We start from the raw sequence: 57,671 nt of genomic DNA, 5'->3' as shown, positions 1-57,671 counted from the left end.
CAATAGATATGAGATATCGTCAGTATGTTTGGTATAAAACGATGCTGGATGATGGAAGGGTAGCATACAGTGCTTCTGGAGATTTAAAACCACTTGGAAAGAGGATTTACGGAGGAACTCGGTATGAAACTGCGGTGGCAATTTCTAACGAGGGATGGGCAAATGGTGCAGACACAGTTGTAATTGCAAATGGTAACAAATTTCCTGATGCATTAGCAGGTACACCGCTTTCTTATCAGCTTAATGCTCCTTTGCTCTTAACAAACGGGAATTCCTTAGATGAATCTACTGTAAAAGAAATTAAACGGCTAAATGCCAAAAATGCTGTCCTCCTTGGCGGTACTGGAGTGATTTCACCTGTAATAAGTAACGATTTAACTAATTTAGGGATATCAGTGACTCGATACGGAGGGGCTGATCGTTTTGAGACAGCAATTGATATTGCTAATAAAATGCCTAATAAAGGTGTTGCTGTACTAGCATATGGATATGATTTTCCAGATGCTTTAGCGATTGCTCCTTATGCTGCTAAGAATGGATATCCCATTTTTTTAACGAGAACGGGGAATATTCCGAGTAATACTGCTGTAGCTCTTGCAAACTATTCACACGTAATCGTTGTTGGTGGAGAGGGTGTCATAAATCCTATTATTCTAAAAGAATTAGAGAGCTATAAGCAGTATGGTGGAATAAATAGATTCGATACGAATGCTAAAATAGTAAACGAATTAAAAATGGGAACAGGAGATGCTTTCGTAGCAACAGGAGGGAATTTTGCAGATGCATTAACAGGGGCTGTTCTCGCAGCTAAAAAGAATGCACCTCTTCTTCTTACGTACCCAGGAAGTGTCCCAGTGCCAATTCAAAACACAATACAGCAACAAAGGATTGATACCTTTGGTTTCTTTGGAGGAAAAGCTGTTGTAGGAACGGAAAATGAAATAGGGGGGATCGTGCAAAATCTCGAATATTAATTCTATCCTTCTTTAAAAGGAATTAAATGACCCCGAATTTTATAACGGGGTCATTTTTATTTTCCCTTATTTTTTAAAAAGTTTGCTAGTGGGGCACCCTATAGTGCATCAGGGAATGAATCTCCTAAGACAAATGCCAAGTTGCTGGCATCCATCCCATCGTTTTTTAACAAACAAATTAATAAAACGAAAAAAGGAACCTGTGACGGTTCCTTTTTGCTTATTTCAATGGACTCTTGCTAATGGTGTCTACCAACGCATCTGTCGCTTGAAATGATTGTTCTTCGCTTTCAAGGTCAGTTCCCTTTGTCATATCAATCTTTTCAATTGCGAATTTTTCCAGAAGACCTACGTTGACAATTGATAACACGTAAATTTGTCCGTCCTTCTGATACATGTAAAGAATTTCACCATTGGCTAAATAGTATTTATCAATCAGGAAATCAGAGTAGTTGTGCCTGAAAACATACCCGCCGATTCCTGAATAAAAACGGTTTTGTCCAAGGTCAAAGGCTACGTCATTATATGGAACTTCTAATTCTGCAGCATATTCCAAGTTACCCTTAAATACATGGCCGTAACTATTGAAAAGATACTTACCATCTGGTGATGCTTTAATGTCGGAGAAGTTACTAAAGTCTCCTAAATCATATTCGCCATGGTAAGGAGAATCTTTGTATCCGGTAATGACTCCATTGGAGATATAGTATTCAGAAATATCTCTTGGAGATAAATCCGTGTTGATCGCATATACTTTTGTTTGGTTAGGGTTCATTTCAAGGTAGCTTTGTTGTCTAATTCTATTTACAGAAACTTCTGCTCCAGTTAAAGAAGAATAACTCTTGATTTCTGTCCACTGGGCGGATCCGCCAGAGACATAGATAAACCCGTTCTTGTCAACGACCAGATCAAAGGGATCTAAATCGATTTCGAACGTCTTTTCAAGTTTGAATTGTCCTGCATCAATAATGGCAATTTCACCGGATTGTACACCGAAATTATAATCATCGTGTAGTCCATGTACAATCGATACATAAATTTTATTGTTTTCTATATACAATTGTTCTGGTGATGCCTTTAATTGTATGGACTTTTCTTCACCAGTCGTTAAGTTGTATGAACGAATGCTGTTATCGTCATCACTTAGTGAATACAATACCGGCTTGTTTGGATCCATTGCTGATGCAATAATGTTATGATCAAATGTTTCAAGGACTTCTGAATCTGGGTGGAAGGTCAATTCCATTACGGTTTCAGATGTAACAGCCCCTTCACCGCCCAGGATGAAATAGCCAAAATAACGGTTATTCATGAAGTATTCCTGAACATCCGGCTTAACAGAAGTGGGGTGGGAAAGAATGATATTCGCTCCCAGTTTGTGTGAAAGCCCAGCTCCGGCAACTGCATCAGGATACTGCTCAGAAGTCCTGCTGGTGCTCGTGCCTCGAACGATAATTACGTTTTCTGCCAGTGAAGGATCAGCAGCTGCAATATTTGTCAGATAGCGGTCGTTACCGGCAATTCTCGTAACCGTCTTTCCTTGCTTTTTAAGCAGGGTCTCAACCTCAGTGCTGACTACACCAGTTCCTCCGTAAATAGTGACCTCTTTAATGGTGCTCGGAAGATTTACTGGAAGAGAGCCAGTCTTTGAAAGATAAATCGGAATCTGGTTAATGGCTGAGTTACTTGAAGCAGATAAAGCATCAGCAACTGCATATCCGTTAACAACGATTGCCTTAGTACCATAAGCGCCTCCAGCTTCCTTGTTAATAAGAGCGGCAGTATCGAAACGAGTGCTGCCTCCAAGTCTTATTACATCAAACCCATAAGAGATTAATTCTTCCTCAATAACTGGACTGATTGCACCCTTACCCCCCAGGATGTAAACCGTAGAGGCGCCTAATCGATCAATCTCGTCAAGAACAACATCGGAAATAGAGTTAGGCGATGTCAGCAGGATTGGTGCATCAGCAGCTCCTGAAAGAGAAGCGGATGATAATGCATCTGCTGGATTATCAGCACGAGCAAGGATGACATTGTCAGCTGTTTCCCAACCTGCCCTTGATATTTCAACCGAAGTTTCAATCCTGTTCACTCCAGATATCCTTTCATAATATGGAGCAGCGAAAGATTGTGAAGCTAAAAAGACAAAGCTGGCGACAGTGAGCAAAAAGGCAGTTGCAAATAATCTAACATTGAACAACGGTGTTTCCTCCCATTAAAAAGTTATCTTAATCATACAATCTTTTTATCGGCAAATATATGTAAAAAATAAGATATTTGTAAAATAGGATTTTAGAATTATATTATATGAATTCGCTAATGTAACAGGATGAAGATACATAATAAATAGAAGGAATGGGGAGGATTTAATCATTTTAGAAAATAAAAATAGCAAGCCTCAACGGCTTGCTATTTCCTATTTACTCATCAGATAATCAATCACATATTTACTCCAAATTTTATGACCTTCCTCATTTGGCTGTCCTGTACCATCTTGAAGAAATTCATAAATTTCCTCTGACTGTGTATCAGGCCATGCTTCCCAATGGTCTAAGTAAGCGATGTTGTTCTCTGCTGCATATTCCGCTAATGCCTCAACTTGAGTTGCATATAATTTAGGCTGATAAATCGGATTCGGTGGCTGTAAGATAAAAACTGTGTTGGGATTACTTTCTTTTGCTGTATCAATTACCGTTTGGATATTGGCTAGAGAATCTTCAATTAGTACCAATCCATTATCAGTCAAAGTAAATGGTTCAAACAAAATCAAATCTGCCTGTTCTTCTGCAATGGTGTCCTGACCATCATTTTGAATAAAAGCCAGTGTTGTTTCATTAACTTCTCTTATATTAACCGAAACTACGTCACTGCCATAAAATTCTTCAACTTCTTTTTTTACTTGGTAAGCCCAGCCGGTAGGTTCCTCCCCAACAGAACCTGAACCAACAATTAAAAGCTTAAATGTCCTTTTTTCTTCTAATGCCTGATTAAAAGCAGCCTTAGCTTCATCAGGCCAGTGTAGAGTAAAGGTTGAGAAATCTTTTTCTTCTTTTACCGGCTTCTCTATTGTTTTAGATTCTGCCGGCTTATTTTTATTAGAGTTACTAGTTATAGGGTCATTGGATCCAGAAACAACTGATTTTTGATTCCAATGAATATTCCCCCAAATTAAAATGACCGCACACGCAATTGCTAATAGTGTCGTGAAAACAGCTTTCATAAACAAATCCTCCAAAAAATTACTTTATTCCCAACATTTATCCTCAATAAACTTTAAATTATTTCCAATTATAAAGTTTTCCTTCCAATTTCCAGAAAAATATTGTTAAATTATCAAAGTAGAAGCCAGTTTTTTTACATTCTTATTAAGATTATTACAAGAATCGTCAAATTTTACAACAACCTATGATATTATTTAAGAAGAATTTTTATATAAAAGATGGAGGACAACATGGAAGAAACGATTAATTTAAAGGATTTGCTGCAGACATTGAAGAAAAGGTTGAATCTTATTTTGACCATAACTCTTTTGGCTATATTGGTGAGCGGAGTGATCAGTTATTTTTTCCTTACTCCAATTTATCAATCTTCGACACAGCTGTTAGTCAACCAATCAAAGAATGAACAAACAATGTATAACTACAATGAAGTTCAAACAAACCTTCAATTGATTAACACTTACAATGTAATCATTAAAAGTCCGGCTATATTAGATCTGGTAATTAAAGAGCTTAAATTGGATATGTCTACTGGCGAATTGAATAATAAAGTCACAGTTGCAAGTGAAAAGAACTCACAGGTAGTAAATATTTCTGTGCAAGATCCAAATGCAAAAAGAGCAGCTAATATTGCTAATAAGACTGCAGAGGTTTTCACAAGGGAAATCTCACAAATTATGAACGTTGATAACGTTAGTATTCTTGCTAAGGCTCAGGTCGGAGAGAAGCAGTCACCAATTAAGCCAAAGCCTTTACTCAACATTGCAATTGCCTTAGTAGTCGGATTAATGGCTGGTGTGGGATTAGCATTTTTACTAGAATACTTTGATAATACGATCAAAACAGAACAAGATATTGAAAAATTATTAGGTATGCCTGTATTAGGTGTAATCACGACAATCACTGAATCAAGAGACATGGATAAACGTGCAGATAGAAATGCGAGAGCTTGAGGTGTAAATGATGCCAATAAATAAAAAAACAAAAAAGTTGATCATGGACAATAAAAGAAAATTAATAGCAAAAAATGATCCTAAGTCTCCTATTTCGGAGCAATATAGAACCATTAGAACGAACATCCAGTTTTCTTCTATTGATAAAGAAGTAAACACCATCATGGTTACGTCTTCAGGACCTGGAGAAGGTAAATCGACTACTGTTGCGAATCTTGCCGTTGTTTTTGCGCAACAGGGAAAATCTGTCCTTCTCGTTGATGCAGATATGCGAAAGCCTACGGTACACTATACGTTCAATCTTACGAATACAACTGGGCTAACGAATGTACTTACCAACCAGGTGCCGCTAGCAGAAGCGGTTAAGCTTACGGACGTGGCAAATTTGGCAGTCTTACCGAGCGGGCCAATTCCTCCGAATCCATCTGAATTACTCGGATCTAGAGCAATGAAGGCTTTTCTGGAGAATGCTTTACAAGACTTTAATTTAGTTATGTTTGATACCCCCCCTGTGCTTGCAGTTACAGATGCGCAAATACTGGCCAATCAGTGTGACGGCACAATTCTGGTAGTTAGCAGTGAAACGACAGAAATCGAGGCAGCTACTAAATCAAAAGAACTTCTTGCTTCAGCGAACGCAAAGATGTTAGGTGTTGTGCTTAATAACAAGAAAGCAGATTCGACAAATCAGTATTATTATTATGGTACTAAATAGTTTTGGATTGTTTTACCAAGAAGTTTTCTTTATAAAATGACAAGTTTCGACAAAATGCACCTCTTTACGCTAGGGGGTAACCGTGTTAGCATATAAAAGTCCTATAAAATTAACACAAAATTGGAAGGGTGACAGCGATGATTGACATACACAGTCATATTCTGCCGGGAATCGACGACGGCGCAAAGCATATAGGTGACAGTATAGATATGGCTAAGGCTGCTGTTAATGAAGGCATCCATACGATCATCGCCACGCCTCACCATAAAAATAGTAAATACAACAACTATAAAACTGACATTTTGTCGAAAGTGAACGATTTGAATGTCGAATTAGAGAAAGCAAGTGTACCCCTAAAAGTGCTTCCAGGCCAGGAGATACGGATTTACGGGGAAGTAGTGGACGATCTTGAACAGGATGAAATTCTTACCCTGAATGGGACGCAGTATTTATTCATAGAATTGCCATCCGGACATGTACCAAGGTATACCGAGAAATTACTGTTTGATCTGCAGCTAAAAGGGTTAGTCCCCATCATTGTACACCCAGAGAGAAACCAGGAGATTATCGAACGCCCCGATGTTTTGTATAACCTTGTGAAAAAAGGTGCATTAACTCAAGTGACTGCTTCAAGCCTGAGTGGTTACTTCGGAAAAAAAATAAAGAACTTTTCCTATCAACTAATTGAAGCGAATCTGACTCATTTTATTGCATCAGATGCTCATAACGTCAATAGCCGGGGTTTTAAGATGGCGGAAACGATGAATATGATCGAGTCAAAATACGGTACAGATTATGTCTATTTATTTCAAGAGAACGCAGAACTGCTTGTAGAAAACAGCAATGTTTATAAAGAAGCTCCTGAACCAATTAAAAAGAAAAAGTTTCTTGGAATTTTCTAAGGTGGGCAAATACTAGACAACTAGAATTAGCTTATATCACTGTCAGAATTCTGACCGGCGATGCCTCCTGCCCGTTACCCATGGAGGCACTCGACCATGCTGTGGGAGTGGCAAGATCTCTCCTTAGACACTTCGGTTGTCAATAGTGTGGTGTGAGGGTGGGTTAGATGCCCGTTTATTTTCAAAAAAAAAAAATGGATATCTAATGGAAGTACATGTCAAAGTGCATGGGTTTCCATTAGATATTTATTTTTTGCCGTTGATGCTTTAGTTTTCAAAAGCGGTGTTTAGTCAATCAAAATTTACGTATGGGGGAAATTTCGTGAAGAAAGTTAGAAAAGCAATTATCCCTGCCGCAGGATTAGGAACAAGGTTTTTACCGGCCACCAAGGCAATGCCAAAAGAAATGCTGCCGATTGTAGATAAACCAACGATTCAATACATAGTAGAAGAGGCTATTGAGTCAGGAATTGAAGATATAATTATCGTTACAGGAAAAGGTAAGCGTGCGATTGAGGATCACTTCGATTTTGCCCCGGAGCTTGAACAGAATTTGTTGGAAAAAGGAAAAGTAGAACTGTTGGATAAAGTAAGATACTCTACTAACCTAGCTGATATTCATTACATTCGCCAAAAAGAACCAAAAGGATTAGGGCACGCAGTTTGGTGTGCTCGCAATTTTATTGGGGATGAGCCTTTTGCTGTCCTTCTAGGTGATGATATTGTTCAAAGTGAAACACCGTGTTTAAAGCAATTAATCAATCAGTATGAAGAAACATTATCATCAGTTATAGGTGTGCAAACAGTTCCTGATAGTGAAACTCACCGTTATGGAATTATTGAACCGTTAACACAAGAAAATCGGCGTTACCAAGTTGATAATTTTGTTGAGAAACCTGAACCTGGTACCGCACCATCTAATCTGGCTATTATGGGCAGATACATCCTAACCCCTGAAGTTTTTATGTTCTTAGACAAGCAAGAAAAGGGTGCAGGTGGAGAAATACAGCTGACGGACGCAATTCAACAACTCAATCAAATTCAAAGGGTATTTGCTTATGATTTTGAAGGTAAGAGGTATGATGTTGGGGAAAAGGCGGGGTTTGTTAAGACTACGATAGAATTTGCATTGGAAAACGAAGAAATTAGAGATGACATTCTTGATTACATTAAACAAAAAATAACTAATTTTAAAGTGTTGTAGTTTTTAAGAAGGAAGGGATAATAATTGGCAGAAGTAGCAAATCAAGAAGTTAGTTATCTAGATGAAAAAAATCTTGATGAGCACATTAGTAACAAGAAACCCTATTTAATTAGCAAACGGTTGATGGATATTTTTGGAGCTCTAGTAGGTATAATTCTGTTAAGTTTTATTTTTTTAATAGTGGCATTTTTTATCAAAATTGAGGACCCGAAAGGCCCTGTTTTCTTTAGTCAAAAGAGAGTGGGCTTAAAAGGTAAAGAGTTTATGATGTTTAAATTTCGCTCAATGGTTACAGATGCTGAAGAAAAGCTAAAAGACTTATTGGAACATAATGAAGTAAGTGGTGCGATGTTTAAGATGAAGGAAGACCCAAGAGTAACGAAAATCGGGAAATTCATTAGAAAAACAAGTATTGATGAATTACCACAACTATTTAATGTGCTAAAAGGCGAAATGAGTCTTGTTGGTCCTCGGCCTCCACTTCCTAGGGAGGTGAAGGAATATACTGACTATGATAAACAACGCCTTCTTGTAATCCCGGGATGTACAGGGCTTTGGCAAGTAAGCGGTAGGAGTAATATAGGGTTTAAAGAAATGGTTCAATTGGACTTAGAATACATACAAAAAAGAACATTTTTGTATGATATAAAAATAATATTTAAAACTGTAAAAGTTTTATTAGGTTCAAAAGACGCATATTAATTATCTTAATATAATAAACAAAACTAGAAAGAGGTATTTTAAATGTATAATCTATCAGGAAAAACTATCTTAGTAACTGGCGGTACAGGATCTTTCGGTAAAAAGTTCATCAGAAAGGTTCTTCAATCTGATGTGAAAAAAGTAATCGTTTTTAGCAGAGATGAATTAAAGCAATACGAAATGGCTCAGGAGTTTACTGATTCAAGAATGCGTTTCTTCATTGGTGACGTAAGGGATAGAGAGCGTTTATACCGAGCGTTTGATGGTGTGGATGTAGTTATTCATGCTGCTGCCCTAAAGCATGTTGGAGCATGTGAATACAACCCATTTGAGGCTGTAAAGACAAATATCCACGGTGCACAAAATATTATTGAAGCTGCTATTGACCGTGGTGTTGAAAGGGTTATAGCTTTAAGTACCGATAAAGCTGCAAGTCCAGTGAATCTGTATGGTGCAACTAAACTGGCATCTGATAAATTGTTCGTAGCAGCAAACTCATACGCGGGCGACAAAAATACTAGGTTTGCTGTTGTACGTTATGGAAATGTCGTAGGCAGCCGTGGAAGTGTTGTTCCATTCTTCAAAAGAATCAAAGAAACAGGCGTTGTCCCAATTACTGATGAAAGAATGACTCGTTTCTGGATTACATTAGACAAGGGTGTTCAATTCGTTCTTGATAACCTTGAAAGAATGCATGGCGGAGAAATCTTCGTTCCTAAAATTCCAAGCATGAAAGTTACAGACCTGGCAGAAGCGATTGCTCCTGAATGCAAGATGGAGATTGTAGGAATCCGTCCTGGTGAAAAGCTGCATGAAGCAATGATCACTGAAGATGATGCAAGAAAAACTTTAGAATATGATACTTATTATGTAATTCAGCCAGAGTTCCCATGGTGGAGAGAAGATTACTCTAACGGTGGAAAGCCATTAGAAGATAACTTCAAATATACAAGTGACACTAATACTGAATGGTTGACTGTAGACGAACTAAGAGCACTTGTGGAAGAAGTGTAAAAGAACACTTTTACTACAATATGGAGAGATAAACATGACAAAAGAGCAAAAGAAAAATAGTCGAGAAACATACCTTCCATATGGAAAACAATGGATTGATGAAGATGACATAAATGCAGTAGTTAATGTTTTAAAGGGTGACTTTCTTACAACTGGTCCTTATATAGGTGAGTTTGAGCAGGCTGTAGCAGATTATGTTGGCTCTAAATACGCAGTAGCCTTTTCGAACGGTACTGCAGCTCTCCATGGAGCCTGCTTTGCAGCTGGCATTGGCGAGGGTGATGAAGTAATTACTACTCCTATTACATTCGCTGCTAGTGCGAATTGTGTGTTATATCAAGGTGGAACTCCTGTTTTTGCGGATATTGATGAAAAAACATATAACATTGATCCAAAGAAAATCGAAAAGAAAGTTACTGAAAAAACAAAAGCGATTATCCCCGTTGATTTTACAGGTCAGCCAGTTAATCTCGATGCAATTCATGAAGTCGCTAAGAAACATAATTTAGTTGTCATTGAAGACGCTGCACATGCTCTCGGAGCTAAGTATAAAGGGAGGATGGTTGGATCGTTAAGTGATATGACAATGTTCAGCTTTCACCCAGTTAAGCATATCACCTCAGGCGAAGGTGGAATTATTACAACAAATAGTAAGGAATTCTATGACAAACTCCTGATGTTCCGTTCTCATGGAATTACGCGTGATGCTGATAAAATGCTAGAGAACCATGGCCCTTGGTATTATGAAATGCAGTTCTTGGGATACAACTACAGAATGACTGATTTTCAGGCGGCTTTGGGTGTAAGCCAGTTAAAGAAAATTGATAGCTTTGTATCACGAAGAAAAAAATATGTTGAAATGTATAATGAAGCATTTAGGGAAGTAAAACAAGTTATCACGCCTTTCCAGGATAAAGATTCGGATTCAAGCTGGCACTTATATATTATTAAATTGGATTTAGATGCATTGTCTGTTTCAAGAAAAGAAATCTTCCAGGCATTACAAGCTAAAAATATTGGTGTTAACGTCCATTATATACCAGTACACCTTCTTCCATATTATAAAGAAATGGGACACAAGAATGGTGATTACCCGATAGCCGAAGATTTATATGAAAGAATTATTTCTCTTCCATTATTCCCAGCAATGGAAGAAAAAGATGTACAAGATGTAATTGGCGCAGTCAAAGCAACGATAAGGGAATATTCACGAGAGGTGTAAAAAGGAATGAAGGTTGCTGCAATAATCCAGGCAAGAATGGGATCTACTAGATTACCTGGTAAGATACTCAAGACAGTAAATGGAAAAACCCTATTGGAATATCAAATTGAACGGGTAGAAAGAGCAAAGTTGATTGATGAGATAATTATTGCTACCACTATCAAAGAGAGTGATGATCCTATTGTTCAATTATGTCAGCAGCTTTCCATTCCATATTATAGAGGGTCAGAAGACGATGTATTATCGAGATATTATGAAGCAGCAATAAACAATAATGTCCAAGTCATTGTTCGACTAACATCTGACTGTCCAATAATTGACCCGGAAATTATAGATGAAACTATTAGAGTTTATTTAGACAATAAAAATACAGTGGACTATGTATCCAATACCCTGGAAAGAACATTTCCAAGAGGTTTAGATACTGAAGTATTTTCTTTTGATGTATTAAATCAAGCTTATAAAACTTCTAAGGAAAAGATATATAGAGAACACGTGACTAGTTTCATCTATGGTAATCCGGATACATTTAAATTGAAAAATGTCCCTTCTCTAAACGACTATAGTGAGCATCGCTGGACAGTTGATACTGAAGAAGATTTTATTCTAATTAAGAATATTCTTGAGGCACTTTATCCTGTTGAAAAAGAATTTAAATTAAATGACATAATAAAGTTACTTAATGAGAATCCAGAGTGGAAAGAAATTAATAGCCATATAGAACAAAAAAAATTAATTGAATAAAGGTGATAAAATGGGAGCGATTCTACGCCAAGTTAGAGAATCAGATTTAGAAATGATTATGAATTGGAGAATGTCACCTGAAGTAACAAAATACATGTATACTGATCCGAAGTTAACGATCGAGGATCAACAGAATTGGTTTAAGAAAATTAACTTAAACAATGATAATGAAAAGTATTGGATTATCGAACTTGAAAATGGTATCCCAGTTGGTCTTATGAGTGTGAATAATATTGATTATAGAAATCAACAGGCTTCATGGGCTTACTATATTGCTAGCTTGGAAGCCAGGGGCAAAGGGCTTGGTAGAATTCTTGAATGCAATATGTATGATTACATATTTGATACCTTAGGATTAAATAAACTATGGTGTGAAGTTTTTGAATTCAACGAAAAAGTAATACAAATCCATGAAAAATTTGGATCTAAAATAGAAGGAAGATTAGTTGACCACATCTATAAAAATGGTGAGTTTTTTAATGTTATAAGGATGGGGATTCGCCGCAATGAATGGGAGCAATTAAAAGGAAATATGGAGTATAAAAAAATTCTAATAGAGAATTATTAAAGGGGTAAACGATGTTTAATTTGGAAGGAAAGGTTATTCTTGTTACTGGTGGAAACCGAGGTATAGGTGCATCTATAGTGAAAATTTTGAATGATTTAGGTGCTAGGGTAGCCTGTATTAGTAAAAGTGGAGAAGGAACAGAAGGTTGCCTTTATTTAAAAGCAGATGTAACAAATAGTGAAGAAGTTAAGATTGCTGTTTCGAAAATAAAGGAAGAGCTAGGTCCTATTTATGGAGTTGTAGCCAACGCAGGTGTAAATCGTGATACGTTCTTTAAGAAAATGTCCGATGAAGATTGGTCCAATGTGATAGATGTTAATTTGACTGGAGCATACAACACAGTTAAAAGTGTAGTTCCTGATATGCTAGAAAACAATGAAGGTTCAATAGTTCTAATTAGTTCGATTGTTGGTGAGATGGGCAACCTTGGCCAGGTCAATTACGCAGCTAGTAAAGCTGGATTAATAGGTATGGCAAAAAGCCTGGCAAAAGAAGGTGCTCGAAACGGTGTTAGAGCGAATGTGGTTGCTCCAGGCTTCACCAATACTGATATGACTAGCTCGATTCCCGATAAAGTAAGAGAAAAAATCACAAAGGATATCCCTCTATTAAGATTTGCGGAACCAGAAGAAATTGCATGGTCAGTAGCATTTTTGCTTTCACCTAATTTATCAAGTTTTATTACAGGACAAGTTTTAGGGGTAAACGGTGGACAGTATATGTAGGACGGATGGTAACATGAATATAGTTTTTAGGGTGGATTCTTCTTTTGACATTGGAACAGGTCATATAATGAGGTGTTTAACGCTCGCTGAACAACTCAAGAAAAGACATGCTTCTATCTCCTTTGTATCCAGGGCCCTTCCTGGAAATATTATTAATATAATTAAAGAAAAAGGTTATCAAGTTTTTGAGTTATCAATTGAATCTGAGTTTAACAATACCTCTTTCTTTGATTATTATGAGAAAAATTGGTTAGAGGATGCAAAAGAGACTTTAAACATCATTAAGAAAAACATAAGTCCTATTGATCTTTTAGTTCTTGACCATTATGGGTTAGATTACAAGTGGGAATCTGTTCTGTATCCAGAAGTACACAACTTGATGGTTATAGACGATTTAGCAAATAGAGAACACAAATGTGATATCCTTCTTGATCAGAATTTTTACTTAGGACTTAAAAATAGATATACATCACTTGTACCTGAAAAATGCAAATTGCTATTAGGTCCACAATATGTCTTATTAAGGGAAGAATTTATTACTCTGGCTGATTCAATGAAAGAAAGGAATGGTCAGATTAATCGAATTCTTGTTTTTTTTGGTGGAACTGATCCTACCAATGAAACAGAAAAGGCGATTAGGGCACTAACAAACTTAGGAGAAAAGTTTCGAGTAGATGTCATTGTAGGTGCAACAAATCCAAATAAAGATAATATTAAGGCCTTCTGCGAAGGTCACAATAATTTTCGCTATTTCACCCAAGTGAGCAATATTTCAGAATTTATGAACCAGGCAGACTTAGCCATTGGTGCTGGTGGTACAACTACTTGGGAACGTTGTTTCTTTGGTCTTCCCTCTATCACCATTATCGTTGCTGACAATCAGAAGGAAGCTACAGAATCGGTAAGCAGTGTTGGTGCTACCATTAACTTAGGAGAGTTCTCTCAGGTGCAAGAAAGTGATATAGTCGAAGTGATAAGTAGTCTTTTACAAGACACGGAAAAGGTGTTGAGATTATCTGTTAAATCACGTAATTTAGTTAACGCTCAGTTTATCAAAGAGTATCCATTATTAAATATCCTTTTTGAAGGTGGAAAATGAGTATTTTAGATAGAGTTCAGCTTAAAGAGATTAGTGATGAGGATTTACCACTCGTTTTATCATGGAGAAACCAAGATAAAATTAAGAATGTAATGATTAATGATAAAAATGTTTCATGGGACGAACATATTGCATGGTTTGAAAATCTTAAAGAAAAAAAAGATTTAATCGTTTTATTATTCTACATCGATGACAAACCACTTGGCTTAGTGAATTTTAAGGTTGACAGTCTTAACGAAAAGTGTGAATGGGGATTTTATATTGGTGCCCAGGAGGCTCCCAGGGGAGCGGGAACAATTATGGGTTTTGCAGCTTTAAACTATCTTTTTTATCAGTTAAACGTTAGAAAAGTTTGTGCTGAAGTATTAGAATATAATAAAAAGAGTCTAACATTCCATGATAAGATGGGATTTTCCATAGAAGGAAAGCTAGTTAAGCATCTTAGGAAAAATAATCAATTTATAGATGTTTATCTACTTGGATTGCTTAAGGAACAATGGGAACAAAAAAAAGGTAAGATAAACCTCTCAATAGAAAGGACAGAAAAATGAACGAGTTTATTGTAGAAGGTACAAAAATTGGGCCAAACAGTCGGCCATTTATTATAGCAGAAATGTCTGGAAACCATAATCAATCACTGGAAAGAGCGTTAGAAATTGTTGAAGCTGCAGCCAAGTCAGGAGCGCATGCTTTAAAAATACAAACATATACTGCTGATACTATGACTTTAAATATAGATAACAGTGAGTTCAGGATTGAAGATAAAGAGAGCCTCTGGAAGGGCAATACCTTATACAAGCTTTATCAGCAGGCTTATACTCCATGGGAATGGCATAAGCCTATTTTTGATAGGGCAAGGGAGTTAGGAATGATCCCATTCAGTACTCCTTTCGATGAAACAGCTGTGGATTTTCTTGAAGAATTGGAAGTGCCACTTTACAAGATTGCTTCATTTGAAAATAATGATATTCCATTGATTAAAAAAGTTGCTTCAACTGGAAAACCAATGATTATTTCAACAGGAATGGCAACTGTTGCAGAACTAGATGAAACGGTTAGAGCAGCAAGAGAAGCAGGCTGCAAAAATCTAGTACTTCTAAAGTGCACTAGCACTTACCCTGCCACACCAGATAATACTAACATCCTGACAATTCCACATATGAGAGAATTATTTGATGTTCAAGTTGGTCTTTCGGATCACACAATGGGTGTTGGTGTATCGGTTGGAAGTGTGGCACTAGGCGCAACGGTAATTGAGAAGCATTTCACTCTTAGAAGAGCAGATGGCGGAGTTGACTCAGCATTTTCTCTTGAACCAGAAGAAATGAAATCGTTAGTTATTGAAACTGAAAGAGCATGGCAGGCGTTAGGTAAAGTCACTTATGGACCAACTGAAAAAGAAAAGCCATCTTTAAAATATAGACGCTCAATTTATGCTTCAAAGGATATAAAAGAGGGAGAGGCATTTTCATCAGATAATATCAAAATAGTGAGACCTGGATTAGGAATGGAGCCGAAATACTATGATAAAGTAATAGGCTCAAAAGCATCGCGTGATATTAAGGCTGGAACTGCTTTAAGCTGGGAACAGCTGTTGTAGATAAAGGATGTTATTTTAATGGTTTTTTTGCAAAGAATCCTTTCCAATAATATAATTAAAAATATTATGTCAATGGGGGCAGCTACTCTTATTTCTGCTGCCTTAGCTTTTTTTGTAGGCATTTTCACAAGGAATATTTTAGGACCTGAAAAATATGGTTACTGGTTAACTATTTCTCTTATTTTTACTTTTATCCCTTTTTTTCAGTTGGGTATAATTAATGCTATGAACAGAGAAGTGCCGTACTATATTGCTCGAAATGACTTCCAGAGAGTAAAAGATATTAAAAACTTAACTTTATCTTTTATCTTTACTATTCCACTAATTGTTGCATTTATTCTGGCTCTAGTTAGTGTATTATTACTATTTTTGGACTTGAACTACGAATATAAAATCGGATTAATATACTCAAGTTTTTTAGTAATGTTACTTTTACTATCAGCTTATGTTGAAATGTTTTATAAATCTGAGCAAAATTTTAAAGCAGCGTCTATTTTAATATCAACAAAAAACATAACTCAATCAATTTTAACTCTATTATTTGTTTTTTTATTCGGATACCAAGGATTATTTATTGGGATGATTATTGCGCTTATTATACAATTAGTATTCGGAAGGGCTTCATTAAAAGATTTCGAATATAAATTTGATATTGATCAATATAAAGAGTTAATTAAAATAGGCTTTCCAATTTTTTTAGTTGGTATTGTTTGGACCATTTTAATTGCAAGTGATCGGGTAATAATTTCTATTTTTATGTCACCTGAAGATTTAGGTATTTACGGGGTAGGTATGTTAGTTTTTAATTCAATGATGCTGCTTCCCCAGGTAATTGGTCAAGTATTATACCCAAAAATAGTAGAGTTGGTAAGTAAAGAAAGATATAAGGAAATTTATAATTTATTCTGGAAAACAAATTCTACTCTTGCTATAGCAATGGGGATAATTGTAACTTTTCTTTTTTTTGTTTTCCCTTGGTTTATTGAGAATTATATGCCGGATTTTAAAGCTGGAATATTAACAGGACAAATTTTATTATTGGGAATTTTCCCCCTCACTTTAATGGGTTTCTCTGCAAATTATTTTAATGCCGCCCAAAGGCAAAGTGTGTATATTAGAATACAAATTATAACTATCTTAATTAATATTGTATTGAGCTTCCTTTTTTTGTCAATAGAATACAAGGTATCTTCTGTGGCACTAGGTACATCAACGTCTTATCTTATTTACTTCTTTTTAATGAATTACTTCTTTTTGAGGGAAATAAATAAATTTAAAATAAAGGTCTAAAATTGATTTAGTTCCAGGGAGGTTTTCCCATTGATTGACAATAATGATGTTCACTTTAGTGAAGTATACCCCAACATTACAGTAAATTCTTCATTGTATTTAAATGAAATATACGCAAATATATACAAAGACAAAGACCCTTATCAAATAGGGAAAAGTTTAGAGTATCTATATGAGAATATATTAGATGTAATTTCAATTTCATTAAACGAAATACATGGGAAAAAGTATCAAAAGGACTATTGGAGAATATTTTTAGGTCCGTGGTTATTACATTATATTCATTTCTATTATGATAAGGTTTTAATTACTGATTATATTAGGGAAAAGAATATAGAAATCATAAAAAGTAGTAGTAACTATTCAGTACCTCTTGATACCTATACTTTCTTTTCTCTATTAGAAACTGATGGTTATAATCTTCAAGGGATTAAAAATCTTGTAAGGGAACCTGATGAGTTTTCACAAACAAAATATAAAATTGAAAATAATAATTTTGAATCTAAATTTAAGGTACTTAAGAAAAGTTTTAGGAGAATCCAAAAAGTCCTTAATGAAAACTTTTTAAAGAATAAAGTTACCTATATTTTCGATTCTCATTTTAAAAAAAGATATTTAATATATCTGTTAATTAAATCAAAAGGTTTAATACAACCTATTTACTTTGAGGAACAAGTATTCTTTAGTGATAATTATTGTAAGAATATCCGAGATAGTTTACGACAAGTAATACTTTCTAATGGAAAGAATATAATTGAATCTATTGATACGTCTTTTTTTGAGCTTATATTAAGTCAGCTTCATAAGGATATCCCATTAATTTTTATAGAAAATTATAATGAAGCTAGAGAATTAGTCTTAAACACTTATCCTAGATCCCCTAAATCGTTGTTTACTTCTACTTCAACCCACTACGAAGATTTACAAAAACTATGGATGGCAGAGGCTAAGGACAGTCAGGATGTTAAATTGATTGGAATGCAACATGGTGGAGTCTATGGAAGTGGGGAATATACATGGTATGAAAATCATGAAGTAAATATAAGTGATATTTACTTTACCTGGGGATGGGAAAAAGCAAAATTTAAAGGAAAAATTATTCCGCTTTTTCCACAAAAATTAATGTCCTATAAAAATAAAGAGAATGTTGTTTTAAAGGATAAAATTTTAATGGTTACTACTAATCAACCAAGATATTTGTTTAGATATCCTATAATACCAACGCATATGACAGAATATTTTCAGGAGTTAAAAAGATTTTTAACTGAATTTCCTGATGACTATTCTAATCAACTTTATTTGAGACTTTACCACAAAGATTTTGGGTGGGATTTAGAAGGTTTCCTGGAAAATAAGCTTCAGGCATATAACTTAGATGAAAATAAAGCTTTCTATAAATCTTTATTAGAGTCAAAATTGTTTATATGTGACCACCCTTCAACTACGTTTTTAGAAGCATTATATTTAAATAAACCAACTATACTATTTTGGAATGATAAAAATCACAAAATAAATAATGAGTCAATGCCCTTATTTGAAAAATTGAAAGATGTGGGAATTCTTCATTTTCGGGCAGATGACGCGTTAGTACAAATTAAGGGTTTGCTTTCTACCGATATTAATAGTTGGTGGTTTTCCAGCCAGGTACAAAATGTTCGCATAGAGTTTTGCGAACGTTTTTGTAAAAGTCCTGATAATAATGACTTAAAAAAGTTATTGAAAATATTATCTGAATAATAAAACGGCCAATTACTATTATTACTAGGCCAAATTTCAATTAAATATTGATAAATGGGTAATTGGATAAAAAATTTTCTTTAGTAGGGATACTCAAATGCAACTTCTATTCTTATCAATCGTAGTAATATTATTAATAATAAGCAGTATACTTATGGTCTCTAGGAAAAGTAAACACCTTTTTTTAACATTATTGTTTCTTTTCCCTTTAGTCCCTCAGTATTTTTCCTTTAAAATTTTAAGTTTTCTCCCTCTTCTCACAATCCAGAGAACAATTATTATTATTCTGTTTATTAATATTATCATTAATAGAAGGAGTATATTTGAGGGTTTAAAAAGAGTTGTGGATTTAAAAAAACTTAAAAATATCTTATATGTATTAGCTATATTATACTTTCTTCCTTTAGTCCTTAGTTTTTTACGTGGTTTGCTTGTGCAATCTATTGAATTTTCTAGTGTTACTACTATTATTGGGGCATTATTAGACTATTATCTTTTAACATTTATTATTTTAATTTATCTCCCAATAGCTGGATTTCATAACAGTATCAAATCACTGATAAGTAGTTTCGTTTTAATTTGTTTACTGTCTATACCCGAACTAACTTCTGGTCTCAATATGTTTGCCTATTTGAATTTAGGATATTATCAAGGATTTTCTGATTTTAGTGAAGGGTATCAGCGGTTGGGAGAGATAAGAGTAAAAGGGCCCTTTAATCATGCTATTGGTTTTGCAATGGTTCTGACTTTAATCATTCCAATTACGATTTATTATTATAGATTTTCAAATAAGAAAAGGTTTTTACTAATTAGTTTCTTATTTCTATTAATGTTGTTATTTACTTATTCTAGAGGGCCACTGGTATCTATCGCTATTTCAGGTATTCTTGCCGTTGTTCTGTACTTGTTATTAATTTTATATAAAGGGAAAACATTACGAGTTAGTAGAAGCTTTTATCTAGTACCTTCTATACTCTTTATTATTTTAAATGTGTTAATAATTATGTGGCTTGCCATTCCACAATTAAAAGAAGGTATGTTTTTTAGCCTATATTTGAATGTACTCACAATATTTGATCCTAATAATGCCATGGTCATAGATACCTACGGAGTGAATAATGACGCTTATAGTTATAGATTAACGTTAATTTTGGCCGTTGCTTCTCAACTTTCAAATTTAACCGACTGGCTATTTGGTAAAGGGCCTGGATATTTGTCACATACAGAAGGTATAAGTTACTCAGACTATAGAGTCCCATGGGAATATTTTATTAGTATAGATAATCAGTATTTGATTACTCTTTTAGAAACAGGACTTGTCGGAATTCTGGCTACTATTATTATTTACCTATTGATATTACCTAATATTAATTCTGGTAAGAAAAAATTAGGGGTTTCTTTATGGATTTCTCTAATAGCCTATATGATTAGTTTGATATCCGCTGCTGAAATTGGAACATACCAATTATTTATTATTATATCTTCTATTTCTCTTTATAAAAAAATTTTAAAAGAAGGTAACAAAGTTAACCATCTATAACTAGTCTGACTATTATTAATATAATGAGGGTTTGATAAATGATTACAACAAATGATAAAGTAGCAATCGTAATACTTAATTGGAATAGTTATGATGATACCATTGAATGTTTAAATTCATTAGTAGATTTGGATTATTCTTTTTTTGAGGTTTTCCTGGTTGATAATGGTTCAAAGGATAACTCGCTTGTAAGGATAGAAAATGAATATAGACGTGGAAAATTCCCTTATATTATTAATATCCTAAAAAGTGATCAAAATTTAGGATTTGCTGGTGGAAATAATATTGGTATTCAAAAGGCATATCAAGAAAATTATAATTATTTTTGGTTACTTAATAATGATACTACTGTTGACCCTAACGCTCTTAATGAGCTGATTAAGGAAATAAAAAGTGATAGTAAAGTTGGTATAGTCGGATCTAAAATATACTACTATGGAACTGACATTATTTGGTTTGCAGGTGGGCTGGTAAATAAATATACAGGAAAGACATCCCATATTGGTTTTAAAGAAAAAGATAAGTTTCAATATAATAACACCAAGGAAGTTGACTATATTTCAGGGTGTAGTTTACTTTTTAAAAAGGAATTAATTGAAACAGCAGGATATATGAGTGAGGATTATTTTCTTTATTATGAAGAAACTGATTGGAATCTAAGAGCTCAAAAGTGCGATTGGAAAATTAAATATGTCCCAGGCTCAATCATTTATCATAAAGTATCTGTTTCTTCAGGAGGAGAGAATAACCTTGCTCCTTATGTGGATTATTACTACTTAAGAAATTGTTATATTATGATAAAAAGAAATAAATCTTCTCTTTCACAAATAATATCTTTAATCCTACTATTCTTTCGGTTTTTCAAAAAGATGGCAAAGATATATATTTTTAATCTTGATAGAAAAAAAGAGAGGATTAAATATTTAGTTAAGGGTATTAAAGACGGACTTTTAAATAAGATGGGGAAACATCCAACATTCTAATTAATTCTTTATAGATGAATATAATAAAAGAACTATATATACATTTATTGTAATGTCATTAATGACAGTAGAAAGGAACACACAGGATAGCTGTGTGTTTTTTATATTGATAATAGTATAGAAGGTTAATGGTAATATAAGGAATCTAAAAAACTTCAACAATTAAATTGTAGCCTTTAAAAATTTTCAGAGGTAAAGGATATACAATCGAGGTGTAGACTTTATGGCAAAAATATTGGTTTTAACTACATTACTACCATATCCACTTGATAATGGTGGGAAAATAAAAACATATAATTCAATAAAAGCTTTATCCAAGAACTATGAAATTGACTTGATTTGCTTTAGTAATGATAAAATCAATGAACAGCATGTAAAGAAGGTACAGGAGATAACAAGTAGTTTAGAAGTAATACCTAAAACAGTAATAAGAGGTGCATCTACAAAAATCTTTTTAAAAGATTATATAAAAAGCCTATTTAGTAAAACCCCTTATAGTATTCATAAATTTTATGATAAAAGGTTTGTTGAAGTCTTAAAAAAGAAATTGCAAGAACAAAATTATGAATTTATATATTTCGACCATCTTCCGATGATGGTCTATTACAAGTTTATAAGGAATCATAAGGTTATATTGGATCAGCATAATGTGGAAAGTCTAATTTTCAAACGAATTGTAATGAATGATGGGAATTTGTTTAAAAAAGCTGCAGGATTTATTGAATTTGTTAAACTGCAGAGATTTGAAAAAGGTGCATTAAACAAAGCTAACCATGTAATTTGCTTAAGCAATGATGATAAAAATGTCTTTGTAAAGCAGTTGAAAACTCCAGAAAATAAATTAACTATTTTACCTATACACCTAAGTGTAGAAAAACAATTTAAATTTAAGCCTATAACAAATGGAGAGTTAAATATACTTTTTTTAGGGTCAATGTCTTGGTATCCAAATCAGCATGGAATTAAGTGGTTTATGGAAAATGTTTGGGGCGAAATTAACGAAAATTGTAAGATTTATATTGTAGGAAGTAATCCTCCTGCATTAATAAAGAACTACCATAACAATAAAAACGTGTTTGTCACAGGGTACGTAGATGATGTTAATGATTATATTGAAATATGTGATATTAGTATTGTCCCTTTATTTGTAGGTAGTGGGCAACGTGTAAAGATTATTGAATCCTTTGGTAAATTGATTCCTGTTATTTCTACATCTATAGGTGCAGAGGGCATAAAGCATAAAAATAATAAAGATATCTTAATTGCAGATCATAAGGAAGAATTCATTAAAGAAATTAATAAATTAATGAAGTATCCCGAAAAGTTGGGTGAACTATCAGAAAATGCATTTATAAACTTTAAAGAGAATTATTCAGCCGAGTTTTTACCTGATAAGTTAAAGATAATAATAAATAAAATAATAGAAAGGAATGGTTAGTACTTGGAAGTGCGTAGATTATTTGGAGTGAACTTTGATAACCTTACAATGCAAGAAGCTATCAACTTGATAGAAAAACAAATAGATTTTAATAAAAACAAAAATGGTAAATCGGTTTTAGTTACTCCAAATGTTGATCATTTAGTCAATTTATCCAAAAATACTGATTTTTATTCAAAGTACCAAAAGGCTTCTATTACATTAGTCGATGGAGCACCTATATATTTTGCCTCAAAAATATTAAGAAAGCCTTTAAAAGAGAAAGTTTCTGGAGCTGATTTAGTTCCTGAGGTTTTAAAACTGGCTGAAAAAAGAACATTTAAGGTGTTTATATTTGGATCAAAGGATGGAGTACCTGAATTAGCAATTAAAAAGCTTCAAAATGAAAATAACTATACATTTAAAATTGGGTATTATTCGCCCCCGTTTGGATTTGATAGGGACTTAAATGCAATAGAGTTAGGAGTAAAGAAAATTAATGAGTTCTCACCAGATATTTTATTAGTATCTTTAGGTTCTCCGAAGGGAGAATTATTTATCTTTGATAATTTATATCGGCTCAATGTTCCTATTTCAATGCAAGTAGGTGCTGCCATCGATTTTTTAGCTGGAACTATAAAAAGGGCTCCTCTTTGGATGCAAAAATTTGGGCTTGAATGGTTTTATCGATTTTTACAAGAACCTAAAAGAATGTTTAGAAGGTATTTTATAAATGATGCCTATTTTCTTACTCTTTTATTAAAAGAGCTACTAAAAAAGGATGACAAATAATTCTCCATGTTCTGCAAACAAGATGTCATGTGGAAAGTTTAACAAAGAGGTGAAGATATTATGAAATTGGTATTATTATCAGGAGGTTCAGGGAAGCGCCTTTGGCCTCTATCAAATGATGCTCGGTCAAAACAATTCCTAAAAATTCTAGAAAACCAAAAAGGTATTTTAAATTCAATGGTACAACGTGTTTGGGGGCAATTAGGTGAAACTGGATTATCTAACTCAACAGTGATTGCTACTAGTAAATCTCAAGTGGATATAATACAAAACCAGCTTAATAATCAGGCAGATTTAATTATCGAGCCTAGTCGTCGTGATACATTCCCTGCTATTGCTCTAGCTGCTAGTTATTTATATAGTATAAAATCAGCGGATTTAAATGAAGTAGTAGCGATATTACCAGTTGATCCTTATGTGGAAAACGAATTCTTTCAAAGGGTTAAAGACCTTGAACAGGTGATAAAAGAGGGTGAGGCAGACATTGCCCTAATAGGAGTAACACCTACTTATCCTTCTTCGAAATATGGCTATATAGTTCCCGAAAGTAATTTTGACAAAAAGGGTGATTATCTGCCTGTTAAAAAATTCACCGAGAAACCTTCTGAGGAGGAGGCTGAAAATCTTATTGAAAATGGATCACTGTGGAATTGTGGAGTTTTTTCTTTTAAACTAAAATTCATCATTAACTATTTAGAAAAAAAGGGTTTTCCTATCCAGTACGATGAATTGTTAAAAAAATATGATGAACTTCCAAAAATAAGTTTCGACTATGAAGTTGTTGAAAAGACTGAAAAAATATGTGTTTTACCTTACAACGGGTATTGGAAAGATTTAGGCACCTGGAACACTCTGACAGAAGAAATGGCTACTAGCCAAATTGGTAAAGGTATAATAAGTAAAGATAGCAAAGATGCTCATCTAATAAATGAATTAGATATACCAGTTACTGTTCTGGGTCTTTCTAATATTGTGGTTGCTGCGAGTCCTGATGGAATTTTAGTTAGTAATAAGGATGCTAGTCCACGTATTAAGGAATTAGTAGGAGACTTTGATAATCGTCCCATGTATGAGGAAAGGCGTTGGGGATGGTATCGAGTTTTGGACCATACAAAGTTTGAAGATGGAAATGAAATACTAACCAAACGTATTGGAATTAATGCTGGGAAGAATTTAAGTTATCAATTTCATCAAAAGCGTCGGGAAGTATGGACAATTGTAAAAGGCGAAGGTGTTTTTGCATTAAATGGCCGCTTACGTGTTGTACGAGCAGGTGATGTACTGCAGGTTGATATTCGCGATCATCATGCTCTGAAGGCCTTCACGGAGTTGGAATTTATTGAAGTACAAAGTGGAACGGAACTAATCGAGGAAGATATCGTAAGAGTTTTTCTGGATTGGAATAAGATTGAGGAACACTGTTATAGCATAAAAAACTAACCGTTGGGACTCCCAAAGGTTTTTAGGAGTGTAATATGATGAAAGGAATTATTTTAGCTGGAGGTAGTGGAACACGTCTTTATCCTTTAACCATGGTTACGAGTAAGCAGTTATTGCCAATTTATGATAAGCCAATGATTTATTATCCATTGTCAACACTGATGTTAGCAGGGATTAAAGAAATATTAATCATCTCTACCCCTGAAGATACTTCGAGGTTTGAAAACTTACTTGGGGATGGTTCGCAATTTGGAATTTCTCTTCAATATAAAGTACAACCAAGGCCTGACGGTTTAGCCCAGGCATTTATTTTAGGCTCGGAATTTATTGGAGAAGAGTCAGTAGCAATGGTTCTAGGTGATAATATTTACTATGGTAGTGGTTTGCGCAAGCTTTTGCAAAATGCTGCTGATAAAAAGCATGGTGCAACGGTATTTGGTTATCACGTGCCTGATCCTGAACGTTTTGGTGTAGTTGAGTTTGATGAAGATGGAAAAGTACTAAGTGTTGTGGAAAAGCCTAAAGTGCCTAAATCTAATTATGCTATTACAGGGCTTTATTTTTATGATAAACGTGTTGTAGAAATCGCAAAGAATGTAAAGCCCTCAGCACGTGGCGAGTTAGAAATTACATCTATTAATGAAGCTTATCTAAATATGGGTGAATTGGAAGTGTGTTTATTAGGACGAGGTTATACCTGGTTGGATACGGGGACTCATCAAAGTTTAGTAGATGCAACTAATTTTGTACGAACAGTAGAAGAGCACCAAGGAATTAAAATTGCTGCTCCTGAAGAAATCGCCTACATCAATGGTTGGATTAATAAAGATCAATTGTGGGAGTGCGGTGAAAAGTTAAATAAGACTAGTTACGGACAATATTTGATGAAGGTAGCTAACGGCGATATAAGATATTAATTTAGAAGGTGTTTAATAAGTGAAGTTTATACAAACAGAAATAAAAGATGTGATTATTATAGAGCCTTCAATTTATGGAGATAATCGAGGGTGGTTCATGGAAACCTTTAGTCAGACGTGGTTAAAAGAACTCGGTTTTGATATTAGTTTTGCCCAGGATAACCATTCATTTTCTGCAACAAAAGGAACACTAAGGGGTTTACACTATCAATTAAATCCCAAGGCACAGACCAAGCTGGTTCGTTGTACAAAAGGAACAATTTTTGATGTAGCCGTAGATATCCGAAAAGGAAGCCCAACATACGGTAAGTGGGTTGGAGTTGAATTAAGTGCTGATAATAAAAAGCAATTGCTTGTTCCGAAAGGCTTTGCACATGGATTTATGACACTGACTGAAGATGTTGAGGTTCAGTACAAAGTTGACGAGTTATATGCTCCAGATTGTGACAGAGGGATTCTGTGGAATGATCTCACTATCGCTATAGAATGGCCGATGGATATTCAACCTGTACTTTCAGCCAAAGATGAAAATGCTCCTCTTTTAAAGAATGCTGAAAGTAACTTTATCTATGAGGATCAGAAATAATGAGGATATTGGTAACAGGGTATAATGGCCAGCTAGGATATGATGTTGTAAGAGAAGGCAAGAGACATGGTTTAGAGATGGTCGGCACAACTAGTTCAGATTTAGACATTACCGATGAACAAGCGGTTAAGAATTATGTGGGAATTTTAAAGCCAGATGCCATTATTCACTGTGCTGCCTATACAGCTGTTGATAAGGCTGAAGATGATCAGGAAACCTGCTGGAATGTAAATGTTAATGGGACAAGATACTTGGCGACTGCTGCTCATCAGCTAGATGCTAAGTTTATCTATATCAGTACGGATTATGTCTTCGATGGTCAGGATGACATTCCTTTTAAAGAGACAGATAGCCCAAATCCAATTGGCTATTATGGACAAACTAAATTTGAAGGCGAAAACATTGTTAAGCAACTTTTAGATAAGTGGTTCATTGTACGGATATCGTGGGTTTTTGGCATCAATGGCAATAACTTTATCAAAACGATGCTCCGTTTGGCTGAATCACGTAATCAGTTGAATGTTGTGAGCGATCAATATGGCTCGCCAACATATACAGCTGACCTCGCAAAGCTGCTAATTCAAATGGCTAAAACTGATAAGTATGGTATATATCATGCATCCAATGAAGGATTCTGTAACTGGGCCGAGTTTGCTAGAGAAATTTTTAAACAAGCTGGTAAGAGTATAGAAGTTAAAGGTATATCAACAGAGGACTATCCCACTCGTGCGGAGAGACCAAAGAATTCAAGGATGTCGAAGCAGAACCTTTTAGATGCTGGTTTTGAACCTTTATCAGATTGGCATGATGCAGTAGCACGTTATTTAAAGGAACTAGCAGAAGAGGTGAAATAGGTGATGAAGAAAGTTCTTGTAACCGGAGGAGCAGGTTTTATTGGAGGAAACTTTGTTCAGTACATGGTGAACAAATATCCAGAATATCAAATTTATAATCTTGATTTATTGACTTATGCTGCTGATTTAACAAAACACAAGAATATTGAAGAAAAAGAAAATTACCACTTTGAGAAGGCTGATATTGCCGATAGAGAAGTAATGATGAGACTATTTGATAAAGAGAAATTTGATTTTGTAGCACACTTTGCTGCAGAGAGTCACGTTGATCGCTCCATTACAGAACCAGGAATCTTTGTTCAAACAAATGTACTAGGGACACAGGTTCTATTGGACGCGGCAAAGGAATACAAGGTTTCAAAGTTTGTTCATGTATCTACAGACGAAGTATACGGTGAGCTGGACTTTGACCCTACAACTTTCTTTACTGAAGAGACGCCACTCCAACCAAACAGCCCATATAGTGCTAGTAAGGCTTCATCGGACTTATTGGTGAGAGCGTACCATGAAACTTTCGGTATGCCGATGAATATTACCCGTTGTTCAAACAACTATGGACCATATCACTTCCCAGAAAAATTAATACCATTAACTATTTCTCGTGTGTTAAACAATGAAAAAGTACCTGTATATGGTGATGGAAAGAATATAAGAGACTGGTTACATGTACTGGACCACTGTTCAGCTATTGATTTAGTCATGCATGAGGGAGTAAATGGAGAAGTATATAATGTTGGTGGTCATAACGAGCGTACTAATTTAGAAGTTGTTCAAACAATTATAAAGACTCTGGATAAATCTGAGGATTTAATTGAGTTTGTAACCGATCGTTTAGGTCATGATAAGCGTTATGCAATTGATCCAACTAAATTAGAACAATTAGGCTGGAAACCTACTTATACATTTGAAACGGGTATTGCTCAAACTATTAATTGGTACTTGGAAAACCAATGGTGGTGGGAACAAATTATAAGTGGTGAATATCAACAATATTTTAATAAACAGTATAAATTATAGTATGGCAGTTCTTATAACTCTGTAACTACTTAACGATTATATGTAAAGGCCCCTTACAATCTATGATAGTTTGTAAGGGGCCTTTTTAAAATATTTTAATTAAAGAAGGTATCTTCTGTATTATTTTTCCCTAAAAAGATTTTTAACGGTTTAATACAGTCGTTACCCACTAGAAACATTTGTGAAGGCCATCAGCATTAGTTTTAATATCCAAAACTTCTTAAGAGATTATTAAATCTCTTATTGATTGTTGAGTTAGACTCTTTCATAGACCGCTTTTACTAAAGGTGAGGGGCATTATAACCATATAAAACATAATTAGAGTACAGCAAAAGAGGTGTTTAAAGTGTCTTCTGTAAAATTCATTTCATCAAGACAAGCAGCAAGCCTGATCACTGACAATGCGGTTGTTGGTCTGGGTGGATTTATCGGGGTTGGTGTTGCAGAAGAAATTTATATAGAGGTCGAAAATAGATTCCTTGAAAGCCAGTCTCCAAGAAATTTAACACTGCTATATGCTGCAGGAAACGGGGATGGAGTGGACCGCGGCATGAATCATTATGCCCACGAAGGACTCGTAAAAAGAATCATCGGCGGGCATATGGGGCTTGCACCAAAGTTCCAGCCGTTGGTGGTCAATGACAAAATTGAAGCCTATAATCTTCCGCAGGGTGTCATTTCGCAGATGTTCCGTGACGGGGCTGCTGGCAAGCCGCGCACGATTACCCATGTCGGCCTTGGAACGTTTGTCGATCCTGAAATTGATGGCGGTAAGCTGAATGAAGCGACTAAAGAGGAGATTGTCGAAAAAGTCAGATTCGATGGCAAGCCTTACCTTGCCTATAAAACACAGAAACTTGATTTTGCTCTGCTGAAAGGTTCAGTTGCGGATGAAAACGGTAACATCAGCTTCGAAAAGGAACCACTTACACTGGAAATCCTATCTATTGCCATGAATGCGCGTAACAGCGGAGGCAAAGTGATTGTACAGGTAGAAAAAATCGTCAAAAACGGTTCGATCGATCCCAAGCTGGTCGCTATTCCGGGAATTTTGGTAGATTACGTGGTTGTCGTTGAAAACTCGGCAAACCATATGCAAACATTCGGCACACAGCATAATGAGGATTTTTACCGTGGCGATGTCATTCACAAGCAATCAGATCAAACTTATCCGCTAAACGAACGCAAGGTTATTGCTCGCCGTGGAGCAATGTTATTGAACGAAGATATAAAAGTATTAAACTATGGAATCGGAGTGCCAGAAATTATCGCAAAAGTCCTTCAGGAAGAAGGCGTGAATGAACAGTTCACGCCAACATTAGAACCTGGTGCAATTGGCGGTTCCGCAGCAGGCGGACTGGATTCCGGCTGCTCAATTGGACCGCAGGCAATCATTGACCAGCCATATATGTTTGATTTTTACGATGGCGGTGGCATTGATGCAGCATTCCTGGGTCTGGCTCAATGTGATGCCAAAGGAAATATTAACGTTTCGAAGTTCGGTCCTAAAATTGCCGGATGCGGAGGATTCATCAATATTACCCAAAATGCGAGCCAAATTGCATTTTGTGGTACCTTTACTGCCGGCGGATTAAAGGTGCAGGCAGCTAACGGAAAGCTTGAAATTCTCCAGGAGGGAAAAGCAAAAAAATTCGTTGAAGACGTTGAACAGATTACTTTCAGCGGCGATGTGGCCAGAGAAAACAAGAAAAAGGTTATTTATATAACTGAACGTGCAGTATTTGAACTGTGGCCTGAAGGATTGACTCTTACAGAAATCGCTCCTGGTGTGAACCTTGAAAAGGATATATTGTCCCAAATGAATTTCAGGCCTTTGATTTCCAAAGACTTAAGGTTAATGGATAGCCGGATTTTCATGAATGAACCGATGGGCTTGAAGAATGAAAAGCCTACACACTTAAGAAATATTGCAGCAATCTAATAAATCATAACTTGTGTTTTAGAGAGGACTTCCTAATATGGAGCTATTCATTATACTTTTAGCGCTTGGATTATTGATGTTCACGGCATATAAAGGGTATTCAGTAATCCTTTTTGCACCAATCGCTGCATTACTAGCCGTGCTGCTGACTGACCCAAGCCATGTGCTTCCTTTTTTCAGCAACATCTTCATGGAGAAAATGGTCGGTTTCATTAAGAACTACTTCCCTGTTTTCTTGCTTGGTGCGATCTTCGGTAAGGTAGTCGAAATGTCAGGTATTGCTGAATTAATCGCCAAATCGATCATTAAATTGGTCGGCGGCACCCGCGCAATCCTTGCAATCGTGCTGATGGGCGCAATTTTAACATACAGCGGTGTGAGCCTGTTCGTAGTCGTATTTGCCATCTATCCTTTTGCAAAAAACTTATTCAGGCAGGCGAACATCCCTAAGAGGCTTATTCCGGGAACAATCGCACTTGGAGCGTTCACATTTACGATGGACGCACTTCCAGGAACACCACAGATCCAGAACGTTATCCCAACCAGCTTTTTTGGGACAGATATTTACGCTGCCCCTGTACTCGGTATCATTGGTGCGATTCTAGTCTTCGTATTAGGTATGCTTTACCTTGAAACACTTCGAAAGAAAGCTGCCAGGCGCGGCGAAGGATTCTACGGATTTGATAACGCTGAATCCGCTGCAGCTGCTGAGGCTGATGCGCTCGTGGAAGGCATCAACAGCATTGATATGACTGCTAAAACTAGCACATTAAGAGCAGTAATGGCTTTCGTGCCATTGGTGCTTGTAGGAGTCGCCAACAAGTTCTTCACGGTGAATCTGCCAAAATGGTATCAGAATGGCTTCGATTTTTCCAAAATCGGCCTCGATTCATACGGTACAGTTCAAATATCCGGAGTAGTCGGAATCTGGTCCGTTGAACTGGCGCTGATCCTTGGTATTCTGGCTACACTTCTATATGACTGGAAGAAGGTTACAGGCGGCTTCAAAATTGGCGTCAACACAGCAATCGGCGGTGCATTGCTTGCATCGATGAACACCGGAGCAGAATACGGGTTCGGCGGGGTCATCTCTTCTCTTCCAGGCTTCTCCGTTGTAAGCAAAGGAATCTCCAGCACATTCACTGACCCGCTTGTAAACGGAGCTGTCACAACCACTACGCTTGCCGGTGTAACCGGATCGGCTTCAGGCGGAATGGGAATCGCCCTCAGCGCAATGGCTGATACGTATATGAAAGCAATCACTGAGTTCAATATTCCGCCAGAGGTAATGCACCGCGTCATCTCGATGGCATCCGGCGGTATGGATACACTTCCACACAACGGAGCGGTTATTACGTTGCTTGCTGTTACGGGACTGACTCATAAGCAGTCTTATAAAGATATTTTTGTCATTACCATTATTAAAACATTGGCTGTATTCATCATTATTGCAGTTTACAAGGTTACAGGTCTTATTTAACTGTAATTATAGTAAATTTATAAATCTGATGATGAAGTTACTTATGAGGGAACCATGCGCAATGGAAATGAAGTGGGCGATGGTATACTCGATAGCCATCGATCCGGATGCTGATTTGTTGGGGTCGCTTGTAGGGGAATGTGTAGTACTGACTGGCAATCTGATGATGCTTTAATGATTGGATTTTTACTGTGTCAAAAGAAAGAAAAAAGGATAGTATCAGAAATAGTATAGTGACTGATTGACACATGAGATTGGTAGGCAATTGCAGATTTAAGATGTTATGCTAAGAGTCAATTGAACTGCTAAAGTCTATCGTTCTTGTTTATCATTTCGCTGCTGGCTCTTGGTTCTGTCTACACTCTAGTGGCACTGCACATGAAGCGAAGTTTTACTTTCCTGTAAAAGCAGAAATATTAGAAGACAGTCATGTAAATCTTCAGGACATCAAAAGAGACGTTATGGCAAAAGTGCAGACTTTTTAGCTTAATGACTTAATTGATCAGCCCCTTATATAACTTAAAAAAAGTTTTATAAGGGGCTGATTTTTATTACTTTATAAAGATCAATACAAGTTTAATCCAGCCTAAAAAGGATATCCAAAGCGGTATACTAAGTGTGACTGCCCATGAGAAGCCTAATGCGAAATTACCTTCACGGTTCATAACATCACATCCTGGCAGGATTTTTCATTCGTAATAATTATATTCCGTGCTGTGTCAGGAATAACCTTTGTGTGAGCTGTGATTTTCATCTTCAAATATCTACTTTTAATGACCAACTTGGACAAGCTTTGTCAGGCGGTCAATAAATAATTGGAGTTTTTTATCATAATATTGAAGAAGGAGGGTGACGAATTCGTCACCCTCCATTTTTTCTCCATGACTATTGAAGATTTAAATGGCTTTTAAGTTCACTTTGAACTCTTTGTTTTTCACTATCCGGAACCATTAAATAATACACCCTATTGATTTTCGTTCCCGAACCCTTGATTTCCATTTGTTGAATATTCTTGCCTGCTTCTTTATAATTCTTTTGAATATCGACCATTTCATCAAAAGTAAGGTTAGTTTTTACGTTTTTGCCAAGTGCGGCAAAGATCTCATCAAACTTCGTTAACGATGAGAAGCTGGCGCCTTTGTTAATAACTCCTTGGATAATTTGTCGCTGTCTTGTTTGCCTTCCGAAGTCGCCCCTAGGGTCTTCATAACGCATCCTCGAATATTTCAAAGCTTTTTCACCATTGAGGACAAGTTCCCCTTTTGGAAAATGAACTCCTTCATAAGTGAAATCGAGTGTGTTATTGACTGTTACTCCCCCGACTGCATCTACAATTTCCTTAAAGCTTTCCATGTTGATTTGCATATAGTAATCAACCGGGATATCCAGGAAGTTTTCTACTGTATTCATGGACATTTCTACCCCGCCAAACGCATAGGCATGGTTAATCTTATCGTCGAAGCCTTTTCCAATGATTTCAGTTCTTGTATCACGTGGGATACTCAGCATTTTTGTGGATTTTTCTTCAGGATTTACCGTTAGGACAATCATTGTATCTGATCTTCCGCGGTCACCCGAACGCTCATCGACTCCTAGCATTAGTACTGAAAAAGGTTCCTTCTTATCAAGTGTGATTTCTTCGACCCTTTTCTCTGATTTTTCTCGTTTGATTGGCTGATGCATGGTATCAACTGCTTTGGTAAGGGAGGAATAGACACTATAAGCATAAGCTCCCACACCTAAAATCAATAAAAGAAAAATGACTCCAATGACGCGGAGCCATGTGCGCTTCTTCTTTCCTGTATGTTTTCCGGCTCTCATTTTTGACCCCCATAGTATGACAAAATAACTTAACATCTGACATATAGAATACCAAAAAAGTAATCCTTTGAATATCCTTTTTTTTGAAATTAGAAAGCAGCATCCACTCGTATAGTGGATGCTGCTTCAATTTGTACTGGATATAATAACTTACAAGTTCATAAACAATAATTTAATCCAACCTAGAAATGAAATCCAAAGCGGTATGCTTAATGAAAATGCCCATGAGAACCCTACTGCGAAATTTCCTTCGTGTTCCATACCATCACATCCCGTGGCCTTTTATATGAATATACCCATTAGTTATAAAAATTATTCCTTGTTGGATTCTTTAATATACAAAAGATGAAAACGAAAAATCCCAACATAGAGTTGGGATCGTGTGTATTTCTAATTCTATGATGTTGATATCTTAGATTTGATTGGCAAGTATCGTTACAAGTGCACTAATCACTACCGTAGAGAGAAGCAGGGATGCATACAATATCGTTTTGTTCCTTTGCTTTTTCCGTTGCTTTTCTTCCGGTGTGAGGAACTGATAGTTCGACATCAAATTTGTCTCCTTTATCTTTGATGGCAGCTGGCTGACTTCGTCACAAGACGGAAGCCCCTTTAGCTTTGCGTCACCCTTTTTCAAGAGATTTGCCTTCTAAATTATAACTTTATGAACAATGTGAAAAAATAGGTAATTTGTCACATTTTGTCGTTGGATTGTAATAAAGGAAAACCATTCGTAATTTAAAAAGCATAGAGGGATGGTTCAAGTGTTGTCTGGCTTAAACGGTTCTCGTGTTTTAATCGAGACGGTAAACTTAATGTAAAGCCGACTTTAAAAACAAATAGTTAATAATTAGTTATCTAATGAATTGATATCTATGTTCTCTTTTTCTAAAAAATGTTCTATTGGAACAGACTTATACAAAAAGCAGACAGTAAAATCAGATACTTCTAAAATGGGTTCATGACCCTTCAACAACTGGAAATTCCATAAGACGGGTTTGAACCCATCATATGATGGTGCCATGTATTGTTCAAATAAAGCCGCAGAGTCTTTAGTAAGTTTGCCGCTTAAGACAATTCCCTCATCCATCTCAATCGCTTTTTTAACTGCAAGGTCTTTTAAAAGTTCAAATTCGTATTTCCCACCCATTAAGGGGTTTTCTACATCAAATTCTCCGGCAGGAAATGTAACGTTGAATCGATCGCAATAAGTTAATACATATTGAAATATGTTTTTCCATTTATATGTTGAAGTAGTATTTTGAATAACAATTGGTTGATTCATCATAGCCTCCCTATTACCATTTTGGCCGTTGAATACCAAGTAATGTGGTTGAATCAAATGGCCCGATTCGTCTGTTGTCGGTAAAGGAAAAGTGTTTTTTTTTATAACCTTATCGGACAGCAGGTTTACTATCTATTCAGTTTCCGACAACAATCACTCCTTCCCTTGTCTCATACACAACGGTTAGTAGTTGCCCGACCAGGCTATGTCTGTTTCCTGTCTTTCTGCTTACTACGACATATTCGTGTTTATCTAGTTCCTCACAGATTGCATTATTATTATCTAATTCCAGTAACAATGGTATCACCCCTTAATCTGTGGTTTAGCATCTCATAACCTTTGACTAAGCTTGATGTCAATGTGCTGATCATTTCCCAATTCTGTGTCAGAATTCGACAACGGCAATTATAATTTGATCATTAATGAAAAAATAGGTATTTGATCACTTTATTCCATTTAACTACATAATATTACCCTAATCATTGAGCTTTTAATTTCTAAGAATCTAGTAACTTTCCCTTGTATTAGGTAAAATTTTACTATATATCTATAGTATAAAAGAATTAGGAGGGAATCATGTATAGAAAATCATATTTTATATTTTTGCTAGTTTTACTTGTTATCTTTTCTGTGCCTGTCGCTAAGCCGAGTGCTGCAGAAATTGATTCAATCAAAGTTGCAGAAATAACTGAAACAAGGATCAGCGGTACAGCGGTGGAAAAAGGGCGAATACAGGTTATAGCCAATGGGAAGACAATTGGAAAGGGATATGTCTTAAATCATTCTTTTTCTATAATATTTAGCGAAAAATTGAAGCCTTCAGAGCTAAGGATTAAATTCTTTGGTAAGAAGAAGGTTGATTTAATAGTAAATTATGAACCAGCAGTAAAAGTGAATCCGGTCAATGATAGTGTGAGAATTTTGTCGGGTATTGCGAAAAGTGGTGTGAATCTATCAGCATCTGCTGGTGGTAAGGCTTTGGAATTAAATAAATTTGATCAAGCAACCGGAGCCTTCGAATTCAAACCATCTAGTCTTTTACAGGCAGGTACTGTCGTTACTGTCATCTCAGAAAGAAATGGAGTCAAGAGTTCTAGCGAAATCACTATTAAGGAGGCTCTTCCGCCGCAAACTCCTGTGTTGGGTCCAATCTCGAACCTTGATAAGGTCATTTCAGGTCAGGCAGACAAAGGAAGTACAGTATATATCCAGCTCAACAATCAGCAGGTGTATTCTACACAAATCAATGAGACAAATAGCTTCAAAATAGCCCTGGATGGTGGCAAGCCCCTTGAGGCAGGAATAAAAGTGACAGCCTATGCGGTTGATGGGGCAGGGAGGAAAAGCGGGACTGCTGCAGTAACGGTAGCAGATAAAATCTCCCCGCCGGCACCTAAGCTGAATGCTGTTTCTGATAAATCGTTTTCTATCTCTGGAAAATCAATTCCAAGTGCATTAATTTACGTGAATAGGAATTCAAAATATTACAAAACAGTCAGAGCGAATTCGTATGGAGATTTCTCTGTACCTATGCCATTACATAAAAGCGGTACTGTGTTCCATGTATATACTTATGATCAAAATAATAATAAGAGTCCAGAAAGCAAGTTAGTCGTCACTTCAGCTCAGAGAGCAATTTCCAAAAAGTTATATGCCCCAATTGTCAGGCAGATGCCAGAATTAAACAGGGGATGTGAGGTGACATCCTTGAGCATGATGCTTGGTTCGGCAGGGATCAGCTCAAATAAAATGACTCTTGCCTTACAGGTGAAGAAGGATCCTACTCCGTATCGGAAAATAGGGTTGAAGATTTACTTTGGTAATCCAAACTATGGATTTGTAGGGAATATGTATACCTTCAGCAAGCCGGGCTTCGGCGTTTTCAATGGCCCGATTGAGGAGCTGGCCAATCAATATATGCCTAATAGGGTTGTTAATCTGTCAGGTCAATCGTTTGATGAGGTATTGAACTATGTTTCTGCCGGACATCCGGTATGGGTTATCACAACCAGCTGGTTCAAGCCAGTGCCTGATCAGTACTGGCAGACATGGTATACTCCTCAAGGACAAATCAGGATTACGATGAAGGAGCATTCCGTTTTGATTACCGGCTATGACTCTAAATACGTATACTTTAATGATCCTCTAGATGGGCAGAAGAATAAAGCCATTCCGCTGAATCAGTTCATTGGCGGCTGGAAGCAATACGGCAGCCAGGCAATTAGCTACTATTGATAATATGGCTATAACAACTAATACGGGAGGAACTATGTCTAAAATATTGAAACAGATATTTTCACTGGTATTGATTTTTTCTCTGGCTGCACCAGCGGTACAGGCCGGCACATTCATTGCAGATGAGAATTTTAGAAAAGCTGTAAAAGAACAACTTGGACTAAAACCAACTTCAGAGATTACAGCTGAGCAAATGGGAACGATTCAGTCGCTGCTAGTGCCTGAAAAGAAAATTAATAGTCTTAAAGGAATTGAATATGCTATTGAGCTTAAAGAGCTGGATATCTCCTACAATCAAATTAAAGGTTTGGGAGAATTAAACGGTAATACTGCATTAGAAACATTAATCGCTGACCGAAATGGATTTTCGTCTGTTGAGGATTTGAAAAATCTTAATAATATCCAATGGCTTAGTCTGGGAGAAAACGAGATTGTCGAACTCGATGGACTATCACAGCTTGATGGACTAACGTCTCTTTCGCTCTTTAAAAATAAAATTTCTGATATAAAGGCATTAAATGGTCTCTCAGAGCTAGAGTATCTTGACCTGGACGACAATCAGGTCGTTGACCTATCACCGCTTGCGGGGCATGAGAAACTAACTACGCTGTTAATCAGCGGAAACAGGATTAAGACAATTTCCCCATTAAAAGGGATGGCTAGTCTTGCTTTCTTTTACGCGAATGATAATGAAATATACGACTTATCACCACTTGCTGGGTTAAGTATGGAAGATGGGGAAATTGAACTTGCCCGGAATAACATTAAAGATCTATCTCCATTAGCCGGCATTAAAGTGAACGGGTTGTTTAAATTGGATATTAGTGAGAATGAGGTAGTCAGTCTTGAGCCTTTGCAAAACCTTCATGGCCTATCCAGTTTGAGATCCAGCGGAAATAAAATTACTAGTCTTGAGCCGTTGAATGGTTTGAAAGAACTTAAGGTATTGGACTTAAGCCATAATATGCTGGCTAGTTTAGCGGGGTTAAACTTATCCAGCAATATAGACTACAAGCTGGATTTTAGCCATAACAGTGTAAAAGACATAAAAGCTCTGGAATCTGTAACTGTGGGGGAGATAGATTTAGAGAGCAATAATATTGTAGATATCAGTCCTTTAAGAAACCTTTCTGCAGGAATTGTGAATCTGAAAAATAATCCGCTTAGCCCTGAGTCCCTAAAGCTGATTGATGAATTGCGAAGAAAAGGGGTAGAAGTGGAATTTGAACGCAGTGTAACCCGGCATGGAGGAGCTACGCGCTATGATACAGCTGCAGAAATTGCCCGGAATATCTGGTCGGATGCGGACACGATTATCATAACAGATGGTGAAAATTTCCCTGACGCGCTGGCCGGTGCACCTCTTGCCTATGCATTGGATGCACCGATTCTTTTATCGAAACGAAGTGCTCTCCCACGACCGACTATGCAGGTGATTTCGGAATTGGCACCTAAGAAGGCTGTGATCCTTGGAGGAACAGGTGCGGTACCGGCATCAGTAGTCGATCAACTGAAGACGCTTGGCGTTCAGGAATTTGAAAGAATCGGCGGGCAAACCAGGTTTGAAACTGCCATGCTTATCGCCAATCGGTTGAGAACAATGAACGGTGTTCCTGAAAAGGCAGTGATTGCATATGGAAGAGACTTCCCTGATGCTCTTGCTGTTGCTTCAATTGCAGCAGAAAAGGGTTATCCAATCCTGCTGACAGAAAGAAATTCCCTTCCGCAGGAAACCCAAAAAGCTCTTACTGGCATATCAGAAACCATTGCAGTCGGCGGTGAAGGTGTCATAAGCAAAGCTGTTTTCGAAAAACTTCCTGTTGCTTCAAGAATTGGCGGAACAGACCGATTTGCTACAGCAAATAAAATAACCCAAATGCTTGGCGAACAGAATGCGTTTTATATCGCAAATGGCCGAGGTTTTGCTGATGCTCTTGCCGGATCTGTTGCTGCTGCGAAAGATCAAGCACAAATGCTTCTAGTTGAACAGAGTAAAATGTCTGACGAAACTCGTAGCATCCTCAAGCAAAGGTTATCTTCGGATACGGTAATTTTAGGTGGTGAAGGTGTTGTCGGGCCAGCCATCGCAGAAGAGCTAATGAAATAATTCAAACAAAAGAGTCAGCTCAGGCTGACTCTTTTTACAACTATTTTCGGTTTACTGTAACTGGTTTATCAGGATGCTTGCTGAATTGCTGATAAGGACCATACTCTTCCTTGTACCAGCTATTATATAATATTTGATCAAATCGCCAGACGATGGCTGGAGGAATGACAGCCGGTCCGCCTAATGTAATCATGTCCGGCAGATATTCACTGGCGGCTGTCTTCTGTTTTACAAAATCAAAGGTAGCAGCCGGACCCTTTGCCGGGTCAACCAGTACGAGTGGATAATCAAATTTTGCCGATACAGGAGCTCCTGAAAGGGCGTCGGGGAAGTTCCTTCCAGTTGCCAGGATAATTCCCTCAAGGTCACTTGCTGGTTTGAAATAATTGATGACCTTCCGGTTCGTTTCAAAACGGTCTGCTCCTCCGATTCTCTCGGCATTTGGGAACTGCTTGAGAACAAAATCGGATACTACACCGGGACCGCCAATCACAATGGCTTTGCTAAATTTGTATTTATTAAGGAAGTCGTGGGTAGCTTCTGGAATTGAATTTCTTTCGACGAACACAATTGGAATCTGTTCGCTTCCGGCAAAGGCGGATACGGACAGTGCGTCAGGGAAATTTCTGGCGTTTGTTATGATTACCTTACCGCTGCGTTTAGCAATGTAATTATTTATAGCAGCAGCTGTTTCAAAGCGGTCGTCCCCCATTAAGCGAGTGACTTCATACCCGAGGCTTTCAATATCTGCTTTCACATTGTCGGAGACTGCACCCGGTCCTCCCATAATCAGCACTTTGTCTGCCTGAAGCTCATTCAAGGTGTCGATTGTAGACTGCCTTAAAATGTTAGGATAAGTGAGCAGGAGCGGTGCATCGAGTTTGTATGATAGAGCACCGGCTGCCAGGCTGTCAGGAAAGCTCTGGTTGCTGGCCAGAATAACGAATCTTCCTTCGTTGGTTGGAAGGTCAGGGTTAAGTTCCAGTTCTTCAGGCTCTAGTACTCCCGCTGAAGCTGTTTCCCATCCAGTCATAGATATGATAGTTGATGTTTCGACAGAAGTGGCTCCGTACGCTCTTGTGAAATCATTGAATAGCGTGAAGCTATTTTGAGCGTTGATCCGCCCGTTTGAGTGGTACAGCGATCCTTCATATTCGTCGCTGCTTGCTTCTATGATCCATCGAAGCTGATTATTGGTCAGGCCTGGATGATGGTTCTTTAGCAGCGCAGCCATGGATGCTGCCATCGGGGACGCCATACTCGTGCCATCCATCATTGCGTACTTTCCTGATAGGTAAGTACTGTATATATTTACTCCGGGTGCTGCAACCGAAATCCAATCACCATAATTCGAAAAGTCAGCAAGCGTATTTGTGCTGCTGTCACTTGCGGCAATTGCCATAACGGTATTGTGGGCTGCAGGGAAGCTGTAGTAAGGAACTCCATTATTACCTGCAGCAGCTACAACAAGGACGCCCTTTTCGTATGCGTAATTACATGCATCCTCAACGTATGCGCTATATTCTCCGCCAAGACTGATATTAATGATGGAAGCCCCATTCTTGACAGCGTGGTATATGCCGTCAGCCAAATCAATGTTCGAGATTCCATTCTTCGATCCGATTTTTATTGGCATGATATAGCTGCCTTTGGAAAGAGAGGCTATACCAACCTTATTATTCGATTCAGCCCCGATGATTCCGGCAACATGGGTTCCATGGCCAACATCATCGATAGGAAGAGTACTGCCATTCAGGATATTAAAAGGCTTATATATGAGGTTTTTTAAATCTGGATGGGACATATCGATTCCTGAGTCTAATACCGCGACAATGGGTTTGGATTTTGGGTTGAACGCATTCCAGGCCTCAAGTGCTTTTACAGCTGAAAAATCCTTTGATTGATACCTTTGAAAATAAGCGTCATTGGGAGCTCCAAAGTACGTATACTGTTTTTCTTCCTCGGCGTAAAGGACATTGGGATTCTTTTTTAAATCAGAAAGGACTTTTTTAGTGTCATTAGCAGATACCGTGATGACTTTGGCATTCTTTGCTTTTGATGAATCTGCGTAAGAGAGACCGTTGACAAGGTGCTCATTTTTGTACTTTACAACAATCCTTTTTGCATCCTCAGCATAAGCTGGCATACTCCCGAAGAACAACAAAAGACTCAACAACAAAATGCTTTTACCCCAACTCCCCAAAACATGTACCCCCTTGAAGTTTAATAATCTCTAAAGAACAATATATAATGCTTTGGATACTATTATTATACTTTTTTAAAGCTGTGATAAGGGAAATCTTTCGTGTTATTTTGCAAATCTAGCATTTACAAAAAATTAATATTGGAATTAATTAAAAAAATGAAAATTTCACACTTTTTTTACAAAAAATGATATATTCTTACTAGTTTTGCGTATATAATAGATTTGCTGTTACATACTTGAGAGGTGGGAATAGGGTGAAAAAAGAGTTCAAAAAGAAATTAAATGGACTAGCTGTATCTGCTCTAACTGTTGGTTTATTGGCTTCCCCAATGTCCGGAACATCAGTTTTCGCTGAGGGCACGCCGACAAATGTCTTGTCGAGCGAAGCACTTGTGAAACTGAAAATCATGGAAACTACTGATGTCCATGGAAGTATTATGAACCATGACTATTTTACTGATACAGAAGTCACAAAAGGGTTGGCTAAAGTTTCTTCTTTAGTTAAGACGGAACGCGCTGAAAACGCTAACAACCTTTTATTGGATAATGGAGACATGCTTCAGGGCAATCCATTCACTGACTATGTAGCGAAAGTTGAGCCATTGACTTTTGTAGACCGTTTGGCTGGATTGGACCGTTTTGAAACAGCGATCGACATTTCCAAAGAAGGCTGGGATACAGCTGAAACGGTTGTCCTTGTTAGATCTGATGAATTCGCTGATGCATTAGCGGCAGCACCACTTGCATACAAACACAATGCACCGATTCTATTAACAAAACCTAATACTCTACATGAAGATACAATTGCTGAAATCAAACGTCTTGGTGCTAAGCGCGTCTTAATCGTTGGTGGAACTGGGGCAGTTTCTTCCCAAATCCAATCTACACTTTCATCCAAGATGAAGCTTTGGGTTAAACGACTCGGCGGAGAAAACCGTTTCGAAACAGCCGCACTTGTAGCTGAAGAATTAGGAAACGGCACAAAAGCAGTATTGGTAAATGGCCGTAACTATCCTGATGCTATTTCTGTAGCTCCTTATGCTGCTAAGAATGGCCTTCCAATCCTATTGACTGATGCAACGAAGGTTCCTGCTGAAACTCAGGCTGCTTTGAAGAATGTTACTGAAACAGTATTGATCGGCGGTACAGGCGTTATCAGCGAAGCAGTTGAAAAGTCTGTTAAAGGTGCAACTCGTTTCGGCGGTGCAACTCGTTTCGAAACATCTCTAAAGGTTGCTACTGAACTTGACAGCGTTAAAACACGAGTATTCGTTTCAACTGGCCGTGGATTTGCTGATGCTTTGGCAGGTTCAGTACTAGCTGCAAGAGAAGATGCTCCCGTTGTCCTTGTAGAGAGAAACTCAATGCTTAAGGAAGTTGCAGCGCTCGTAGATGGCAAGTCTATAACAGTTCTTGGCGGAGAAGGCGTAGTTTCTGATACCCTTGTAAAGCATGAAGAGCACCCAATCTATCAAGCTATGAATGAATTGGACTATGATGCTGCAACACTTGGAAACCACGAGTTCAACTATGGACTTGATTACCTTGAAGGCAGCATGAAGACTGCAGAATTCCCATTCGTTTCTGCTAACGTATATAACGATGACCATGACAATGACCCTTCAAATGATAAGAACTTTGTTAAGCCTTATCAAATCATTGACAAAGAAGTAGTAGACGAAGCAGGCAAGAAGCACATCGTTAAAGTTGGTGTTATCGGTTTCGTAGCTCCGCAAATCATGCAGTGGGATAAAGCAAACCTTGAAGGCAAGGTTGTAACTGAAGATGTTGTAGCTTCTGCTAAGAAATGGGTACCACAAATGAAGGAGGATGGAGCTGAAGTTGTTGTAACTCTGGCACATACTGGCTTCGACGCAGATAAGACTAACAAAGAAAATACGGTTTTCGCACTAAGTGAAGTGCCGGATATCGACGCAATCCTGTTCGGACATACACACAAAGCATTCCCTTCTGATTCTTCATACAATGGCATTGCTGGTGTAGACAATGTAAACGGAACAATCAATGGCGTTGCTGCTGTACAATCCGTTGTTGATGGCAGCCACCTTGGTGTAATTGACCTTACTTTGGAAAAAGTAGATGGCAAGTGGGGCGTTAAGGGTTCTAAATCAGAGGTACTTTCTTCAAAGGGCGCTGAAGTAGATTCAAAAATCGTTGAGGTTATGAAGCCTTCACATGACGCTACAGTTAAGTACATCAACCAGCCAATTGGTACAACAACTGCACCAATCAACAGCTACTTTGCACGTGTACAGGATGACCCATCCGTGCAAATCGTAAGCAACGCGCAGAAAGAATATATTGAAGATGTTCTTAAGGGTACAGAATATGAAAATCTTCCAGTCCTATCTTCTGCAGCACCTTTCAAGGCAGGAAGGAATGGAGCAGATGAGTACACTTACTTCCCTGCTGGTGAAATCGCAATAAAGAACGTTTCAGACCTATATAAGTATCCGAATACTGTAACGGCAATCCAATTATCTGGTGCTCAAGTTAAGGAATACTTAGAGTGGACTACAGGAAACTTCAATCAAATCGACCCTTCAGTAACAACTGAACAATCTTTGATCAATAAAGAATTCCAGGCTTATAACTTTGACACATTAGATGGTGTTACTTATGAAGTTGATGTAACTCAGCCTGCGAAATATGATCAAAATGGAAATGTTCTAAACGAAGGCGCAAGCAGAATCAAGAACCTTTCATATAATGGAAAGCCAGTAGAAGCAGACCAGCAGTTTGTCATTGCGACAAATAACTACCGTGCTTCATTCACTAAGCTTGCTAATCCGGATGCAAAGAGAATTATCTATTCATCACCTGATGAAAACAGACAAGTTCTGATGAACTACATCATTAAGAATAAGACAATCAATCCATCTGCTGACAAAAACTGGAGCCTGACTCCAATCAATACAAATGTAAATGTTACATTTGAGTCATCTCCAGCAGCTAAAGCATTTGCAGATAGCTCTGACAACATTGATTATGTTGGTGCTGGTGCAAATGGTTTCGCTAAGTACAAAATGGATATGATGGGCAAGCCTTTTGAGGTTCAATTACTTGGAATCAATGATTTCCATGGCCAGCTTGATACTTTTAATTCCAAGATTAACGCTGGTGGAGTTGAATACCTTGCTGCATACCTGAAAGAGCGTGAAGCACAGAATCCATATACGTTAATGGTCCATGCAGGGGATGCTGTTGGTGCAAGTTCACCAGTTTCAGCTTTACTACAGGATGAGCCAACGATTAATATTTTAAATGAGCTTGGATTTGATGTTGGAACTGTAGGAAACCATGAATTTGATGAAGGCGTTCCAGAAATGATGCGTCTCATCGACGGTGGAAGCCATGAGAAGACAGTTGAAAAATATGGAGTTTTCGGTGGAGCCAACTTCCCTTACGTAGCAGCTAATCTTGTTGATGCAGCTACGAATGAAACGATTCTTGCTCCTTACCACATTGAAGAAGTAAACGGAGTAAAAATTGGTTTCATTGGGGTTGCTTTGTCAGATACACCAAGTATCGTAATTCCAAGTGCGGTTAAGGATGTTAAGTTCACAGACGAAACTGCAGCAATTAACAAATATACTGCTGAACTAAAAGCAAAAGGCGTTGAAACGATTGTTGTTTTAGCACACAATCCTTCGTATTCAAAGTTTGATGGCTCAGAGGCAAGCGAAGAGCTTGTTGAGATTGCTAAAAATGTTGATGATGAAGTTGACGTTCTTTTCGGAGGACACAACCACGCTTTCACAAACACAAAAGTTGACGGAAAAATTGTTGTTCAATCGTATTCTGGAGGTACAGCGTTCTCAGACGTCGACCTTATGATTGATCCTAAAACAAAGGATGTAGTTTCAAGTAAAGCTGAAATCGTAACAACATACCGTGATAAAATCACGCCAGATGCAAAAATTAAGGCTATTCTTGATGAATATTTAGCGGATGTTGCTCCAATTTTGAACGAAGTAATTGGAACTACACCTAACTATATCAGCAGAGAACCAAGCCCTGCCGGCGAAACAGCCATGGGCAACCTAGTAGCTGATGCTATGCGTTTCCAGACAGGAACAGACTTTGCGTTCATGAACTCCGGCGGAGTCCGTGCTGACATTGATGCAGGGGAAATTACTTGGAAAGAAGCATTCACTGTTCAGCCTTTCGGCAATGATCTTGTAAAAATGAATGTGACTGGCGCACAGATTAAAACATTGCTAGAACAGCAATGGGGCAGCAAAGTTCGCATTATGCCGATTTCTGGCTTGAAAGTTGAGTATGATGATTCAAGAGCTGCAGGAGACCGCATTGTATCCATCAAGAAGAATGACGGAACCGATGTAGCGATGGATCAAACATATTCAATTACTGTCAATAACTATATGGCTGGCGGCGGAGATGGCTATGCAATTCTTGCAGAAATAACTGACAAAACAATCGATGTCGTTGACCTGGATGCATTGGTTAACTATATCAAGGCAAAAGGTACTGTAGATCCTAAAATTGAAGGCCGTGTGACAAAGGTAAATTAATAGTTTTAAAGGAGAAGGGTGCTGAGAGCACCCTTTTTTTTACTAAAAAGAATACAGTTTTCATTCAAAAGCATTGCAAATCCAGAAAAATACAATCGGAATGTTTTTATTAAATATAAAATCTTAAGAATAATATAAAAATATAATAGAATTTACCTAGTTTAAATTGACTCTAATGGAAAAATCTCGTAAAATTAAACTGTATTTTCTAAATATTATAAGAAATGGAGGTCTTTTTTCACATTTAATTTATTTTTTTAATATATTACTAGGGAGGAAAAGGGATTGAAACTTAGAAAGCCATTTACCTATCTATTGGCTGGTTCATTGTTATTCTCAAATGTGAACTTTGCATTAGCAGAAACCCTGAACAATTCAAAGCCGTCAAAGCCTGCGATTACGAAACAATTAGATGGCAGGAAAGCATTTGACAAATCAAAGCTAAAAACTACTGCAAATTTCAAAGCCTCTGACAAGGTTCGCGTGATTGTTGAAGTTGAAGGGGAAACTCCAATTGAATACGCAACCAAAAATAAAAAGCTTTACAAAGAGCTTCCGGAGAAAACAAAAAATGAATTAGCTGCTAAAGTTGAAAAGCAGCAAACAAATGTGAAGAAAGCTCTATCTTCAAAAGGTGTCAAAGTCAAGTACAAGGGCAATTATTCTACTGTCTTCAATGGTTTTAGCGGAGAGGTTACATACGGTGATATCTCTAAGATTGAAAACACAGCTGGAGTTAAGAATGTATACTTGAGCAATGAGTATAACCGGCCTGAAGTCGAGCCTAATATGAAAACGAGCCATCAGTTCATCCAGTCTTACCAGACTTGGGGAGATGCGAAGTACAAAGGGGAAGGCCAGGTTGTAGCAGTAATCGATACAGGCGTGGATCCATCCCATAAGGATTTTGTCCTCAGTGAAGGTGTCAAAGGTGAGCTTGAGGAAAGCGAAGTTAAAACAATTGTTGAAGATGAAGGCCTGAAAGGTAAGTACTATACTGAAAAGGTTCCTTATGGCTTCAACTATTATGATATGAACGATACAATTCTAGACCTTGGACCAGAGGCTTCTATGCACGGTATGCACGTTGCCGGTACAGTTGCAGCAAATGGTGATGTAGAGAATGGTGGGATTCAAGGGGTTGCACCTGAAGCGCAAGTATTAGGGATGAAGGTTTTCTCAAATGATCCACTTTATCCATCAACATGGTCAGATGTTTATTTAGCGGCAATTGATGATGCTATTAAATTGGGTGCCGATGTCCTGAATATGAGCTTGGGCAGTACTGCTTCTTTCTATGAGCCTGAGAGCGTAGAAGACTTAGCGATTACAAGAGCAGTAGATAATGGTGTATTGGCAGCTGTTTCTGCTGGTAACTCTGGACATATCGGTTATGGTTGGGACAACCCTAATTTTGAAAATCCTGATATCGGAGTTGTAGGAGCTCCAGGACTTAACCCGGATACATTGCAAGTAGCAGCATCAGGAAATGAAGGATACTTATATGAAACTAAAGTAACTGTTGATGGTTCTGACTTCAATGCAGTTGGCTATGGACGTGACAACTGGGATGGTTTAGCTGATAAGGAAATTGTCAGCCTTGAAGGTGCTTTAGGCTCTCCTGAAGACTATGAAGGTCTTGATGTAACAGGCAAGGTTGTTTTAGTACAACGTGGAGCTTTATCATTCTATGATAAGACACAAAATGCTGCTGCGGCTGGCGCTGCCGGTATTATCGTTTATGACAGCAATGCTGGAGCTACATTCTATAAAGACCAGGGCGGTTGGGATGTTCCATTTACAATGATTTCTCACGCTGACGGGAATGCTCTTCGTGAAGTTGTCGAAAACCAAAATCTTAATACTCTTGGCGTAGCACAGTTGAATAAAAATGAAGATCCTGAAATGGGCAGAATGACAGACTTCACTTCATGGGGAACAACTCCAAGCCTCGAGTTGAAGCCTGAAATTACTGCACCAGGCGGAAACATTTATTCAACATTCCAAAATGATTCTTATGGTCTTATGAGTGGTACTTCAATGGCGGCACCACATGTTGCCGGCGGATCTGCTCTTGTTCAACAATACTTAAAGACTGATGATCGTTTTGAAGCTTTAGAAGCTTCTGAGCATACTAGACTTGCAAAAATCTTGCTGATGAACTCAGCGAAAGTTATTGAGGATTTACAAGGCCAGCCTTTCTCTCCTAGAAGACAGGGTGCTGGTATGATGCAGACATTCGCTGCAGTTGATACTCCTGTATTTGTCGTTAATAAGAATACTGGAGAAGCGAAAGTTGAATTGAAAGATTTTAAAGAAAAAACTCAAAGCTTTACTCTTACTGCTACAAATATGTCTGAAGAAGAAGTTACTTACAATGTAAATACTCGACTTCTTACAGATACGTTTAAGCAAGTAGAAGGAGCTCCAGACCAAAATGCATTGATCGCTGGGGATATTCAAGGAGCTAAAGTGGTTGCGCCGAAAACTGTGACAATCCCTGCTGGTGAATCTGTTGACTTTACTGTCTCTTTTGACATAACAGGCGCAAAAATCCCTGGTATCGATAAAGACGGCAATGCTACAAGCAAAGCATTGACAGAAGACATTTTTGTTGAAGGTTTCGTTCAGTTCACTGATGCAAAAGGTGCTGAAGCCAAGCTTTCAGTTCCATTCCTAGGCTTCTATGGAGAATGGGATCGTCCAGAAGTGTTGGACGGATTTAGAGTTAACAATGAAGTTAAGTATTTCGACTATGGTGTAGATGATGTCCTAGTGGATAATGACGAATACTTTAATTCTCCTGTTCCAGAAAAGGGATATTACGCATTATCACCAAATGGAGATGGGGTATTGGATAACATGAATCCATTCCTCGGAATCCTTAGAAATGCAAAAGAGGTTCAATACAACATCCTTGACGAGGAAGAGAATCTGCTAAGAAGAGTATTTATGCAAAAAAATGTCCGTAAAACTTATATCGATGGCGGAAGCAGCTTCGGATTTACTTACAATTCAAACGCTATTTGGGATGGAACAGTAAAATCCGAAATGGTTAAAGATGGACTCTACTATTATGAGGTTAAGTCTGTTGTAGATTATGCTGGAGCTGAATGGCAATCCAAGACGATTCCGGTATACGTGGATACAAAGGCGCCTGCTGTAAAGGCTACTTACGATGGAAAAACGGGTGAGCTTAAGTGGGAAGGCAGCGATGAAGGTGTTGGAATCCTAGGCTACGAAGTGTTAGTTAACGGTGAATCAGTTGCTGACTTAGCGGCTGACAAAACATCTTATACATTTACTGAATTGGCTGAAGGAGATTTGGTAGAAGTTCGTGCATATGACCATGCTTATAACGTTGGCACTGATGAAGTTGCTAATGGCGACACGGAAAGCCCGCTTCTTTTAGTCTTATCTCCAGAACCTTACGGTGCTTATAACACTAAAGAAGTTCCTGTAGAGGGATATGTACTTGAAAACGTGAAGGTTGCCAAGGTTACTGTTAACGGCGAGCCAGCGGAAGTATCGTACGATGAAGAAGAAGAAGCATACTACTTCTCAGGAGTAGCGAAGTTTGATGCAGACGATAAGTATGATGTAATCGTCACTGCAACAGACGTATCTGGAAATGAATATTCAATTTCCAGAAAAGTATTCGTCGATACAACAAAGCCGACATTAACAACTGATGCACCATCGTTTGTAGACAATAATGTTGAAGAATTGACAGTTAACGTTGAAATGAAAGATAACTATAAATACTTCTCGTTGTATGTAGATGACAATCATCTGTATGATCAATCTATTGAAGATCCAGTTTCAATTTTAGGTGCTGGAACACAAACTGTAGAAGTACCAGTTACACTTAAAGAAGGCGACAATGTTTTCAAGCTGACGTTAACAGATATCGCTGGAAACGAAACAGTTGAAGAAGTGAAGATTCACCGCAATGAAGATGCTGAACGTGTTAACCGCCTATCAGGCGACACTCGTTACAAGACTGCTGCGGAAGTGAGCAAAAAGGGCTGGGAATCAGCTGACACTGTAGTACTTGCTCGTGGAGATAACTACGCAGATGCACTTGCTGGTGTTCCATTGGCTAAGAAATACAATGCACCACTATTGCTTACTAAGCCAAATGAATTCACGAAAGAAGCAAGCGACGAAATCAGCCGCTTGAACGCTAAAACAGTTTACATCCTTGGCGGAACTGGAGCTGTAAACGCAGCTACTGAAAAGGCCCTTAAGGACAAAGGAATCAAAGTAGTTCGCGTATTCGGTGCTGACCGTTGGGAAACTGCAGCGAAGATCGCTAAACACGTTGCTCCAGAAGGAGTAAAAGAAGTTGTTGTCGTAAACGGAAGCAACTTCCCTGATGCATTGTCTGTTGCTTCATTTGCAGCAGAAAAGGGAATGCCGATCCTGTTGACAAAAACGAATTCACTTCCTGATGTAACTGCTAAGACAATCCGTGACCTTGGAGCTTCCAAGTCATTGGTAGTCGGTGGTACAGGGGTAGTTCCTAAAGTGGTAACGGACCAGCTTCCATACGTATACCGCCTGGGCGGACAAAACCGTTACGAAACAGCTCTAAAGGTTGCGCAATACTTCCATAAGGATGCCAACCATTATTACCTGGCAACAGGCAGAGACTTTGCAGACGCTTTATCTGGTGCTGCACTAGCTGCTAAGAATGGCACTGGCGTATTACTGACAGACAAGAGCCTATCTGCTGAAACTGAGAAGTTTATCAAGGATAACAACCTTGATAAAGTTACAATCCTCGGTGGAAATGGTGTAGTCAGCGACACAGTTGCTGCAAAACTTAAGGACCTACTTAAGTAATAAGCATTAAAGTGAGAACCGTTGAATCTTTCAACGGTTCTTTCTTATGTGGGGGGAACAGGAAATGTGAATCAATAGGATTTATCATTGAAGCCCACCATCATGGATGGTGAATAATGTATTAACGTGATTTGTTCATTTAATTTTCCTGCTGTGGTATCATGCTATTATGTGAGAAATTAATTTAGTCAATAAGGAGAATTGCGAGTATATGAACGATCACAAATACCCAGTTTACGATTACTTCAAATTCATTTGGGATAAGAAGTTGCTGTTAATTTTAGCCACTATTCTTTTTATGATTGCTGGTGCAGCATTTAGCTTTACAAGAACACCGAGTTATACGTCAAAAGCAGTTGTGTTTACTGGTAATGGTGAAAATGATAAGCTTTCAAAGCCAGGTTTGATCTCAGGTGAATATAAAGAGGGGCTTCCTGAAAACCTTAGGGCCTCTTTTGATGTTAAAATTGTTGAGCCTTTCTTAATTTCACTGAGTCTTTCTGGACCAGATAAAAACACAGTTGAATCTGAACTGATAGAGGCAGCGGCAAAATATGAAGCTGACCTCAAAGAGCGTTACAACGAACAAAAAGGCGTGTGGGATGATTATACTAAAGCACTTAAAGCAAAAGTAGAAAAAACGGAGCAGTTAATTGATACTTATAGAGAGATTAGTTCTACAGAGAAAAATGAAGAAAACCTAAACCGATATACTGAAATTTTAATGTTGAAAGAAGAAAAATTGCCGCGCTATTATGCAGATCTTAAAGAAGCTGAGTATGAATTAAAATTACTTGAAGAACCAGAGCTTAAAAAAGACAGTATAACAACAACCGCATCATCCAATAATCTTCTGAGAAATATCCTTTTAGGCGGGGCTTTCGGCTTCCAATTGATGCTTCTCATCCTTGTTTTCTGGAAATATGTCTTGAACGCGAGAAGGTCTGAATCACAAAAGTAAATGTTTCTATTATATAGAAGGTGTTTAAATGAGTAGTTCAAAAACGTTTTTTAAAAATACCCTCGTTACCTTGTCCAGGCAGGTATCTGGAATTCTACTGGGGTTGCTGGCTTCAGTTATTATTGCCAGGGTCCTGGGGCCTGAGGGGAATGGGATGTATCAGTTGATCGTCCTCCTGCCTACAACCCTTATGACATTGCTGAACTTTGGTGTAGGTTCGGCAAGTGTTTATTATATAGGCCAGAAAAAGTATGATATGAAGGATATCATTAAGACAAATACTGCCTCCGGCTTTATTTTAAGCATTGCAGCCATAATCAGCGGAGCTTTGGTTGTGTATTTTGCATCGGACAAGTTTTTCGCTGGGGTTCCGCAGCCGTATTTATTCAGCATCTTGATCATAATGCCTTTGTTGATGCTTAATGATTTTTATCTTGTCCTTTTCCAGGGAGTGCAGGATTTCAAATCCTTTAATACCTTGGCTCTCATAAGGCAATTAGTCGCATTGATTACTTTAGCTTTATTATTGCTGTTGTTAAAAACAGGACTAGTTGGAACAGTATTTTCATTCACCATAGGAGTGCTTGCCCAGTTTATTCTAACGTTGTATTTCTTAAGGAAAAGGCTAAACATTACCTTGTTCAGCGGGAATGTTTCCAAGCCTTACTTTATGGATTCATTCTCTTTTGGCTACAAAGCGCATTTCAGCAATGTCCTTTCTTTTATTAACTACAGAGCTGATATGTTCCTTATCTCAATGTTCTTGACTCCAGCCGCAGTAGGTCTATACGGAGTTGCTGTCACAATTGCGGAAAAGCTTTGGATTGTATCTCAAGCGATTTCCTCCGTGCTTTATCCCGTTATTTCTTCTTCAAAAGATAATGAGAGCAAGAACAAGCTTACTGGCGCTATCAGCAGGAATGTCTTGTTTTTCTCGGTTATAGGCGGGATTGCTTTTTACATTGCAAGTGATTTGATTTTTGGCCTGCTCTTTGGAGAGGCTTACGATAAAAGTTCGGATATACTAAAAATGTTATTGCCAGGGATTATCCTCTTTTCCGTAGACCGTATCTTGTCTAATGACCTTGCTGGAAGGGGAAAACCAGAATTAAATATGTACACATCAATTTTTACTGTTGTTTCAAACATTGTACTCAACTTTTTGCTCATTCCTAAAATCGGAATTGCAGGGTCGGCGATCAGTACATCTGTTACTTATAGTTTGAGTACATTGATAAAGATGGTGCTTTTCAAGAGGGAAACGGGCTTGCAGTATAGCAAGTTTATCATCCTTCAAAAAGAAGATATAGAAGCATATAAGAAAATAATCAGAAAAAGGATGAGGACATGAACAAGAAAGTCTTGATCATCCCTTCATGGTATCCGACAGAAGAAAATAAAATCCTTGGCATCTTTTTTAAAGAGCAGGCCATCGCATTAAAGAAATTTGGCTGCGAGGTTACTGTGCTATATCCGGAGATAAGGACGCTTCGCGCTTATAAAAGCGGCTGGAAACAGGGTGTGCAGGTCAGGGAGGAAGACGGTTTAAATATTTATCGTTTTAAAACCTATAATCCGCTGCCAGCCCGAGTGCCATTCTCAAATGCGTTCGTTTACTATAGCCGGCTGAAAAAGCTCTTCAAAGAAATGGTACAGAGAGAAGGGAAACCTGATATCATCCACGCTCATTCTGCTCTGTGGGGTGGCTGGGCAGCTGCGAAGATTGCCAAGGAAGAAAATATCCCTCTAGTTATTACCGAGCATTCAAGCAAGCTGGTAAGAGGCTTGCTCAAGCCATATGAGAAGAATGAAATTACGAAGGCTCTCAGACAAGCTGGCACAATCATTTCTGTGGGGCCAAGCCTGAAAAAGGAAATGCAAAAATATACGGATAAGCCAATCCTTGAAATTCCCAATATTGTTGACTATAGGGCTTTTCAAATGAATCGCCGGAAAGATAAAGGAAAAGACAGGTTCAGGTTTTTCTCTTTGGCATTCTTGACACCAAATAAGGGCATGGATATTTTGATCAAGAGCTTTGCTAAGGCTTTTAAAGGTGAAGAATTTGATCTGCTGATCGGCGGCGACGGCCAGCAGAAAGATGAGCTGGTGGAACTGGCAAAGAAGCTGGGAGTTGAGTCACAAGTCCAATTTTTGGGAAGGATTGACCGCCATCAGGTTATTGAGCAGATGCATCAGTGTGATGCCTTCGTTTTAGCCAGCAAGTTTGAAACGTTTGGGGTCGTTCTTATCGAGGCACTTGCCAGTGGTAAGCCTGTCATTTCAACAAAATCTGGCGGACCTGAATTTATTGTAAATGAAAAGAACGGAATTCTTGTCCCGGTGGATAATGTCGAAGAATTGAGCCGGGCAATGCAGCATTTATATAATCATTACTATATGTATAATCCTGAAGCAATCCGCAAAGATTGTGAAGACAGGTTCAGCGAAGAAGTGATCGTTGAAAAAATAGTAGAAGTTTATAATAGTCTTTAATAGAGGTATAAATCATGAATTGGAAACTTACAGCGTACTTGGGTATATTAGCTTTAATCTTTTTAGATTCTTTCTTTATCAATATACCCATCGGACCTCTGAGAATGACATTGTTAAGAATGGCCATCCTATCAGTTTTTGCCATAATGATCTACAGGCTGATTTTAAAAAAAGATGTTCTGAATATATCGGGCATAAAGTTTCCTTTGATATTCCTGGGAATATGGTTTTACTACGGAGCGATGGCTATTACCTGGTCGTTTAATAAAGCTGCGGCAATCAAGGAGCTATATTATTTCTTCCTGTTTATCCTGTTGATAGTGGTTTTGATTTATCTGTTGCAAAAGATATATGATTCATGGGTATCTGCATCGCTGTGGCTGGTGGGAGCAGGTATTGTTTTGATTGCTTTGCTTGAGCTTGCGTTCGGTATCCACCTGCCAACCTCGAGATATGTAATTGAGGCAGAAAGATTCGTTGAACTGGATATACGAAGAGCCACTGCATTCTTTTATAATGAAAATGACTTATCAGTGTTTTTGGTTCTTGTCCTTCCATTCTTTTTAACAAGACTATTGAGCAGGCCGATATCGATTAAGCTGATTAATCTTCTTGCAATCCTTGCGATTGTGGGAATTAACTATATGAATGATGCAAGATTGAGTCTGATTGCGATTTTTCTGCAGGTAGTCGCATTTGTGTTACTCGCCCAATTCAAGCAGGTGAAAAAGGGTGTAAGACTAGCGTTAGTTTCAAGCCCAATTTTAATTGGTGCCATAGCCTGGTTTGTACTTCCGGCTCTTGTGAATATTGATTTATTCGAAGGGATAAGAGAAGGCCGCGGATCAGCTTCCCACCGGTTTAATCTTTATTTGAATGGACTCTATGCAACGTTCCAATCGTTTATGCTTGGGGTGGGACCAGGTAACTTTCCAGAACATATTGATCCATACAGATTTAATACCAGTGGTTTTACGAACCCGCATAACTGGTGGCTTGAAGTATTAAGCAGCTACGGACTGATGATATTTGCAGGGTATGTTGCATTCTTCATTTTCATTGTCGTGAAGCTATTCTCTATCTACCGGTTTGAAAAGAGTAATGGACACCTGGCTTTATCGCTGCTGCTGAGTTATATTGGCTTTGTGATCGCCTGTCTTGGTCCGAGCAGTTTATTTTACTTCTGGCCTATGTGGTTCTTTTACGGAGTGGCTCTTGCCTTTATTGCGAAGCATAGAATTGCAAAATAAAAAAGCATCGAGAAAGATGCTTTTTTATTTTGTCATGGTGGGTATTAAATTATTTTCCAGCATGAAGCTTGAAGCCTCGATATCCTTGAATAGTTTGTTGAAGCCTGGCCTGCATGCTTCTATATCAGTTTCTTCGTTCGTGTTATTGTCAATGCACTTTCCAGACTCGAATGTGCCATCGTGGGAGGCGACATAATTAAAGTCGTCAGTATAGAAGCTATACCTTGTTGTTTCGTAGGCAAATCCGGCAAACCCCTCTTGTTTCACGTCCAATGCTTTTCCGAATTGGACTAATGGTCTTTCGATTCCTAATAAAGAGGTGATTGTGGGATATATGTCCATTTGGCTTGCCACGATCTCATTTACCATTCCCTTAGTTTGGCCTGGATGATGGATGATCAGAGGCACTCTGAAGCGCTCTTTTTCATTAAAAGTAACATTCAGCAGCTTTTTAATTTCTTTTTCATCCTTTGGTATTGGTCCGTAATGGTCACCATACATCACAAAAATTGTATCCTCCCATATACCTTCCTTCTTCAAATCCTCAATGAATTTTCCAAGGGCCTGATCAAAATAATAAACGCTTTGCAGATAATGACCTGTTGCCGTATCTTTGAATTTTTCAGGGAGATCTAGGTATTGGTATTCTTCCGGTAAAACAAAAGGGCGGTGATTGGTCAGGGTGACGATGAAATTATAAAAAGGACCATCTATTGTTTTGTGTAAATCCATCATTTGTTTAAATATGCTTTCATCTGATATTCCCATCCCTATAATTTCATCTTTTTTTATTGAGGGATGATCTTTGTGATAAAAGGTTTGATATCCTTGTTTTTTATAGGCTTCTTGACGATTCCAGAAGTCAGGAGAATTGCCATGAGCCGCTGTTGTAACATAGCCAATGTCTTTCAGAGTCTTGCCTAACGAAAGAAAGTTATTTTGCGGATAGCCTTGATAGATCCCTTTGGGAGCCATCGGATATATGGAGTTATTAGCAACGAACTCCGCGTCTGATGTATTTCCTCGCCCAATCTGCAGGTAAGTGTTTGGGTAGTACTGGCTGATGGAAATAAGCTCATTCATATTAGGGGTTATTTCGAACCCATCTACCTCAAGGCCGACTGGGAAAGTATTTAAGGACTCTGCCTGTACCATGATGACATTCTTGCCTTCGAATTTCCCGAAATATGGTGAAGTTTTCTGGAGGGTCTGATTTTTTTTGAACTCGCTCTTAATCTCAAGGACTTTGGCAGAGTTTTCGCTTACAACTTCGCCAGCAAGGGTAGCTTCGTACAGTGAGTTATGCACAGTATAGATGTGAGCTGGAATGATCCCTGTCAAAGAGACCATGTACTGATCAGAGAATGTGGCTTTTAACGGAAAGAAAGCTGTAAAAAGAAGCGCGGCGATGCCTGAACTCATAAATATCGCTGAAAGCAACGGTCTGTTATCTACAGCCTGCTTCCTGTTATACCAAATAAAACCTGCCAGGGTGAAAGGGATGTCTATCCAATACAAGAAATCAGTTGTATACATCAGGGTAATGACCGAGCTGAACACATCGCCAATCTGATTAGCCTGCCCTGCTAATTCAATATGAAGGATTGAATCGTAATATCTCTCATAAACCACATCAGCATAAAACAAAAGATTAACGACTAAATACAATGAAAAAGCAGCGGTTATGTGAAGCTTTGATCTCTTTGAAGCCAACAAGCTGACCAGAACCAGGCTGAACCCGATGGAAGAAATTAAGATAAATTTCTTATGCGGGCTAAGCTCCAATTCATGGACGAAGTAGACCGTTTTTAAGGTCCATGCGATGGCTATGAAGAAAATTAAGATAATAGTGCGGGTCAAAAATGGTTTATCAAAATGAACCTTCAATTAATCACTTCCTTATAATACTTATTAAATATTTTTAACACAAATTTACAAACATTTAAAGTTAAATACATATTGGATGAATATAATAAGAAGTTAGACCTTGAAAAGATTTAGACATCATAGGGTTTATACATGAGGATAGAATCCTCTTAGCTTCAGTTTCTAAGCCATTGCCGGACCTCTCCATGTCGGCTATCTTTATAAGATTCAAGGCAGCAAAAGTAAGCATCGCCTGCATGGACAATTTTTTTAATCCCCTGAGGGTCGTCCAACGCATGTCATGCTTTTTTTCAATATAAATTTGGAATTCGCTCCATGCGCCAAACCATTGCGGAAGTAGAAATAAACCTAGCCATCGCTAGTTTTTGGGTTATGGATTCC

General features: G+C 37.7%; 43 protein-coding genes, 2 pseudogenes and 1 riboswitch (2 of these 46 cut by a window edge). Of the genes and pseudogenes, 36 read left to right on the top strand and 9 right to left on the bottom strand.

Annotated elements, in window-relative coordinates; genetic code table 11:
* Nucleotides 1-974, top strand: partial view of a cell wall-binding repeat-containing protein gene (locus tag M3204_RS04490; RefSeq protein ID WP_251478959.1) — the 3' portion only. The gene continues 844 nt to the left of window position 1, outside the view; only the last 974 of its 1,818 coding nucleotides appear in the window; its start codon lies off the left edge, out of view; the stop codon is at nucleotides 972-974.
* Nucleotides 975-1,194: 220 nt separating this feature from the next.
* Here M3204_RS04490 and M3204_RS04485 read toward each other — a convergent pair whose 3' ends face one another.
* Entirely contained in the window at nucleotides 1,195-3,177 is a 1,983-nt protein-coding gene (locus M3204_RS04485; RefSeq protein ID WP_251478957.1) for a cell wall-binding repeat-containing protein, read from the bottom strand.
* A gap of 216 nt (nucleotides 3,178-3,393) precedes the next feature.
* Nucleotides 3,394-4,197, bottom strand: coding sequence for an SGNH/GDSL hydrolase family protein (locus M3204_RS04480; protein ID WP_251478955.1), 804 nt, complete (start codon nucleotides 4,195-4,197; stop codon nucleotides 3,394-3,396).
* A 231-nt stretch (nucleotides 4,198-4,428) separates the two neighbouring features.
* On the opposite strand from M3204_RS04480, the gene M3204_RS04475 reads away from it, so the two are divergent.
* From M3204_RS04475 to M3204_RS04350, 26 genes are all read left to right on the top strand, one after another.
* Entirely contained in the window at nucleotides 4,429-5,148 is a 720-nt protein-coding gene (locus M3204_RS04475; RefSeq protein WP_251478953.1) for a YveK family protein, read from the top strand.
* Between the two features lie 10 nt (nucleotides 5,149-5,158).
* Nucleotides 5,159-5,863 (top strand): CpsD/CapB family tyrosine-protein kinase, encoded by a 705-nt coding sequence (locus M3204_RS04470; RefSeq protein WP_435367718.1) that lies wholly within the window; start codon nucleotides 5,159-5,161, stop codon nucleotides 5,861-5,863.
* A 137-nt stretch (nucleotides 5,864-6,000) separates the two neighbouring features.
* Nucleotides 6,001-6,765: a tyrosine-protein phosphatase gene (locus tag M3204_RS04465; protein WP_251478951.1), complete on the top strand. Its 765-nt coding sequence runs from the start codon at nucleotides 6,001-6,003 to the stop codon at nucleotides 6,763-6,765.
* 322 nt (nucleotides 6,766-7,087) lie between these two features.
* The gene (gene galU / locus M3204_RS04460; RefSeq protein ID WP_251478949.1) at nucleotides 7,088-7,969 is read left to right on the top strand and encodes a UTP--glucose-1-phosphate uridylyltransferase GalU; all 882 of its coding nucleotides are present in this window, start codon (nucleotides 7,088-7,090) and stop codon (nucleotides 7,967-7,969) included.
* An 84-nt stretch (nucleotides 7,970-8,053) separates the two neighbouring features.
* Nucleotides 8,054-8,671 carry a sugar transferase gene (locus tag M3204_RS04455; protein WP_353056029.1) on the top strand — a complete coding sequence of 206 codons (618 nt, stop codon included), beginning with the start codon at nucleotides 8,054-8,056 and terminating at the stop codon, nucleotides 8,669-8,671.
* Nucleotides 8,672-8,713: 42 nt separating this feature from the next.
* Nucleotides 8,714-9,685: a UDP-N-acetylglucosamine 4,6-dehydratase (inverting) gene (gene pseB, locus M3204_RS04450; RefSeq protein ID WP_251478945.1), complete on the top strand. Its 972-nt coding sequence runs from the start codon at nucleotides 8,714-8,716 to the stop codon at nucleotides 9,683-9,685.
* Between the two features lie 34 nt (nucleotides 9,686-9,719).
* Nucleotides 9,720-10,907 carry a UDP-4-amino-4,6-dideoxy-N-acetyl-beta-L-altrosamine transaminase gene (pseC, locus tag M3204_RS04445; protein ID WP_251478943.1) on the top strand — a complete coding sequence of 396 codons (1,188 nt, stop codon included), beginning with the start codon at nucleotides 9,720-9,722 and terminating at the stop codon, nucleotides 10,905-10,907.
* A gap of 6 nt (nucleotides 10,908-10,913) precedes the next feature.
* The gene (locus M3204_RS04440; protein ID WP_251478940.1) at nucleotides 10,914-11,651 is read left to right on the top strand and encodes a glycosyltransferase family protein; all 738 of its coding nucleotides are present in this window, start codon (nucleotides 10,914-10,916) and stop codon (nucleotides 11,649-11,651) included.
* A 10-nt stretch (nucleotides 11,652-11,661) separates the two neighbouring features.
* The gene (gene pseH, locus M3204_RS04435; RefSeq protein ID WP_251478938.1) at nucleotides 11,662-12,219 is read left to right on the top strand and encodes a UDP-4-amino-4,6-dideoxy-N-acetyl-beta-L-altrosamine N-acetyltransferase; all 558 of its coding nucleotides are present in this window, start codon (nucleotides 11,662-11,664) and stop codon (nucleotides 12,217-12,219) included.
* Nucleotides 12,220-12,230: 11 nt separating this feature from the next.
* The gene (locus M3204_RS04430; protein ID WP_251478936.1) at nucleotides 12,231-12,944 is read left to right on the top strand and encodes an SDR family oxidoreductase; all 714 of its coding nucleotides are present in this window, start codon (nucleotides 12,231-12,233) and stop codon (nucleotides 12,942-12,944) included.
* A 13-nt stretch (nucleotides 12,945-12,957) separates the two neighbouring features.
* The gene (gene pseG / locus M3204_RS04425) at nucleotides 12,958-14,043 is read left to right on the top strand and encodes a UDP-2,4-diacetamido-2,4,6-trideoxy-beta-L-altropyranose hydrolase (RefSeq protein WP_251478934.1); all 1,086 of its coding nucleotides are present in this window, start codon (nucleotides 12,958-12,960) and stop codon (nucleotides 14,041-14,043) included.
* Nucleotides 14,040-14,594 carry a UDP-4-amino-4,6-dideoxy-N-acetyl-beta-L-altrosamine N-acetyltransferase gene (gene pseH / locus M3204_RS04420; RefSeq protein ID WP_251478932.1) on the top strand — a complete coding sequence of 185 codons (555 nt, stop codon included), beginning with the start codon at nucleotides 14,040-14,042 and terminating at the stop codon, nucleotides 14,592-14,594. The genes pseG and pseH (M3204_RS04420) overlap by 4 nt, the downstream gene beginning before the upstream one ends.
* Complete coding sequence (gene pseI, locus M3204_RS04415) at nucleotides 14,591-15,643, top strand: pseudaminic acid synthase (RefSeq protein WP_251478930.1); 1,053 nt, start codon at nucleotides 14,591-14,593, stop codon at nucleotides 15,641-15,643. Before pseH (M3204_RS04420) ends, pseI begins: the two co-directional genes overlap by 4 nt.
* Before the next feature lie 18 nt (nucleotides 15,644-15,661).
* Nucleotides 15,662-16,933, top strand: coding sequence for an oligosaccharide flippase family protein (locus tag M3204_RS04410; protein ID WP_251478928.1), 1,272 nt, complete (start codon nucleotides 15,662-15,664; stop codon nucleotides 16,931-16,933).
* A gap of 30 nt (nucleotides 16,934-16,963) precedes the next feature.
* Nucleotides 16,964-18,670, top strand: coding sequence for an LIC12162 family transferase (locus M3204_RS04405; RefSeq protein WP_251478926.1), 1,707 nt, complete (start codon nucleotides 16,964-16,966; stop codon nucleotides 18,668-18,670).
* A gap of 343 nt (nucleotides 18,671-19,013) precedes the next feature.
* Nucleotides 19,014-20,210 (top strand): O-antigen ligase family protein, encoded by a 1,197-nt coding sequence (locus M3204_RS04400; RefSeq protein WP_251478924.1) that lies wholly within the window; start codon nucleotides 19,014-19,016, stop codon nucleotides 20,208-20,210.
* Between the two features lie 38 nt (nucleotides 20,211-20,248).
* Complete coding sequence (locus M3204_RS04395) at nucleotides 20,249-21,193, top strand: glycosyltransferase family 2 protein (protein WP_251478922.1); 945 nt, start codon at nucleotides 20,249-20,251, stop codon at nucleotides 21,191-21,193.
* 223 nt (nucleotides 21,194-21,416) lie between these two features.
* Nucleotides 21,417-22,631 carry a glycosyltransferase gene (locus M3204_RS04390; protein ID WP_251478920.1) on the top strand — a complete coding sequence of 405 codons (1,215 nt, stop codon included), beginning with the start codon at nucleotides 21,417-21,419 and terminating at the stop codon, nucleotides 22,629-22,631.
* Between the two features lie 9 nt (nucleotides 22,632-22,640).
* Nucleotides 22,641-23,402: a WecB/TagA/CpsF family glycosyltransferase gene (locus tag M3204_RS04385; protein WP_251479076.1), complete on the top strand. Its 762-nt coding sequence runs from the start codon at nucleotides 22,641-22,643 to the stop codon at nucleotides 23,400-23,402.
* Between the two features lie 60 nt (nucleotides 23,403-23,462).
* Nucleotides 23,463-24,842 carry a sugar phosphate nucleotidyltransferase gene (locus M3204_RS04380; RefSeq protein ID WP_251478918.1) on the top strand — a complete coding sequence of 460 codons (1,380 nt, stop codon included), beginning with the start codon at nucleotides 23,463-23,465 and terminating at the stop codon, nucleotides 24,840-24,842.
* A 38-nt stretch (nucleotides 24,843-24,880) separates the two neighbouring features.
* On the top strand, nucleotides 24,881-25,759 hold the full coding sequence (gene rfbA, locus M3204_RS04375; protein ID WP_251479074.1) for a glucose-1-phosphate thymidylyltransferase RfbA: 879 nt from the start codon (nucleotides 24,881-24,883) through the stop codon (nucleotides 25,757-25,759).
* 19 nt (nucleotides 25,760-25,778) lie between these two features.
* Nucleotides 25,779-26,345 carry a dTDP-4-dehydrorhamnose 3,5-epimerase gene (rfbC, locus tag M3204_RS04370; protein ID WP_251478916.1) on the top strand — a complete coding sequence of 189 codons (567 nt, stop codon included), beginning with the start codon at nucleotides 25,779-25,781 and terminating at the stop codon, nucleotides 26,343-26,345.
* Nucleotides 26,345-27,199, top strand: a complete 855-nt coding sequence (gene rfbD, locus M3204_RS04365) for a dTDP-4-dehydrorhamnose reductase (protein WP_251478914.1) — start codon at nucleotides 26,345-26,347, stop codon at nucleotides 27,197-27,199. The genes rfbC and rfbD overlap by 1 nt, the downstream gene beginning before the upstream one ends.
* 3 nt (nucleotides 27,200-27,202) lie before the next feature.
* Nucleotides 27,203-28,216, top strand: coding sequence for a dTDP-glucose 4,6-dehydratase (gene rfbB / locus M3204_RS04360; RefSeq protein WP_251478911.1), 1,014 nt, complete (start codon nucleotides 27,203-27,205; stop codon nucleotides 28,214-28,216).
* A 346-nt stretch (nucleotides 28,217-28,562) separates the two neighbouring features.
* Entirely contained in the window at nucleotides 28,563-30,158 is a 1,596-nt protein-coding gene (locus tag M3204_RS04355; protein ID WP_251478909.1) for an acyl CoA:acetate/3-ketoacid CoA transferase, read from the top strand.
* Nucleotides 30,159-30,195: 37 nt separating this feature from the next.
* Nucleotides 30,196-31,638, top strand: coding sequence for a GntP family permease (locus M3204_RS04350; protein WP_251478907.1), 1,443 nt, complete (start codon nucleotides 30,196-30,198; stop codon nucleotides 31,636-31,638).
* A gap of 885 nt (nucleotides 31,639-32,523) precedes the next feature.
* Here M3204_RS04350 and tagU read toward each other — a convergent pair.
* The 4 genes from tagU to M3204_RS04330 form a co-directional block, all read right to left on the bottom strand.
* Complete coding sequence (tagU, locus tag M3204_RS04345; protein ID WP_251478905.1) at nucleotides 32,524-33,459, bottom strand: polyisoprenyl-teichoic acid--peptidoglycan teichoic acid transferase TagU; 936 nt, start codon at nucleotides 33,457-33,459, stop codon at nucleotides 32,524-32,526.
* 412 nt (nucleotides 33,460-33,871) lie between these two features.
* The gene (locus M3204_RS04340; protein ID WP_251478903.1) at nucleotides 33,872-34,009 is read right to left on the bottom strand and encodes a hypothetical protein; all 138 of its coding nucleotides are present in this window, start codon (nucleotides 34,007-34,009) and stop codon (nucleotides 33,872-33,874) included.
* A 22-nt stretch (nucleotides 34,010-34,031) separates the two neighbouring features.
* Nucleotides 34,032-34,116: riboswitch (cyclic di-GMP riboswitch) on the bottom strand.
* Between the two features lie 193 nt (nucleotides 34,117-34,309).
* Entirely contained in the window at nucleotides 34,310-34,747 is a 438-nt protein-coding gene (locus M3204_RS04335) for a hypothetical protein (RefSeq protein ID WP_251478901.1), read from the bottom strand.
* 133 nt (nucleotides 34,748-34,880) lie between these two features.
* On the bottom strand, nucleotides 34,881-35,042 hold the full coding sequence (locus M3204_RS04330) for a hypothetical protein (RefSeq protein ID WP_251478899.1): 162 nt from the start codon (nucleotides 35,040-35,042) through the stop codon (nucleotides 34,881-34,883).
* 278 nt (nucleotides 35,043-35,320) lie between these two features.
* On the opposite strand from M3204_RS04330, the gene M3204_RS04325 reads away from it, so the two are divergent.
* Nucleotides 35,321-36,979 (top strand): C39 family peptidase, encoded by a 1,659-nt coding sequence (locus M3204_RS04325; RefSeq protein ID WP_251478897.1) that lies wholly within the window; start codon nucleotides 35,321-35,323, stop codon nucleotides 36,977-36,979.
* 34 nt (nucleotides 36,980-37,013) lie between these two features.
* Complete coding sequence (locus tag M3204_RS04320) at nucleotides 37,014-39,086, top strand: cell wall-binding repeat-containing protein (protein WP_251478895.1); 2,073 nt, start codon at nucleotides 37,014-37,016, stop codon at nucleotides 39,084-39,086.
* A gap of 40 nt (nucleotides 39,087-39,126) precedes the next feature.
* Here the strand turns inward: M3204_RS04320 and M3204_RS04315 are convergent, their stop codons facing one another.
* Nucleotides 39,127-41,289 (bottom strand): S8 family serine peptidase, encoded by a 2,163-nt coding sequence (locus M3204_RS04315; RefSeq protein ID WP_251478893.1) that lies wholly within the window; start codon nucleotides 41,287-41,289, stop codon nucleotides 39,127-39,129.
* 257 nt (nucleotides 41,290-41,546) lie between these two features.
* On the opposite strand from M3204_RS04315, the gene M3204_RS04310 reads away from it, so the two are divergent.
* The 6 genes from M3204_RS04310 (at nucleotide 41,547) to M3204_RS04285 (ending at nucleotide 55,403) form a co-directional block, all read left to right on the top strand.
* On the top strand, nucleotides 41,547-45,848 hold the full coding sequence (locus tag M3204_RS04310) for a bifunctional 2',3'-cyclic-nucleotide 2'-phosphodiesterase/3'-nucleotidase (RefSeq protein WP_251478891.1): 4,302 nt from the start codon (nucleotides 41,547-41,549) through the stop codon (nucleotides 45,846-45,848).
* Nucleotides 45,849-46,133: 285 nt separating this feature from the next.
* Nucleotides 46,134-50,696, top strand: coding sequence for a cell wall-binding repeat-containing protein (locus tag M3204_RS04305; protein ID WP_251478888.1), 4,563 nt, complete (start codon nucleotides 46,134-46,136; stop codon nucleotides 50,694-50,696).
* A gap of 211 nt (nucleotides 50,697-50,907) precedes the next feature.
* On the top strand, nucleotides 50,908-51,657 hold the full coding sequence (locus M3204_RS04300) for a Wzz/FepE/Etk N-terminal domain-containing protein (protein WP_251478886.1): 750 nt from the start codon (nucleotides 50,908-50,910) through the stop codon (nucleotides 51,655-51,657).
* A gap of 28 nt (nucleotides 51,658-51,685) precedes the next feature.
* Nucleotides 51,686-53,008 (top strand): flippase, encoded by a 1,323-nt coding sequence (locus tag M3204_RS04295; protein WP_251478883.1) that lies wholly within the window; start codon nucleotides 51,686-51,688, stop codon nucleotides 53,006-53,008.
* A complete protein-coding gene (locus tag M3204_RS04290) occupies nucleotides 53,005-54,153 on the top strand; it encodes a glycosyltransferase (protein ID WP_251478881.1) in 1,149 nt (382 codons plus the stop codon). Before M3204_RS04295 ends, M3204_RS04290 begins: the two co-directional genes overlap by 4 nt.
* Nucleotides 54,154-54,167: 14 nt before the next feature.
* Complete coding sequence (locus M3204_RS04285) at nucleotides 54,168-55,403, top strand: O-antigen ligase family protein (RefSeq protein ID WP_251478879.1); 1,236 nt, start codon at nucleotides 54,168-54,170, stop codon at nucleotides 55,401-55,403.
* A gap of 24 nt (nucleotides 55,404-55,427) precedes the next feature.
* On the opposite strand, the gene M3204_RS04280 is transcribed toward M3204_RS04285, so the two are convergent.
* Both M3204_RS04280 and M3204_RS23985 read right to left on the bottom strand, forming a co-directional pair.
* Nucleotides 55,428-57,290, bottom strand: coding sequence for an LTA synthase family protein (locus M3204_RS04280; RefSeq protein ID WP_251478877.1), 1,863 nt, complete (start codon nucleotides 57,288-57,290; stop codon nucleotides 55,428-55,430).
* A gap of 61 nt (nucleotides 57,291-57,351) precedes the next feature.
* Nucleotides 57,352-57,582: pseudogene (locus M3204_RS23985) on the bottom strand (hypothetical protein); the annotation flags it as partial.
* On the opposite strand from M3204_RS23985, the pseudogene M3204_RS23980 reads away from it, so the two are divergent.
* A pseudogene (locus M3204_RS23980) lies at nucleotides 57,576-57,671 on the top strand (transposase); its annotated part runs 26 nt beyond the window's last position; the annotation flags it as partial. The pseudogenes M3204_RS23985 and M3204_RS23980 overlap by 7 nt on opposite strands.

The sequence above is a fragment of the Mesobacillus subterraneus genome, assembly GCF_023715485.1.
Classification (GTDB): Bacteria; Bacillota; Bacilli; order Bacillales; family Cytobacillaceae; genus Mesobacillus; species Mesobacillus subterraneus_B.
Note: the sequence above shows the minus strand (reverse complement) of the source record. Positions and strands in the feature narration are given on the sequence as shown.

Excerpts from the sequence above, each read along its gene's own strand:
- M3204_RS04480 (WP_251478955.1), bottom strand. The coding sequence starts at position 4,197 with ATGAAAGCTGTTTTCACGACACTATTAGCAATTGCGTGTGCGGTCATT.
- M3204_RS04475 (WP_251478953.1), top strand. The coding sequence starts at position 4,429 with ATGGAAGAAACGATTAATTTAAAGGATTTGCTGCAGACATTGAAGAAA.
- M3204_RS04470 (WP_435367718.1), top strand. The coding sequence starts at position 5,159 with ATGCCAATAAATAAAAAAACAAAAAAGTTGATCATGGACAATAAAAGA.
- M3204_RS04465 (WP_251478951.1), top strand. The coding sequence starts at position 6,001 with ATGATTGACATACACAGTCATATTCTGCCGGGAATCGACGACGGCGCA.
- pseB (WP_251478945.1), top strand. The coding sequence starts at position 8,714 with ATGTATAATCTATCAGGAAAAACTATCTTAGTAACTGGCGGTACAGGA.
- pseC (WP_251478943.1), top strand. The coding sequence starts at position 9,720 with ATGACAAAAGAGCAAAAGAAAAATAGTCGAGAAACATACCTTCCATAT.
- M3204_RS04440 (WP_251478940.1), top strand. The coding sequence starts at position 10,914 with ATGAAGGTTGCTGCAATAATCCAGGCAAGAATGGGATCTACTAGATTA.
- pseH (WP_251478938.1), top strand. The coding sequence starts at position 11,662 with ATGGGAGCGATTCTACGCCAAGTTAGAGAATCAGATTTAGAAATGATT.
- M3204_RS04430 (WP_251478936.1), top strand. The coding sequence starts at position 12,231 with ATGTTTAATTTGGAAGGAAAGGTTATTCTTGTTACTGGTGGAAACCGA.
- pseG (WP_251478934.1), top strand. The coding sequence starts at position 12,958 with ATGAATATAGTTTTTAGGGTGGATTCTTCTTTTGACATTGGAACAGGT.
- pseH (WP_251478932.1), top strand. The coding sequence starts at position 14,040 with ATGAGTATTTTAGATAGAGTTCAGCTTAAAGAGATTAGTGATGAGGAT.
- pseI (WP_251478930.1), top strand. The coding sequence starts at position 14,591 with ATGAACGAGTTTATTGTAGAAGGTACAAAAATTGGGCCAAACAGTCGG.
- M3204_RS04410 (WP_251478928.1), top strand. The coding sequence starts at position 15,662 with ATGGTTTTTTTGCAAAGAATCCTTTCCAATAATATAATTAAAAATATT.
- M3204_RS04395 (WP_251478922.1), top strand. The coding sequence starts at position 20,249 with ATGATTACAACAAATGATAAAGTAGCAATCGTAATACTTAATTGGAAT.
- M3204_RS04390 (WP_251478920.1), top strand. The coding sequence starts at position 21,417 with ATGGCAAAAATATTGGTTTTAACTACATTACTACCATATCCACTTGAT.
- M3204_RS04380 (WP_251478918.1), top strand. The coding sequence starts at position 23,463 with ATGAAATTGGTATTATTATCAGGAGGTTCAGGGAAGCGCCTTTGGCCT.
- rfbA (WP_251479074.1), top strand. The coding sequence starts at position 24,881 with ATGAAAGGAATTATTTTAGCTGGAGGTAGTGGAACACGTCTTTATCCT.
- rfbD (WP_251478914.1), top strand. The coding sequence starts at position 26,345 with ATGAGGATATTGGTAACAGGGTATAATGGCCAGCTAGGATATGATGTT.
- rfbB (WP_251478911.1), top strand. The coding sequence starts at position 27,203 with ATGAAGAAAGTTCTTGTAACCGGAGGAGCAGGTTTTATTGGAGGAAAC.
- M3204_RS04350 (WP_251478907.1), top strand. The coding sequence starts at position 30,196 with ATGGAGCTATTCATTATACTTTTAGCGCTTGGATTATTGATGTTCACG.
- tagU (WP_251478905.1), bottom strand. The coding sequence starts at position 33,459 with ATGAGAGCCGGAAAACATACAGGAAAGAAGAAGCGCACATGGCTCCGC.
- M3204_RS04340 (WP_251478903.1), bottom strand. The coding sequence starts at position 34,009 with ATGTCGAACTATCAGTTCCTCACACCGGAAGAAAAGCAACGGAAAAAG.
- M3204_RS04335 (WP_251478901.1), bottom strand. The coding sequence starts at position 34,747 with ATGATGAATCAACCAATTGTTATTCAAAATACTACTTCAACATATAAA.
- M3204_RS04325 (WP_251478897.1), top strand. The coding sequence starts at position 35,321 with ATGTATAGAAAATCATATTTTATATTTTTGCTAGTTTTACTTGTTATC.
- M3204_RS04320 (WP_251478895.1), top strand. The coding sequence starts at position 37,014 with ATGTCTAAAATATTGAAACAGATATTTTCACTGGTATTGATTTTTTCT.
- M3204_RS04300 (WP_251478886.1), top strand. The coding sequence starts at position 50,908 with ATGAACGATCACAAATACCCAGTTTACGATTACTTCAAATTCATTTGG.
- M3204_RS04295 (WP_251478883.1), top strand. The coding sequence starts at position 51,686 with ATGAGTAGTTCAAAAACGTTTTTTAAAAATACCCTCGTTACCTTGTCC.
- M3204_RS04290 (WP_251478881.1), top strand. The coding sequence starts at position 53,005 with ATGAACAAGAAAGTCTTGATCATCCCTTCATGGTATCCGACAGAAGAA.
- M3204_RS04285 (WP_251478879.1), top strand. The coding sequence starts at position 54,168 with ATGAATTGGAAACTTACAGCGTACTTGGGTATATTAGCTTTAATCTTT.